Here is a 57671-nt window from a genome sequence, read left to right on the forward strand (position 1 = left end):
AAGACATCCAGCTGTGGATCGATACCAAACGCCTCAAAATGGCGGAACATGGTGTGGGCGCACTGGCCCTGCATGGCAGCATGAAAGCGCTGCGGGAAGTGGAATTCCTGTCGCGCCGCTACAGTGTCCGGAAAGGCGTCGTAGGTGCGGCAGCGTTAGCCGCCCTGCAATTAACGGCCAACACCCGGGGCATCACCCTCGAAGAACTGGGCGACCACCTGGTACCGGATTTCGGCTTCCAGGGCCGTTACAGCCATTTCGAAGTAAAAGGAGAACGCTATCGCGCCTTCCTCGACCAGCATTTCAAACCGGCTTACCTGAATGATAAGGGGCGTCGTTTGAAAGCAATACCAGTAGCCACCTCAGGAGAGATCCGGGCACATTTCAAAGCATTGCCCAAAACCATGGCCAGCGCCATCAAACTACAGACACAACGCCTGGAACATTTCCTGGAAACAAAAAGACAATGGAGCGTCTCTCAATGGACTTCCGTTTTCCAGCAAAATCCGGTCATGTCTGTATTTGCCGGCCGACTGGTATGGGGCATCTATGATGAAGCCGGTAAACTGGTCAATTCCTTTTACTGCACGGAAGACATTACACCTACCTCGCTGACAGATGAAACCCTCGCCCTGGCGGAAAATACCCACATCAGGATCCTGCATCCTGCCGATCTGGACGCGGACACCTTACAGCTTTGGAAAAATAAATTGGCAACGCTATCTGTTTCACCGGTCTTTCCCCAATTGGAAAGACCGGTCGCTGCCTCCCCGCAGCAGGCTTATTCTGCACTGTCGCATGATTTCGGAGATATTTCCATGGAAAGCGATGTGTTTAATCAATACATGGAGGAGAAAGACTGGAAACTAAACCAGGAAGGATAGGCCGACGCGTAGTTCTTTTGAATCACAGGATTTTATTGTATTTTTTCGCTTTCTATCAAGTGAACAATAAAAACCTACGTATGTTAAAACTACGCGCCTCACTGGCATTTGCGTGCCTGCTGCTGTTGTCGGTAAGCACCATGCCTTTACAGGCTATCAACATTATTCCGCAGCCATCGGAAGTAAAAACATTACCCGGCAGCTTCTCTTTATCCGGTACCACTGCTATTATTGCCGGTCAATGCGCCGGCGAAGCCCATCAACTGCAACAGGCCCTGCAGGAAACATACGGCCTCTCCCTCCCACTCAAACCTTCCGCAAAGAATAATTATATCCGGTTTACCCTCAACGGGAAACTGGAAAAGGACCTGGGCAAAGAAGGCTACCAGCTACAGGTAAATCCTGATAACATCACCATCAGTGCAGCTACTGCCACCGGTATTTTTTATGGTATCCAGTCTTTACGCCAGCTGATCGTTGCTAACAACAACGCCTATACGATAGCAGCCGTTGCCATCAAAGACAAGCCCCGCTTTGGCTGGAGAGCTTTTATGCTCGACGAGGGCCGTTACTTCAAAGGTGGTGAAACGGTAAAACATCTGCTGGATGAAATGGCGTTGCTGAAAATGAATGTGTTTCACTGGCACCTGACCGATGATCAGGGCTGGCGCATTGAAATCAAAAAATATCCCCTGCTCACCGAAATCGGCGGCAAACGTGATTCCACCCAATCCGGCACCTGGAATAGTCCTACGTATGATGGCAAACCGCATCAGGGCTTCTACACCCAGGAGCAGATCAAAGAAATTATCCGCTATGCGGCCGACCGGCACATTACCATTGTACCGGAAATAGAAATGCCTGGTCATTCCAGTGCTGCTATTGCTGCCTATCCCTGGCTGGGCACCACGCACCAGCAAATCAAGGTGCCAGGCAAATTTGGCGTCCACTATGATGTTTTCAATGTCACCGATCCCAAAGTGATCACCTTTCTCCAGGATGTGATGCAGGAAGTGATTGCCCTCTTCCCTTCCAAAGTGATCCACATTGGCGGTGATGAAGTAAAGTACGATCAATGGAAAGCAGATGCAGGTGTGAATGCTTATATGAAAGCACATGGATTAAAAGCGCCTGCCGATCTGCAGATTGCTTTTACCAATGGCATGTCTAATTATCTCGCTGGTAAAAACCGCCGGATGGCCGGATGGAACGAAATCATGGGCAGCAAACTCCATGAATACACCGATGCAAAAGATGCTGCCGCTACTGAAAAACTGGCGCCGGGCACCATTGTACAATTCTGGAAAGGAGAACTGAACCTGATTACCGACGCGGTTTCCAAAGGATATGATGTGATCAATTCCTATCATGCCATGACTTACCTCGACTATAGCTATAAAGATATTTCCCTGGAAAAGGCTTATAGTTTTGATCCGATCCCTGCCGGGCTGGATCCGAAGTTTCATGCGAAAATACTGGGCAGTGGTTGCCAGATGTGGGGCGAGTGGACACCCGATGTAAAAACCATGAACCACCAGGTATTTCCGCGCCTGGCAGCTTATGCGGAAGATGGCTGGACATTGCCTGCCAATAAAAACTATGCACAGTTCACGAATGCACTCCAATACTTCTATGCCCGCTGGGACAAGGAAGGTATTCAATATAATAAATAAGTAAATGGGCTGTCTTCAAATGAAGACAGCCCATTTTTTCAGCATCTACGGGTATTTTATACCAACTCATTTCGCGGGTATCAATCTCAGTGTATCATTTTCCTTCTTCAACCGGTATTCAATCATTCCCCGGACATTTGCGGTCAGTGCATCCGGATCATTTTCCCGGTAGGCCGGGAAACTACGCACCAACGTTTTCCCTTTGATAAAAAAAGTATCCTGCCCCCGGTATGCGGCCTGTTGCATGGTATCCAATGAATAGGTGCTGATCCTGGCTACTTTGCCGGTCAGGTCAAATCCATAGATTTTCCCAAACTGCCCGGTTCCTTCTGATAACATATAAAAATAGACTTCTGGTTTACCGTTACCGTCGAGGTCGGCCAGCATCATATTTCGAAGTTGTCCTTTTACATCTCTTTCAATGGTCGTGTCGGCCTGAGTGGTGTCTTTCTTACTACCCACTGCGAGGATAAGGTCCCGCATGGTGCTATTGCCTTTGCTGATGGCAGCGATCCTGTAATCGCCCCAGGTGGTATCGAGTTGCACGCTTTTCACTTCAGTAGTGGAAGGGGTGTTCACCGGGGCATTGGCAGAGTCATGCTGCTGCTGTTCCTGTTTGTTCTGCATGGGACTGTTGCACGCTGCGAAAAGCAGGGCTGCCAGGCAGGATAATCTTACTATAGTACGCTCCATAATCGGCCGGGTTTAAAAACGACTTCAGCGGGCCTCCGCTGAAGTCGTTGTACAGAATTAATGTTTCTTATGTTTGGAGGCTTTGGTGTCTTTGCTGTTGTGCGTAGTCCCCTCTCCTTTGTCGTCCTGCTCTTCATTTTTCCGGCTGTCCAGGTTATCCCTGATTTCCGGCCTTGGTAAATTAGAAAAGGATTGTTGCTTGCTCTGTCTGGTATTCTCATTTCTGGTGCCTTTCATAAGATAAAATTTTGGTGAACAATAGTAATAGTTTCCACAAAAGCAGTGCCTCTCTGCGATGCGCCGTCAGCCGGGCGATAATTTGGGATAATGTACCTGCTATTCCACTGATTGGCGTACAATATCCACAACAAAAAACGCTGTGGCAACAAGGTTTCCGTTGTTTTAAACCATAGTAACTATGCTATCTTCAATGTCTTATAAAGGAAACTACTCAGCCGCAGTAAACAGTGCATGATATCTGCTTATATCACTATGAACTTAAATCATATTTTTATGAAAAACCTTCCAGCTACCATCGGACTAATGGGAATTCTTACCCTCTTTATTTTCTTTAAGGGTAATCCTGATCAGGCGCTGCAGGCAGCACCGGTGAAGAGTAATCAGATTGAAGTATTTGCACAGGACACATTTCCTCCTAAACCAATAGATACCGTCATGAAGCATCATAAGAAAGACAGGAAGAAGGGGGATACTTCATGGCCTCGTAAAGACACGGTGAAATAAGGATGATTCCTTTGTGAGATGGGTCCTGATGAGCGAAACGCCCGTCAGGACCTTTTTGTTATCGTTCGAGTGTGCCGAATAAACCATTTTTATAATCCAGCATGGCCTGATCCACTTCTTCTGTTGTGTTCATCACGAAGTTATCTTTTGCCGCTACCGGTTCATCGATAGGTTCCGCGCAAAGGTATAACAGGCGGGTATTTTCGAGGGCGGAGATGTGCACATCGGCAGCTGCATCTTCTTTATCAAACACCACCAGGTGATACCCTTCCACCTCCGTACCATTCACTTTTATTTTTCCATCCACGACATAGAGCAACGTCCAGTATCCCCGTGTAGCCGTGAGCGTTACTTCACTGTTGGCATCTACCTGTCCCCAGATAGCGGTGATAGGCGTAAAATTTTGTAACGGTCCTTTCTGCCCCTCGTATTCGCCGCCCACCAGGGTGAGGTGTACGCCAGGCTGTTGGGATACCGGTGGCATTTCAGCACCTTTAATATACTGGTACCACGGTGCTTCTGCTTTATGTGCAGCGGGTACGTTGAACCACAATTGCAGCAACTCGTAATTACCCCCGTTTTTCAGAAATTCTTCTGACGGACCTTCACTATGAAGAATGCCTTTGCCTGCAAACATCCACTGTACATCTCCTGCGGTAACGGTCATGGCGTTGCCGGCGTTATCGCGGTGATAGCCCTGGCCCTGCAGCATAAAGGTAACCGGTGCAAAGCCACGGTGCGGATGCGGATGGAGCCTGTCTTCCGGCGACCCTGCCGGGAAATATTTAGCCGGCATATGGTGCAACACGATAAAAGGATTGGCAAACCGGAACTGCGTGGTGGGCAAAGATTGCCGCACTACCTCGGTATCGGTAATGTGTTTTTCACGTCCTTCCAGCACGTGCAATATTTTCTTCTCCATAAAAAAAATGATTTATCGGATCAGTTTCAACCGGGCTTTTTCCACGGAACTACGGAACATTTTCAGGATCAGCACCTCATAATTTTCGATGATGATCACCTCTCCTTCCCTTGGGATATTTCCGTGGATATAATTGATTAAACCGGAAAGGGTTTCATAATGTTCACTTTCAGGCAGCGGGTAGGGTAATAATTCATTGATATCTGCCAGGAATTCGTGTGCATCTACAATGAAATTATCATCTTTCTGTTCCACGATCGGGGATTCGTGGTCGTGTTCGTCCTGGATATCTCCCACCAGTTCTTCCAGGATATCTTCCATGGTAACGATACCTTCTGTATCGCCAAACTCGTTGGTAACAACGGCCATTTGCAGGCGTTGTCCCTGGAAAGTACGCAGCAGGTCCTTTATTTTCATACTGTCCGGTACATAAAATACCGGTTTCATAATGTCTTTGATATTGTGCAGGGTCTTTTCGTGCATGCCCTTTACCACATCCTTGGTGTATACCACGCCTTTCAGCTCATCGAGCGAACCGCTGGACACGGGATAACGGGAGTAGCCATCTTTGATCACCTGGTCTATCAGCTCTTCCAGCGGCAGGTTGATATCGAGGGAAGAAATATCTTTCCGGTGCGTGAGGATCTCCTTCACGCGGCTGTCGTCAAATTCAAATACATTCTGGATCAGCTCCCGTTCTGTTTCTTCGATAGCGCCGCCTTCCTGGCTTTCGGAGATGATCAGTTTGAGTTCTTCTTCTGAGTGAATCTCAGATTCCCCGGCGGGTGTAATCCCGATCAGTCGCAGGATACTGTTGGCCAGGCCATTGAGCAACCAGATAAACGGCCGGAAGATCACGAAGAGCGCCCGCAGCGGGATGGCTACGGCCAGCGTGGTAGGTAACGGTTTGCGGATGGCCATGGATTTGGGGGCCAGTTCTCCGAAAACGATATGCAAAATGGTAATAATCGTAAATGCTACCGCCACTGCGATCACATGTACAGCGGCGGGTGCAAGGCTGATACCCAGCGGTGCCATGATCTGTAATACGATGGAAGTCATCACGGACTCACCCACCCAGCCAAGGCCCAGTGAGGCCAGGGTAATGCCCAGCTGTGTGGCGGCCAGGTAACCATCGAGGTTACTCAGAATGCTCTTAGCCGCTGCAGTGGCTCTTTTACCAGCCACGCCTCCTTTACTGTTGATTTGAGAAGAACGTACTTTAACAATGGCAAATTCTGCCGCAACAAAGAATCCGTTTAATAGCACTAAAATAATTGTCCAGAAGAGTTGCCAAAGCATGTAGTTGGTAAATTGGTTCGCAACCCCAAATATAGGTAAATCAATTTTTATACGTTCGGGTATTTTGAAGAACGCGGCATTATGGATTAAATAATATTATATATAGAGAGATGAATACCGGTTTAGCGACCAGGTTGTGGCGACCTTATCCCGGGCTTCCAATGGTCATCTGTTCTTCTTTTTTAACTGATTTTTTACACGACAGTCTACTTATTTCATAGAGTTTATGTATTTTGTGAAGAATTAAGGCTGGCACATTATAAAAAATGGAGAAACAACTTACTACCCTTGCTGCTACAGCAGCTACGACCACGAACAACACCAAGGCTTCCACGCCATCTGCAGGTAACAATACTGCACCGGATAAAAAGCAACGCTGGCTCTATGGTATAGCGGGTATCCTGTTATTGGGGATTATCCTGGGTGTATCCTGGTGGCAATCGCCGGATTTCCGCACCTATGTGGAAGATGTTCCCCCTACTTTTTATTATTTCCTGATAGCCGGATTTATTTTTGCGATGATCGACGGCGCCATAGGCATGTCTTATGGTATTACCTCTACTACTTTTTCCCTGTCGATGGGTATTCCGCCTGCTTCGGCGAGTACTGCGGTGCACATTTCCGAGATCCTGAGCTGTGGTATTGCAGGCTGGATGCACCTCCGGATGGGCAATGTCAATAAAAAATTATTCAAGCTGCTGATATTACCGGGTATTGCCGGTGCGGTGATAGGTGCTTACCTGTTGTCGTCGCTGGAACATTACTCCCAGTATACCAAGCCGGTTGTATCCCTGTATACACTGATCCTGGGTACGGTGATCCTGATGCGCGCTATCAATGCACGCCGTCAGAAACATGTAACCAAGAAGATCAAAAGAATAGGCCTGCTGGGCTTTGGCGGCGGATTTATAGACGCCATCGGTGGTGGCGGCTGGGGTTCCATCGTATTATCTTCCCTGATTGCAGGTGGCAGACATCCCCGTTTTTCCCTGGGCACGGTAAAGGCTACCCGCTTTTTTATTGCCATGCTCAGCTCTCTCACTTTCGTGACCGTATTGTATCATGTACACTGGGACGCCGTACTGGGTCTGGTGATAGGCAGTGCGATCGCATCTCCCATTGCGGCTAAAGTATCCAACAAAATTTCTGCAAAAACAATTATGGTGGCAGTAGCGGTGATTGTGATCCTGGCGAGTACGAGGAGTATCTATATGTTCGTGCTGAAAATCATATAGGCCTTTCCGTTAATCGTTCTTTACGGGCTGACTTACCTTCAGGGTAACCGGCTTATTGATATCGTATTGTACAAGGGCTTTGATGGTCACTTCTTCACGGTCGGTAAACGGGCGTTGTGGCAGGTACTTCGGATCTATGTCTACCTGTATTTCGGCGGTACGGTCTTCAAAGAGATAATTGTTTCCACGCAGCTTTTTGGTCAGGTAACCGGTGATCTTAACCGCAGTGCTGTCGTTTTGCAACTGGCGGGCATTGCGCATTACCTCTCCGATCGTGTAAGACCGGTCCTGGAAGGCCAGCAAGGGCAGCAACAAACAGAGCATCCAGCTTTTCATGATAAATATATTGGTTTGCTAACTTCTCTTAAACAATAATCATACTGGATTGTTCACGGATCAGCTACATTGGTTATCTTGTAATTATAAATTTCAGGCATGGGATTTCTCAAAACTTACAGCAGTATGTTCTGGCTGCTGGCAGGTATTATCTGCGGCAGCATAGCGGGGCTTATCTTTGGCGAACGGGTCACCGTCATCAAACCGGTCGGCGATATTTTTCTGAATCTTTTATTTACCGCCATTATACCGCTGGTATTTTTTGCCATCTCTTCTGCCATTGCCAGTATTGATGCCGGTCGTAAGCTTGGTCGTATCCTGGGCGTGATGTCACTCGTATTTCTCAGCACCATCCTGATCTCCGGCTTCCTGACCATTGTAGCGGTATGGATTTTCCCGGTACACCAGAGCGTAACGTTATCGCATGATGTAAACCTTGAACAGCCGGGCAACTGGGGCGAACAATTAGTGCGGCTCCTCACGGTGAATGAATTCTATGAATTGCTGTCGCGCAAAAATATGTTGCCTTTTATCATCTTCTCCGGCCTGGTGGGTTTTGCCGCCATGCGCACGGGCGAAGCCGGTGCTGCATTCCGGCGTTTCCTGCAATCAGGTAATGAAGTGATGAAAGATATACTCACGCTGATCATGAAGCTGGGGCCGGTAGGACTTGGCGCCTACTTTGCTTACCAGGTGGGCACCGTAGGGCCGCAATTATTCGGCACCTACGCGCACTCCCTGGGTATCTATTATGGTTTCGGGACATTTTATTTTATTGTTGGCTTCAGTGCTTACGCCTTTATAGCGGGCGGCTTCGGCGGTGTAAAAACTTTCTGGAAATATAATATCGTACCTACGCTAACGGCTGTTGGCACCGGCAGCAGTATTGCCACTATACCCGCCAACCTGGAAGCGGTGGGCAAGATGGGCGTTCCTGCCGAAATAGGTAATGTGGTGGTGCCACTTGGCGCTACTTTGCATAAAGACGGTTCCAGCATTTCTTCCATTATCAAAATGGCAGTGGTATTTGCCATGTTTGGTAAGGGGTTCGACAGCACCTCCGTGATTGTAATGGCATTAGGCGTTACCGTTATAGCCAGTATTGTGGAAGGCGGTATTCCCAATGGCGGATACATTGGCGAACTGCTGGTGATGAGCATTTACGGCTTCCCGGTGGAAGCGCTCCCGCCGCTGATGATCATCGGCACACTCGTAGATCCGCTGGCCACGATCCTCAATGCAACGGGAGACAACGTAGCTGCTATGCTGACAACACGTTTTCTGCGTGGGCGTGCACCGGCAGCTGCTTAAAGGCCTGTTCCAGGTCGGCCAGCAGATCGCCCGTTTCTTCGAGTCCTACCGACAAACGGATCAGGCTATCACTCACACCTGCAGCCTTTCTCTTTTCAGCCGGGATAGACTTATGCGTCATTTCAGCCGGGTGGCACAATAAACTCTTGATACCGCCCAGGCTTTCTGCCAGTTTAAAATAATGGGTGCTGGTTACAAAAGCCGTTGCTGCTGCTTTGGTATCATCTTTCAATGTAAAAGAAATGATGCCACCAAATCCTTTACTCTGCTGCTTTGCCAGCTCATGGCCCGGATGGGAAGGCAGGCCCGGATAAAATACTTTCGCTACTGCAGGATGTTGCGCCAGGTATTCTGCCAGCGCCTGCGCATTGATACCATGCTGTTTCACGCGCAGGTGCAGGGTTTCCACACCACGGATCAACAGGAAGCTATCGAAAGGAGAAAGAATCGCCCCGCAGGCATTCTGATAAAATTTAATCTCCTCTCCCAGTTGCTGGGTTTTGGATACTACTATACCGGCGATCAGGTCACTATGTCCGCCAAGATATTTGGTAGCACTATGTATCACCAGGTCGGCGCCCAGTGCCAGCGGCTGTTGCAGTACCGGAGTAGCGAAGGTATTATCTACACAGAAGAGACAATTATGCGCCTTTGCAATGCGGCCGATGGCGGCGATGTCTGAAATTTTCAGCGTGGGATTGGTCGGCGTTTCCAGCCAGATGAGGCGGGTAGCGGGTGTGATGGCATTGAATACCGCCTGTGTATCTGCAGTATCTACGTAATTTACTTTGATTCCAAACTTCTCGTATACTTTATTGAAGAGACGGAAAGCACCGCCATAAATATCATCTACGGCTACAATTTCATCGCCTGATTTCAGCAACTTGATGACCGCATCAATAGCGGCGAGACCGCTGGCAAAGGCTGATGCAGTGGCGCCGCCTTCCAGTTTGGCGATAATCTTTTCTGCAGTTTCACGGGTAGGATTATTGGATCGTGCATAGTCGTATCCCTTGTTAACACCGGGTGCTTCCTGCACAAAAGTAGAGGTCTGGTAAATAGGTACTGCAATGGCGCCTGTTTGCGGGTCTACCGGAATAGAGTGGATCAGTTCAGTGATAGTGCTCATCTTAGTTTTTGATTTTTAGTTTGATGAATATTGATTAAACAGGTTCATTAAACGGGCATATCAAAAAGGAGTGAGCATAAAAAAAACTCACCTGGGAGCCAGATGAGTTTTCTAATTATTTGGAAGAATAATGTATAGTAAAACTAATGATCTGACTTATCTTTCCTGGTTCGTAAACCGGGATGGATGCAGCACCTTTCACTGTTTGCACAGTGATGGTTGCTAAGGTATCGTCGGGCCATGTCCCTCCTCCTTTCTTGATAAGCTATTTAAAGAACTGGTGCAAAGATACAGCAGAAAAATTAACTACCAAATTTATTTTCCTACTAATTTAGTAGACTACTGTTTTGCGAGTGTTAAACGGATGCCTTCTTCGTAAGAAGTTGGTTTCACGTTGAAGTGTTTTTCAAATTTAGAAGAATCGAGAATATATGGGTGATTATTTTGGTACAGCATTTCCTTAATTTCCCGGATGGTAGGATCAAACAATCCGGAAAGTGTGAGCATAAAACTGCCCAGCTTCATATACTTTGGTTTTACGCCCATTTGTGTGGCAATCAGTTCGATGTATCCTTTCCCATCAGGGGCCGGGTTGCTGGTGGGCAGGTGCCATACCTGGTTCCAGGAACTATCGTCCTGCGACAGCAGGTACAAGCCTTTGGCGGCATCGGGTGTAAACGTATAGCTATGTGTCTGGTCATCTCTTCCCAGCCACATGGCGGTGCTGTTGCTTTTGAATTTATCGATGATGAGCAGGTTGAGGAAACCGGTTTTATCAGCGCCGGGGCCGTAGAAATCTGCTGCGCGCGCAATGGTGGCGGTGAGCTGGCCAGCCTTTACCTCGTTCATCAGTTGGGTGGCAATGGCGGCGCGTATCGTGCCTTTTTTGCTGGAAGACTGATAAGGTGTATCTTCTTTCATCGGCCCGTTTACTAACCCGTAGGAATATACGTTATCGAAGAAGATGAGTTTTGCACCGGCTTCCTTGCACGCGTTGATCACATTGGTCATGATCTTTGGCCATGCGTCTGACCATATTTTGATATTATATTTTAAACCGGCAGTGAGAAATACCACGCTGCTTCCTTTTACAGCGTTCTTTGTTTGCGTTGGATCCGTGATATCGGCCGCTACCAGGTCAGTAATGCCTGCAACGGATTTGGGCGCACGGCTCACAAGACGAACCTTTTTACCTTTACTTGTTAGTTCTGCAGCCAGTTCGTTGGCAATGATACCTCCCGCACCGAGGATAGTATATAAAGAGTCTGACATAAAATCAATTGATGTGTTATAGGATAGACGATTCAACAAATGAAATATTGTATATCAGGGATCCAGCGGATCAAAAACATTTACCTGCAGGGAAAGCGGATCGGGCATAAACGACAAAAAGTAAAGATCCGTCTGTTTAATATCTGCCGCAGGCATATATCCCAGCTCTGTGGTACAACGTTGTTTAAACATAGGGCTGTTGACATACGCCAGGTGCATCACATCAGATACGCACATCATTCTTTTGCTCACCGGTATACCACTCCGCCACACCATGCGTACGGCATTGCGTACGTTTGTGGTAGTATGACGGGCATAAGGATCGATCATTACCGCTGCTGCGGGTATATTTAACACCTCTACCAGGTACCGTTTCATTTCTACAGCTTCTGAATATTTGGTACCTACGGGTCTTACATGGCCGCCAGACACGATAATAAAGGGCGCCATGCCTTTATGATATAGTTCTGCACCGGTACGGCAGCGGCTTTTACCACTTTCGCTGATGGTTTCTGTGCCGGAAGGACTGGCACCCAGGATAAGCATGGCGGTGTAAGGATATTTATCCCAATCGGTTTTTTTTATTTGTTTGTATGCCGCTTCATTGGTAACGGATAGTGGTTCATACCGGCCGGCTTCATCGCGGCGGTTCAGCGCCAGTAAACCGAGTGCGGTATGCAGCGAAGGCTGGAAAAACAGATCCGGCTTCCCCTCTCCTGCCTGCTTCATGATGCGGAGCACTGCCGTGCGATATGCGGGGGCGCCTACATAGAATAAAGCAGAATCGATGACGGGGTAACGGAGTCCTTTTCCGGTCGTATAGGCATTCAGGATATAGTTCACGCCATCTGCCGCATCTTTCCAGGCCATTTGCAGCAATATTTCATCCGTTTTAGCTGCATACAATTGAAACAGGCCGCTACGGCGCATTTCATCGATCAGCCGGGACATTTCCTTTGGATACTGCTGCCCTAAAGCGCGTAAACGGCTCCCCGCTTCACTGATGGTGCCTTCGGAAAAAAGCAACGGTGCTGCCAGATCACCGCTACTCACGGGATGGGTTACACGTTGCTGGTATTCCTCCCGGAGATTATTCAGGCTGCTGTCTTTCTCCAGCAGCCGGGGCAAGCCAGGCAAGCGCTCCAGCAGTGTAAACAGGTAGAAGACCCGGTTCTGCAACACACTGGGACCGTTTATAAATTTGTAATGCGGATCAGGCCATGCCGACTGGCAATAAGTATATGGCAATAAAACCAGGAGCAGCAGACCGGTCAGGAAAACTTTTTTCAAATAATGCATCAAGCGGGTATTACGTAACAATAATACAAAAGGAAGCGGAACTTTGATGGCTTCCCTAAAACATAATAAACATTTTATATATCGGAGGACTTTTTGGGTATTCTGAATCGATATGAAAGTTTTAATAAGTAAAAATATATAATGTATAAATTAAGTGCATACATAGCCTACTCAGCAGAAAATATATACCTATACTTTTTGTTTTTGATTGATTATCTATTAGTTATGGAAAAGAAAAACATCTATTTTCGCCGCTGTTCCGCCAATATCCCAATTATTTGTAACCAATGTATACAACCCACGAAAAGAAGACTTTTATACGTTATGCTGTACTCACCATTATGGTGATTATTATGATGACATTCTTTATGATCATCTCCCTGAGAAAAAAAGAATCAGCACAATTAGGCATTGTAGTAAGGGACCTGATAGCGACCAAAACGGATGTTGGGCATATTGACCAGGCGGTGCAGCTGTTATATGCGGCCGACAATAACTTCCGTGTATACACGCTCACCTACGACCGGAATTATCTTAATTCATACGCGGGACAGTTGAGCCGTATTACTGCCCACCTGGACAGCGCCATGAACTCCACCAAAGATGAAAAAGCGCTGAAAGCCTTGCTGGCGGATAAAGCGAGAAAATCGCAGCTGTTCTTACAGACACGGTTATACGTAGATTCTTTGTTACAGTTATCCGAAGTCTGGGATACTGCCAATACGCCGCTTCCGTTGCAACAACTGGGGAATATTAAAATGCCGGCGCCCAATATCAAGTCAGACACCATTGTGACCACCGCCACTGCCACCGCCAAAGGCCGTAAAAAACTATTTGGCCGGCTTAAAGATGCCATCAGCAATAAATCACAGGTGCAGCAAACAAGTCAGCAGGTAAAGATTGTACAATACGACAGCAACAAAGATGGTAAAGCCTTTTCCAAAGATCAGTTACAAAAAATCCAGGCTGCTTATAACAAGTTTATCAAAGACGCAACGGAAAGTCACAATAACCTGAAGCAAAAAGAATATGCGCTGGTGATTGCCAACGAGCGGCTGTTTTCCCAGCTGCTCACCCTGATGGCGGAGTTGAAACAGAATATTTTAGATGAAACAGATAAGCGGCGGTTACAACTGGGACAGGATATAGATCATTCGCTTTACCGGCTGGATAAGCATAATTACTGGGAAATTCCGCTGTTGTTGTTACTGGCGGGCATTATTATTTATGGCATTATCCGTTTATACCGTTATGACCTGGCACTATTAAGAGCCAAGCAACAGGCCGAAAAATTTGCACAACAGAAGAGTGATTTTGCTGCTACTATCAGCCACGAAATACGTACGCCGGTACAATCGCTGCTGGGATACGCATATATGCTGGAACGGGAAAAGACGCCGGAAACGGTGCCGGCTATACGTCATTCTGCAGAAATGCTGCTACAGGTAGTGAATAACGTGTTGGACTATACGAGAATGGAATCTTCTGAGCCGGTACTGCGGCAAGAAAAGTTTGCACCCCGTACTGCCATTGAAGAAGTGTGTAATACACTGGCTGTTCAGGCGGAGATGAAATCTCTGGCACTGGAAGTTAATATTTATTTCCCCAGCACTTTAATCATAATAGGCGATGCCTTCAGGCTGAAACAAGTGCTGATTAACCTGGTTGCCAATGCGATTAAGTTTACAGAACAGGGCAGCGTTACGGTGACCGCACATATGCGTGACAACAACTTATTACAGGTCAGTGTAAAAGATACGGGTGTGGGTATTTCACATAAAGAATTACCTTTGGTATTCGATGCCTTCTCGCAGGGGAACAACCATTATCATAAAGGAAGCGGATTGGGACTGCATATTTCCAAAAAAATCGTTGACCTGCATAATGGGAAAATTCATGTGGAGAGCCTTGCAGGAAAAGGCACTACCTTTTATTTTGAAATCAGGTATAAGCTGATGACCCCATCACCTGCTACCAAAAAAATTATTGTTCCCGTGACGACTACATCTACAAACGCGACTATTCCTCCCGGTATCCGGTTACTGGTAGTGGAAGACAGTATCCTTAACCAGAAATTGCTGGCATTGATGCTAGGCCGTATGCAGGCATCGTACCTGATTGTTTCTTCTGCAGAAGAGGCGCTGGAAGTGTATCAGAAAGAAGCATTTGATTTCGTGCTGACGGATATTGATCTGCCGGGCATTGACGGGTTGATGCTCACTGCTATGATCCGGGAGTTACCTGACAAGAAGAAAGCATCCGTTACCATTATCGCCATTACCGGAAATGTAATGGAAGATGATATTGAGTTATATCTCCGTTCCGGGCTAAACGATTATATCATGAAACCATACCGGGAAGAAGATATCCTGGAGAAAATTACACGACATCATCAAATGGTATAAATTGCGGAATGACTATCGCTGATCAGATCATTGCTTTTAACAGCCATTTGCAGTTTCCGGGTAAATTACCCACGGGTATACGCGTCCTGAATCCTTTCCAGGAAGGTCCTGGGATTATAGGGATCATGACACAGTTCTACAAAAAGTTTTACGACGACAAAGGTCAGCGGCAGCTGATCCTGGGCATTAATCCGGGCCGGCTGGGTTCCGGATCCACCGGTGTCCCCTTTACCGATACAAAGCGCATGTGGGATAAGTGTGGGATTGAAATACCCGGCCTTAAAACACATGAGCCTTCTTCCGTATTTGTGTATGATGTGATTGAAGCCTATGGCGGCGTTAAGGCATTTTACCAGCAATTCTACATTAGTTCAGTGTGCCCGCTGGGGTTTACCTCCCTTCAGCCCGGGGGCAAGGAAATTAATTATAATTATTATGATAGCGCGGCGCTTACCAAAGCGGCCTACCCTTTTATTGTAAGCAAACTGAAAGAGCAGCTGAAATGGAATATCAGCCGGGAGGTCTGTTATTGTATGGGTACTGGCAAGAATGCTGCTTTTTTGCAGGCACTCAATGAAAAGGAGCAATTTTTTAAGGAGGTGGTACCGTTGGAGCATCCCCGTTTTGTGATGCAGTATAAATCCAAAACGAAGTCGCAGTATATCGACAAATACCTGACGGCATTTGCGGCACATCCATAACCCCAACCTGTGGATTTTTTACGCCGTTTGCACCGCAATCTGGTCTGCAATACTGTTCAGCAGTCGCATATCCAGGCGATGACCGTTGTCTGTTGCCCCTGGTGCGCGTACAAATCCGTCTTCATCTTTCTCCATCATCACCTCTTCCCCGTTTACGTCTACCAGAAAGCGTTCTGCAGATGAGGGCTTTACATAAAAGCGGCCTCCGGTTGTTTTAATCATAAAAGCGTTCATAAGATCCATTTTCGGATTCTTATGCAAACCACGGACCAGCAATGTCAGGACAAAAAATAAAAATATTGGTTCCAGATCAGTTCGAATTCTGCCTGGGAGATCAGTTCAGGAATAAATTGTTTGTCGCCGCTGATTTCTTCCATGTCGGGCATGATTTCATCTGAGAGGGCGGTGCCTCCGAAATGAAAATTGCTGTTGGCAATACCGAAGCTCCCATCCGGGTAGATTTCAATTTTCCGGTTTTCAAACCGCTGCGAATCAATTTCAGTATAGAGGAACAACGGTTCATCCTCAAAATGATGAAGCCAGGATACTTTCAGGTATTCCATTGCTCAGACTTTAACCAGCCGGCAATCCCAGGTATCCCGGGGCTGTTCCTTGAGCGTATCGGGCGTTACTACCCCGGTAATCTGGTAGATGTTGCCCTCTTCATGGAGGCGGTCGCCAATCTGAGGAGTACGGTCCTCTTTGAAACGGATGGTGGCGATGATGCCGAAGGACTTATAGCTATGGATTTTTACAATGTTCGCAGATCTTACAGGCACGAGCAGTTCGGCCTTCCTGCGGTTGTGGCTCCTGTACAGGGACACCATTGCCCAGCATGCAAGTGCAAACAGGCTAAGAAGCAGCAGATTCACGGCTTTGATCAGGTTTAGGTTAGGTAAATGATGTTATGGCTGAATTGTGCCTTTCGTTGGCATGGAAAAGACACTATACAATATAGCGAATTAAGTATATGTAAACAATTTTTTTTACAGAGCCCGGTACCTGAGTCCCCAACCGGGTGGTGTAATCCGGGGAATATCATAGATTTCAAGTGGGCCCGGAACGAAGTGCCAGTAATAGAAATAAGCTGCTACGCCCGCCAGCAGTGTACCTATCGCAGTAAGATACACGCCATAAAACAGGTAAGCCGGGCGCCGGCGGAGGAATAATGAAATTATCAAGTACAGGAAGCCGGTGTATAACAGGGTCATCCCGGTATCGGGATTTTCAAATAAGGGGAGTACATCCACGAATCCGGTGGTAACAACAAAGAGTACAAATAAGGGGAATCCGGCGATACAGGCCAGGTGAAAGAGCTGACGAATGCTCAGGTGGAGGAAAGGCATACGGGCAAGGGCGTTTTAATAATTTTCCCAGGGAGATGACTACTGCGGTAGCCATCTCCCGAAATTAAAACAAAAAAACGTACCGCTGTTTTACTCCTATTCCCGGTTTGGCAGCCGGCTGAACACCATTAATGGATCATCATAACGGAAAGTGTAGCCCAGCATGTTTCTCAGCTTGCTGGAGCCTACAATTTTATATGGCTCCTCTTCTGCCGGCAGGCGGCGGGGCATCTGAATACCGAGGTGCTGGGCAGCGGCTTTATAGTAGTGCGTACGCTGCGGGTGTCCGCTGGCACAGGCATTGAATATTTCGCCCCACGCGTCCTTTACAATCACCTGGTTGATGACACCGATACAGTCGTCGCGATGGATCACGTTCATGGGTTGGGCATTGGACTTTCTGCCTTCCATGATGCGGCGTTGATCCGGCAGGCGGTCGTAGCCGATGAGGCCACCGAAGCGCAGTACCGTGGTATTAAAGGACTCCGCGCCCAGCAGGAGGTTTTCTGCTTCCCGCAATGCCTGTCCGTTGGGTGTTTCGGGGATTTCCTCGTTTTCTTCGGTAACGAGTCCGTTGATGTCTTTATATACAGAAGTGGAGCTTACAAAGATGACCTTGCTGATGGGGGTCGTTTCTATAAAACTGCGTAACAGGGCTATTTCCGATACGTGTGCCTCCTTTCCTCTTTCTTTACGGGGAGGGATGTTGACAATGAGTATATCGGCTTCCCAGAAAGCGTCGGGGCCGGTGAGTACGTCTTCCGCGAGGATGACGTTATAGGCTTCCAATCCGAGTGCTTCGAGTTCTTTTACACCTTCCGGGCTGGTGCGGGCGCCTTTTACATTATAGCCGGCGGCTTTCAGATGCAGGGCCAGTGGCTTTCCCAACCAGCCGCAACTTAAAATACTGATTTTCTCTTTTTTCTCCAGTGTCAGTGCAGGGTTCTCCATATCAAATAATATTTAACCGCGATGATGCTGATCACCATTACAAAAGTAACGGCATGATTCAGGTACCATACCGTGCGGAACTCTTCGTGTTCAATATTCCTTTCATTTTCGCCAATATAGGGCTTATGAACTTCTACGCCCTGGTATAGATTGGGACCGCCGAAACGGCAATCCAGGATACCTGCCAGGGCCGCTTCGGGGTATCCGGCATTTGGGCTGGTATGTGCCGGCCCATATTTTACCATAAAATGCCAGGCGCGGCTACTGCCATACAGCAGGATCATCAGCAGGGCGGTAAGACGGGCCGGAATAAAATTCGCCACATCATCCAGGCGGGCAGCAAAACGCCCGAAGTACCGGTATTCGTCATTCTTATACCCGATCATGGAATCAAGGGTATTGATCATTTTATACATCATCATACCCGGTAATCCGAGAAGGGCATAAAAGAAAAGAGGCGCCACTACCCCATCGCTGAGGTTCTCCGACATGGATTCCAGCACTGCTACGCGGATCTGGGCAGGCGACAGATGTACCGTATCTCTTCCAACGATCCAGGACAGGCGCTCACGACCAGCATCCAGTCCTTTGTGATGTAAGATGTCAAATACTTCGCGTCCTTCCTGCAAAAGGCTTTTGTTGGCCAATGCAAAAAAAACAAACACCGTACTGAATGAATAATACACGACTGGCCACCCTGATAGTACTATAAGCGTAAAATAAAAACTTATAAATACCGCACTGCATAGCACGATCGTGAGCAATGCCCCTTTCCAGTACCTGGCGCCGCCCTTGTTTAATGTTGCGGTTCCTGTCCGGATCAGCCATCCATATCCTTTTACAGGATGAGGCCAGCTGCGGGGATCTCCCAGCAGCAAGTCGGCAATATACCCTAACAGTAACGGCAATACGAATTTTAGTACAGGCTCCATTGGCGCAAGGCAGTAGTCAGTAATTTATTATCGGCAGCACTGCGGCAGGCTACCCGGCAGTGTCCGGCTTCCAGTCCGTAGAAATTCGAAGCGTCGCGGATCAGCAGGCCATGATGTTCCATGAGCCATACTTTCAGCGATGCCGCCGTGCCGGTAAGCGTTTCAAACAGGAAAAAATGCGTATTGGACGTTTCCACTTTATACCCGGATAGCTGACGGATTGCCTCACGCAGGTGAAACGTTTCCTGTAAAAGGCTATCGGTTGAAATCCTGAACTGTTCCGGATGTTCGAGGATATAGTAACCGGCTTCCAGTGCCAGCGTGTTGACCGACCAGGGCATCCGGAACGCACGCACCCTGTCCAGCAGCTGTTTCCGGCCGGTTATATAGCCCAGGCGCAATCCCGGAATACTATTCGTTTTAGTCATAGACCGCAGCACCAGCACATTTGGCAGGCGGTGCAGATGTGGTAAAAGACTGGCCGTAGCCAGGGTGAATTGTATATAAGCTTCGTCGATGACGAATACGGTGTGTTTGTTGTGTGTAATCAGCCCTTGCAGCGCCTTTTCCTCTATCACCGCTCCCGTCGGATTATTGGGATTGCAGAGAAAAACCAGGTCGGTGTTGAACACCGTATCTGGTGTAAGCTTCTCCCATAGCAGGTATTGCAACTGATGCCGGTATAGTTTACCCGCATCGGCGTATTCCGAAAAAGTAGGTACTACCACGGTGGTAGTAGCGCCGGCAAAAGCCTGTGCCACCAGGTAAATGGCTTCAGTGCCACCATTGGTAACCAGTACGCTGTCAGCGGGCAGGGCCATTTGTTTTTCGAGCAGGGCCTGCAGCTTTGCCCCGGATGCATCCGGGTAGTTACTGATCGCTCCTACTTTACTGCGGAGGTGTTCCTTTAAGCCCTCCTGTAAGCCGCCATACCACACATTAGAACTGAAATCGGCTTTCACAGGGTTGTTGAACAGATAACCATCATCTCCATGTCCTTGTATCATAATGCAATATTATTGTAATGCCAGTGCCTTATAAACAGCAGGAATGTCCAGATGTTCACGGATATGGGCAGCGAGCTTATTATATTGTTCTTCTTTAAACGCCCGGTAGTTGAATTCCTTTGCCACCGTGGGTTTGCCGCATTGTACCAGCAGATCGTTCACCACAGTGCTGTTGTCGAGGATACCATGCAGGTAAGTTCCCCAGCAGCGTTCATGGAGAAAATAACCATCTGTAGTGCCATCGGGAAAGGTATTGAGCGGGGAAGCTACTTCGGTCACGGTATCTCCCATATGAATTTCATATCCTTCATTTACCTCCGGGAGATGCCGGTAACGGAATTGCCGCTGTTGTGTAATTTTTTCCAGGGTAAGCACGGTGCGCACCGGTAAGATACCCAGGCCGGGAATACTCCCCGTCCGGCCTTCCACACCATGCGGATCTGCTACTTCGGTTCCCATCATCTGGTAACCACCGCAAATACCAATGACGACCTTATTTCGTTTATGCGCTTCCGTTATAGCAGCAGCAGTGCCGTTATTGCGGATGGCCAGCAGGTCGGCGATGGTATTTTTACTGCCGGGCAGGATGATAATATCTGCTGCTGCAATTTCTGCAGGATTATCGGTATAAAAAATATTTACGCGTTCATCTTTCTCCAGTGCGTTGAAATCGGTGAAGTTGGACATGTGCCGCAGCAGCACGATGGCGATATTGATATGCCCGGCAACAAATCGTTTTTGTTTCAACGATAATGATACGGCATCTTCTTCTTCAATATGAATATCATGAAAGTAAGGCAGTACCCCGGTAACAGGTACGCCCGTGAGGGATTCCAGCAGGGTGCGGCCGCCTTCGAACAAGCGGATATCTCCTCTGAATTTATTGATGATGATGCCTTTAATCAGTGCTTTTTCTTCGGGTGGCAGCAGCGCGAGCGTACCATACACGCTTCCGAAAATGCCGCCCCGGTCGATGTCTGCGATCAGATACACTGCTGCATTGGCATGGAGTGCGATACGCATATTAGTGATATCCTTTGCGCGCAGATTCAGTTCAGAAATACTGCCGGCACCCTCCATCACAATGGGCTGAAAGCGCGCAGAGAGGCGGTTGAAGGCGCCTTTCACTTCTTCAAATAACTGGCGTTTATCATCTTCCATAAAGTATTCCCAGGCCGACTGGTTACCGGCAGGTTTGCCGTGCAGTACGAGTTGGGCATTACGGTCGTTGGTGGGTTTGAGTAGTACCGGGTTCATATCGGTATGCGCCGGAACGCCGGCTGCTTCGGCCTGAACGGCTTGCGCACGGCCTATTTCGAGACCGTCTGGTGTGGCGTAGCTGTTGAGCGACATATTCTGTGCCTTAAAAGGCGCCGGTGTGAAGCCATCCTGTTTAAAAATGCGGCAAAACCCGGCTGTGATCACGCTCTTGCCTACGTCGGAGGCGGTGCCCACGAACATTACCGGCCGGAGTTGTTTCATCTGCTGCTGTCATTTGAACAGGGGCGAAGATATTAACTTTCAGAGAAGAATGCACGCTAAAATACAGCAGTGGCGGTGGGGAACAAAGAAAAGCATCTTCAGCGCGGATGCTGAAGATGCTTTTTAATATTTATTTAAAATCGGCATCCGGTATACCGCCATTCACGGTGGCGTTCTTCAGTTTCATCGTCACTTTGAAAAGTGAATTGGTGAACGAAGTGGTATGTGGCAGCTGAATACCGCTCACCGCTTTATAATCGGCGTAATCGGTAATGGTTTCTTTCTCGATACTTTCCTCTCCGGCGGAGGAAACGGTGCGGATTTTGAGCCCGGTGTTTACATCGTAATAATTCTTCACCAGTGCGCCATTGGAGGTAGCCACGCTGATCAGGTAAGCGGGCACATTATTTACGGCTATAATAGCAGGCGCCAACTCCATTTTCACATTATTATCCGGGGAGAGATAAAACAGTTCCGGAAACAACTGGTTTTTATCTTTTACAATGGCCTTATCGGCGGCAGACAGGGAAACTTCCTTATTCAGGCGGATCACGCTTACTTCATCGCCTTTTATCAGCAATTTGTAGGCAGTTGTTTTCTGACTGGGAACAGTTACCCATTGCAGCCACAGAGCTGGTTGCTTTACCCTCAGGTGATATTCTACGGTGCCGCCGTCGGCAGTTCCTTCCTGGTCTACCGACAGGTCTTTCACCGCTTTCAGGGCATTGGCGCCGCCAATAGCGTTTACATAGCGATTTAATATAGTCGTGGCCGTAACGTCTGCCGGTACAAGTTTCACGGAATCGTCTTTCCAGGTATTATTAGCGCCGTTGATATCGGGTAAACTACCCAGCGGATCGATGACCACGCTGATCAGGCTGGTCCTGGACGGATAGTTGACGGTCCATTCGCTGCCGCGTTGCCATATTTCCACCGGTAAGCGGAGGGTATCCGTTTTCTTAGCGGCATCGGTGATAACAAGCGTCACAGGCATCGGGAGTTTCTCCAGGTTCTGGATGGTAATGAGTGCGCCCTGTTGCGGATCGTTATTGACATACTTCACTCCTTTTACGGCCTGATCGAGTTTCCAGGTATTGATAAACCATCCACGCCAAAACCAGCTGAGGTCTTCGCCGGCGGCATTCTCAATGGTGCGGAAGAAATCGTATGGCGTAGGATGTTTAAATGCCCAGCGTTTGATATACTCGCGGAAGGCGTAGTCGAAACGTTCCGGGCCGAGAATTTCATTGCGCAGGAGATTGAGTCCTGCAGCGGGTTTGTAATAAGCGCCGATGCCAAGGTAATTCGCGCTCATCACATCCGGTGTGGTCATGAGCGAGGTAGCCGACGGTGTAAAGAACATCCCGGCAGAACCACGCATAGAGCTGCGCAGCGCGTATTCTCCTTTATTAAAACGCTGAGTGGAGATGCCGTTGATGAAAGTATTAAAGCCTTCATCCATCCAGGCATATTTGCGTTCGTTGGAACCCACGATCATGGGAAACCAGTTGTGCCCGAATTCGTGGTCCGTTACGCCCCAGAGGCTGCGTTGCGTTGCTTTCCAGCCACAGAACACGATACCGGGATATTCCATACCGCCTACGATGCCAGCCACGTTGGTAGCTACGGGATAGGTATAAGGGAACCAGGTATCCGAGTAATGCTCGATGCAGCCTTTTACGTATTCAGTAGATCTTCCCCAGGCTTTGGGGCCGGCTACTTCAATCGGGTAGAGCGACTGGGCCAGGCCTTTTTTACCATTGGGCAGGTTCATGCGGGCGGCATCCCAGACAAAGGCAGCGGAAGCGCCCCAGGCAACGTCGCGGCTGTTTTTGCAGACAAAGTGCCAGGTGCGGTTGCCTTTGGGGCTATTATTTTTCACGTCGTTGCTATCGCGGATCATCACGGTAGCATCGCTGTTGCGTGCTTTGGCGAGGCGGCCGATTTCCACGGGAGACAGCACCTGGGCTTCGTTCATCAGTTCGCCGGAGCCACCGATCAAGATACTGGCGGGGGCGGTGATGGTGTAATCGAAGTTGCCGTATTCCAGGTAGAATTCTGCAGCGCCCAGGTAGGGCAGGTTATTCCATCCGAGAATATCGTCGTACACGGCCATGCGCGGATACCATTGGGCAATTTCATATACCCAGCCATGGTTGGTGCGTAAACGGCCGGTACGGTCGGTACCATATTCCGGTATGGTGTAGGCGTAATCAATTTTCAGTTGCAGGGAGGCGCCTGTTTTGAGGGCATCTGCCAGTTTTACCTGCATACGGGTATCATTCACGAGATAATTGGCGGCAATGGTTTTACCGTTACTGATCACGCTCACATTTCTGAGTTCGAAACCCTGTGTGAAGCTGCGGTTTCCAAAGCGTTCACCAGCGGGTGTGGTGGCGGTTCCACGGGAATCTTCGCGATAAATGTTCTGGTCCATCTGCAACCATACAAAGGGCAGCTGGTCCGGGCTGTTATTTTTATAGGTAATGACTACGGAGCCGCTTATACGATGTTGTACCGTATCGAGGGTGACAGCAATTTTGTAATCGGCTGCATTCTGCCAGTACTTTGGGCCGGGTTGTCCACCGGCGCTGCGGAATTCATTACCGGGTGCCGGATAGAAAAAGGGGGCGAAGGCTTCGCGCGCATCGTACGCGGAGGTTATTTGTGCCATCCCCTGCCGCATCCCTGTGAATAGTAACAAGGCTGCGATAGCATAGATTTTGTTGAACTTCATCAAACGAGAATAGATTTAGAAGCTTCGAATATACATAAAAGCAATAACAGCGGGAGATCAAAACAGGAGGCTGTGTTGATCTTCCGCTGTTATGTGATTGCCGGTCCGGCTTTTCAGAGACCGTGTTCCCTCAGTTCTTTCTTTACGTGTTTAAGGCGGAAGGAGAAAATGATACTGAGGATACCGGTGCCCCAGAAAGCGGCGGCCATGAGTCCGAGAACAGCCGCCACCCCCAGAGCGGGGTTATCCAGTATGAAAATGGCGATAATAATAAGACCGATCCCTCCTACCAGCAACCAGCCCCAGTTGGGGATCTTTTCTGTTTGCAGCTGGATAGCAAACCCGATGAGACTGATGCCTTTGAACATAAACCAGAAGGCCAGGAACAGTGGAATAACCGCCATGCTTACAGAAGGATAGAGCATGAGGATAAAACCGATTACAACGTCGATGATACCCGAAGCGAGCGACCATCCCCAACCGTAATGTCCTTTGCGGTTGCTGACAGCAAAAGCGATTTCAAAGATCCCGGTCACAAACAGGGTAATGCTGAAGAAAATACTGAGCAAAACGTAGCTACTGAAAGGGTTTGAAAAGACGATGAAACCAGCGATGAGGAATATGATCCCGTTGAGGAGATATAACCACCAATATTTCACATTATTCCGGATAGCTGAGACAAATTGTGACATAACAATTACTTTAATGTGAGAAAAGGAGCTTATTCGTTTTCTTGTAAACACACCGGGTTGTAAAAAGTTCACCGGGAATATAGGCGCTTAAAAACCGGGGAAAAGCACTTAACTTTGTCCAAATGATTTAAATCATTTATTTAATAAAAGACGGAAATTATCTTTGTGGAATGAATAAGGCGATCAAGCAAGACAGACAACCACCAAACTGGTGGCACCAGGCAGACTTCATGGGCATACACGCGGTGCCCTTACTGGCATTTTTCACCGGCACTACAGCATTTGACTGGATCTTATGCGGTGTTTTGTACGTAGTACGTATGTTTTTTGTAACAGCGGGTTACCACCGCTATTTCTCGCACCGTGCATTTAAAACGTCGCGGTTTTTCCAGTTTATCCTGGCGGGGGGAGCACAAAGCAGTTTACAGAAAGGCGCCTTATGGTGGTCGGCCAATCACCGTATTCATCACAAACATAGCGACACGCCCGAGGATCCGCATTCCGCGAATGTGTACGGTATCTGGTATGCGCATATTGGCTGGATCATGGGACCAGAATACAAACCGACCCGTTTTGACCTGATCAAAGACCATAAAGCGAAGGAATTAATGTGGCTGAACAGATGGCATATGGTACCGGCAGTGGTATTGGCCATAGCGGTGTATTTTGTAGGTAACAAGGTAAATGGTACCGGTTGGTTTGACTGGAGCGCAGGTTTATCTACGTTGCTGATCGGGTTCTTCCTGAGCACCGTGATCCTGTATCATGGTACGTTTACCATCAACTCCCTCATGCACAAAATTGGTAACAAGAGATATTATACCGGAGATGAATCCCGCAACAGTGCTATCCTGGCGCTGATCACCCTGGGAGAAGGCTGGCATAACAATCACCACTACTATCAAAGTGCTGCCAGACAAGGTTTTTACTGGTGGGAATTTGACATCACCTACTATGTTATCAAAACGTTAGGTTTTCTCGGCATTGTATGGGATATCCGTCCTGTACCTGCTAAACTGAAAGAGAGCAATAAGCTTAGCCAGCAGTCGTCTCCACGTGTTCCGGTGGAAGAATTACACTAAAAAACAATCAACGTCATTATAGAAAAAGGGAAAGTGCCTGCAGGTACTTTCCCTTTTGTTTTTTAACTGGATTTTGAGGAAGATTTTTCTATCTTGTCTCCCTAAAAATAAAATTGCATGTATTACACCCCCGCAACAGACAGGTACAACAATATGACCTACAACAGGTGTGGTAAGAGCGGTATACAGCTGCCTGCCGTATCCCTGGGTTTATGGCACAACTTCGGTTCTGTTGATAATTTTGAGAACGGACGTAGTATTATCCATAACGCATTTGATAAAGGTATCACGCATTTTGACCTGGCGAATAATTATGGTCCTTTGCCTGGCAGTGCAGAAGAAAATTTCGGCAGGGTATTGAAACAGGACTTCACCGGTCATCTGCGGGATGAACTGATTATTTCTACCAAAGCCGGTTATACCATGTGGCCTGGTCCATATGGCGACTGGGGTTCCCGTAAATATCTTGTTTCCAGTCTGGACCAGAGCTTACGCCGTATGCAGCTGGATTATGTGGATATTTTCTATTCGCACCGTCCGGATCCTTCTACCCCGATAGAAGAAACCATGGGCGCGCTGCACAATATTGTACAGCAAGGCAAGGCGTTGTATGTGGGCCTCTCCAACTATAACGCGGAGCAAACAAAAGTAGCCGTGGAAGTATTGAAATCACTGGGTACTCCCTGCCTGATCCATCAACCTAAATACAGCATGTTTGAGCGCTGGATAGAAGGCGGCTTACTGGATGTGCTGGAAGCAAACGGGGTGGGTTGTATTCCTTTCTCTCCCCTGGCGCAGGGCTTACTGACCGATCGTTACCTGAATGGTATTCCGGCAGGTTCCCGTGCCAGCAAACCAAGTGGATTCCTGCAGGAAGGCGATGTAACACCGGAAAGAATTGAGAAAGTGAAAAAGCTGAATGTGCTGGCGCAACAACGTGGGCAGTCACTCGCACAGATGGCACTTGCCTGGATCCTGAAAGACAAGCGTATTACTACTGTATTAATTGGCGCAAGTTCTGTATCACAACTGGATAACAACCTTGAAACGCTGAAGAATACTGCTTTTGCGAAAGAAGAGCTGGACGCTATTGAAGCTATTCTGAAATAGTGATATTACCTGCCACCAGCTGTTTGGTGGCAGGTAAATATTTTTTACTTCCTGGGTTTAGCCCGTTCATATTGTACCGGCCATTTCTGATCTGCCTCCAGTTCATGAGCCGCATGCAGCGGGAAATAAGGATCTCTCAACAATTCCCGCGCCATCAGCACCATATCTGCCCTTCCTTCTGCGATAACAGATTCCGCTTCTGCTGCCGTAGTAATCATGCCTACTGCACCGGTAGGGATATCGGCTTCCTTCCTTACCTTCTCTGCGAATGGAGTTTGGTACAGGGGCCCTACTTTGATGTGCTGGTGTGCTGCCAATCCACCTGAAGAACAATCTACCAGGTCTACTCCTTTTTCTTTTACGATCGCTGCCAGTTTTACCGACTCTTCGGGGTTCCAGCCGCCATCTGCCCAATCTGTAACGGAGATGCGTAACAGTAAAGGATATTGCGCCGGCCATACACTGCGAACGGCTTCCACGGTTTCCACCAGGAGGCGGATCCTGTTTTCAAAGCTGCCTCCGTATTCATCGGTGCGTTGATTGCTGAGGGGAGATAAAAAATTATGCAGCAGGTAACCGTGTGCGCCATGTATTTCTATCACTTTGAACCCTGCCGCCAAAGCCCTTTGGGCAGCGGCTTTAAAGTCGTCCTTTACTTTACGTATACCTGTTTCCGTGAGTGCTACCGGTAGCGGATATACGTCGTTGAAAGGAATGGCGCTGGGCGCCACTACTTCCCATCCCCCATCTGCTGCGGGAAGGGTACCATTACCATCCCAGGGACGCAGGGTACTCGCTTTTCTACCGGCATGCGCCAGCTGGATACCGGGAACGGCTCCCTGGGCGGTGATAAAAGAGGTGATGCGTTGTAATCCGGGGATATGCTCCTCTTTCCAGATGCCTAAATCCTGGATAGAAATGCGGCCTTCCGGAGATACGGCGGCGGCTTCTGTCAGCACGAGCCCGGCCCCTCCTACTGCGCGGCTACCCAGGTGTACCAGGTGCCAGTCGTTCGCAAATCCATCCGTTGACGAATATTCACACATAGGCGATACCGTTATCCTGTTCCGGAATACTACCTTCCTCAACTGTAGAGGGCTGAACAAATGTGACATAAAATGCTGCTTTTAAGTTCTTTAAAATTAAGCTTTAATCGTATAGCGCGCGTAAACTTGTCTATTAATAAATAATTGCCGGAGCATTTGCCTGAGGGCATTAAGCAGATATTATTACCTTGCACACCTGATAAACAGATATGAATAACGATCAGATTTCATTACACCGGCAGGAGTTGGAAGAATTTGGCTACACTGTAATAGCAGACGTATTTACGGAAACGGCTATACGGGAGATGATTGCTGTGATTGATAGTGCAGATCATAGCGGTCCGTTGTTCCGGAAAACCAGTGATCTATTTGCCATCCGCCGCTTTTTGCAGGTAGTACCGGGTATGGCTCCGCTGGTATTTTCACCGGCTGTGGAGCAGATCGTGCGGGAGTTGTTTGGCATACGCCATGTACCGGTGAAGTCTATTTATTTTGATAAACCCGGCGAATCGAACTGGTTTGTGGCCTGGCACCAGGATCTTACCATTTCTGTGAATCAGAAATTGCACGTGGAGGGTTATGGTCCATGGACCGTAAAGCCTGACCAGTATGCGGTGCAACCGCCGGTAGACATCCTGCAAAGTATTTACACATTGCGCATCCATCTCGACGATACCGACGAACAGAACGGCGCCTTAAAAGTACTGCCCGGCTCACACGCAAAAGGTGTTTACCGGGCAGATGGCATAGATCTAAACCAGACCCCGGAGGTAAGCTGCCGGGTAAAAAAAGGCGGTGTAATGATTATGCGGCCCTTACTGATGCATGCTTCCGGGCGCAGCAGCAACGGGCATAACCGGCGGGTGATCCATATTGAATTCAGTGACCGCAGTCTCACCGGCGGATTGGAATGGGCGGAGCAATCATCCCTGTTCCCGGTTACCGAAGCTTAATGTTTTGTTGGTGACCAATGGTCTTGCCCAGAAACCAATACTTAATATGTATCCCATGGTGAGGTACAGAAAACACATACCCGTGCGCAATCCCCAGTGATCGCCCAGCCAGCCTACTACCAGCGGCAACACCGCTCCCCCGGTGATGCCTGTTACCAGGATACCGGAAAAAGACCCATGGTGTTCTGTTACAGAATTCAACGCCAGTGAAAAGATAATCGGGTACATCACGGAGGCAAAGAAACCTACCAATGGGAAAGCAATACGTGCCACCGGCCCGCTTCCGAACAAAGCCGCCGTAAAGCTGATCATCGCCAGCAGGGTAAAACCGATGAGTACTTTACGGCTATCCATCAATTTCAGCAACAGTAAGCCCAGTACGCCGCCGGCAGTCATAAGGCCCCAAAAATACGCCACTGCATTGGCGCCGGTTGTTTGCGGATCATATTGGTGATAGACCGACAGGAACTGGGAGATCCAGTTGGCAATTCCTTGCTCCGTGCCCACGTAACAGAACAAGGCAAAGAAATACAGCAGTACTGCCGGCTTCTTCAACAGGTCGATATGTGTTTGCAGGGCGCCCACTGTTTCCTCTTTGGTGAGCGCTACCCGTGGAAATTTTGACACCGCCAGAATAAGGATCATCAGGGCACAGATCACGGTAAACAGCCAGTACAGGGAAATCCAGGGGAGTCCGGCAGGCACCAGGCCTGTGAACGCATGCAGTGAGCCACGCTGGATATTGACTACCAGGTACGAATATACGAGTGGACTTACGAAGGAAGCAAGACCAAAGATCAGTTGCGCCAGCACAGAGTTAAACGCATAATGTTCTTCTCCCCCTGAAGTACGCAGCAGGGGATTAATCACCACCTGCAACATCGCCATACCACAGCCGATCAGGAACAGCGACCATACAGCGGTTAAATAAGATGGAAATACAGACAGCAGCAACGCGCCAAAGAAGGCTACTACAAAGGCTGCTATCATGATCTTCTTTTCCTTGTATTTTTCAATGAGCATGCCGGCGGGAATAGACATTACGCCGTAAGCGATAAAGAAGGCAAAGGGCAGTAAGGCCACCAGCGTAAGGCTCAGGTGAAAGCCATTGATAATATCGGGGATCAGCGGCCCTATTACATTCGTGAGAAAGGAGATCACGAAGAAAGTGAGCATGATCAGTGCAACAATATAATAGTTTCTTGTTTTCATGGTTGTGTGATTGGTACAATGTTCCAGCCGCTGAGCGATATAACTGCTTTCTGCTGCTGCAGAGCTTTCGTATGTACATACCCGTTAATAGTAATGGTTTCCCCGGGCAGCATGGTAAAGTCGTTGTCTTCCCAGAACACCGGCACTATTGTTTCGCCATTTGCGCCGCGTATATCCAGGTGTACCATAAAGGCCAGCCCGGTGCCGGGATGACGGAGCGTTATCTTTGCAAAGGTGGTATCACCCTGACGGGTAAACGCCGATTGCATCTCCAGTTTTACCGGGGGCAATTGCTGCAGCGCCGTCAGATCGGCGAACGCAGTTTGCGGTGTCACGTACCAGTTGGTTTTGGCGGTATCCAGTTCATCCTGTTTATTCGAGAGTACATAAAAATTGCGGCTCACTGCTTTGCCGTTATCTTCCAGTTGCAGATCGAGGTACCAGGTATTGCCAGGAGGCGTTACCGGAAGCGCCGGCAGTTGTAATGCCTTCTGAGGCTGCACGCTATGCAGCAGTGTATCTGCTTTATAAACGGATTGCAGGGCAATATTGAGTACCTGGATACGGGCTTTTAACGGGGCGCTGGCGGCAGCGGTGTTGTTGATCACGTCTACTCCCCTGCGGCCATAGTTCCAGGAAATATGCAGCGGTTCGCCGGCTTTACGTGCGCCATAGAAAGCGCCGGTGGGCAACAGGTAGTAATCGTACAACTGCCACCAGAGTTTGGGCCAGGAAGCGTTGTACATCCATTGAATGATTCCGGTAGCAGCAGGACGGTTAGCCGTGAATGCTTCCAGCATGGCGCGCATACCTTCGTAGTTAAGGTATTGTGCTTTGCGGATGTAATCGTCGAGGCTAACGGCTTTACCTAAACGCTTTTCCATGGCATTGTTGTAGTAGTCGAGGTTATGAAACTCTCCTCTTGCGGCGTGGTACATCCAGGCGTTGGAGATGGGCCACAGGGAATCTTCCGGGATCATTTTACGGAGACTTTCCAGCAACGGCACTTGTGGGCCGGGGCCTGTTTCGGTATTAAAACCAAAGGCGCCGCCGTTTTTATCATCTATGTACCAGTAGTCGGGGGGAACATAATCGTAGGGGCCGCGCATTTTCACGCCGGCAGGTCCGCTGACACTGCTGGTGTTATCGTGTGCGGAACTGAGTGAAGGCCGGGAAGGGTCGTATTCCCGCAGTATAGCAAGGTATTGCTGTTCCAGGGCTGGGCGGGGCAGTTTATCGCTGCCATATACCCATACAAAAATGGAAGGGTGATTACGCAGCCAGGTGATCTGATCTTTGAGCGATTGGGCGGCAATGAATTGTTGTTCCGGCGAAACGATGCCACCAAATTCATCTGCGGCTTTGCCCATATAGTTATCCCATTCCCATTGTGCGCTCCATCCTACCATGATGAAAATGCCTTTCTCATCGCAGAGATCGTAGAGGTGCTGGTTGTTGCCCCAGAAGCCTTCCATGCGGATGGTGTTGAGGTTCATCTGAACGGCGTAGTCGATCCCGGCGCGTTCGTAATCCGGTGTGGCATTGAGCAGCATGGGATCTGTCCAGCCGCCGCCACGTATCAGTAGTTTCTTTCCATTGAGAAGATAACCCCGGTGGCCGGCTTCGTTGATATAGTCGGATACCTGGCGGATACCGAAGCGGACATTCCGTGTATCCGTTACCGTATTACCTGTTTTAAATTGCAGTGCCAGGTCGTATAATTCCGGTTTGCCCAGATCGCGTGTCCACCACAGGCGGGGATTACTGATCTGCAGTGCCGGGTAGGCGCCGGGGCTGAACGTAACCGTGCGGCTGCTGTTGGGCGATAGCGTTACCTGTTGTGAGAAACGGATATTCCCGGTGATGGTACCTTCGAGAGTACCGGTAACGGGTACACTGCTTTCATTACGGAGGATCGTACTCACGGTAACGGCCGCACGTTTTAATGTGGCAGTATCGACAGTTGTTTGTACAAATGGCTGAGAAATGGCCACCGGTCCGCTGAGGAGCAGTTGCACATCGCGCCAGATACCCATGTTTCTATCCGGTGGCGCGGGATTCCAGTCTACAAACCCGAGGGTAGGATCACCTTTATCAGGGGCGGTTATTTTCAGGGCGAGCACGTTTTTGCCGGGATGTACCAGTTTGCTGATATCGAGTTCAAATCTCCGGAAACCACCTCTGACAGTATCGGGGGCTACTTCTGTGCCATTTACCCAGATGGATGCCCGGTAATTGATGCCATTGAAAAGCAGCTTTGCTACCTGCCCGTTTTTCATAGGCGGCAGTTCAAAGCTGGTGCGGTGCCACCAGGGATGTTTAAAGGGTTCGGTGGAGATCTTCTCCATGTTGTTATGGAAGAAGATATCCTTGTAAACCCCATCTTCCACCAGGGACGCCATCACGGTACCAGGTACTTTGGCGGGATACCATTGCTGCGGGGCATACTGTGCAGTGGCAATTACTTTTCCTTCTTCCTGTACGAGTGCTGCTGACTGTATCTGCCAGTTTTTGTCCAGTGGTTGCTGTGCCGTTATCCACTTCTGTTGCGCCTTCACGGGCAAAGCAAGGCCCATTAACAACGACAGATAAAAGCCGTGTTTCATGTGATGGTAATTTTATGATGAATAAGATGTTGGTGTGTGAAGAGGAAAAATAATGCAGAAGATTATCCTGGTTAGCGGTTGGTGCGCCAGGATAATCCTCTTCATCATAAGCCCGGATTCTTAATAACCGGTATTCTGTTTCAATGTGGGTGCGCCGCTTTTCACGCTCAGATCTACTTGTCTTTGCGGAATCGGGAAGCGTACATTTTTGGCAGCGAAGCTACCCGTAGCCACATCGGTGGTAATTGTTTTTTCGTAGTTGAAGTAGCGGGTCAGTTCCGTTTGTGCGATACCCCAGCGAACGAGATCGAAGAAGCGGTGGCCTTCCATTGCCAGTTCCAGTTTGCGTTCGAACTGGATCGCTTTGATGGCCCATGCTTTTCCTTTGGCGGCGAAGGTACCGGCAGGATACTCACTCACGTGGTAATTGGCAGCAGGTGTGTTGGTATAACCCGCCATCGGATGATCCGGATCGATATAGGTTTTCACCCAGCCTACAGGATCGGCGGCACGGGCGCGTACCATATTTACATATTTCTCAGCGAGATTCGGATCACCGGCCTGTTCCTGGCATTCGGCGGCCATGAGCAGTACATCGGAGAAGCGGATCAGTACATAATTGATCGCATTACCGGGCGCCCAGCCATTTCCATCATAGTATTTATCCTGGGTAGCCTGCATGTATACGTTTTTGAGTGCAGCATACGGGCCGGCAGATTGCTGGTCACGTACCCAGTCCATACCAGGGTGATTGCCCCAGTCCAGGAAAGGAATACCGCGACGGCCAACGGTCCAGTCGAGCCGTGGATCCAGGTTTCCGTCATCCGGTGTAAAGTCGTCGCTGCTGGCGATGCCCATATCATTTTTAACAGGGTGGCTGTTAAAATCATCGATATATGGCAGTCCATCGTCGTCTGTGCGGAAGGAATTTACCAGGTCCTGTGTAGGCTGATAAAAGCCGCAGCAGCTGAAAGGTCCGTTGTACGGGTAGTTCAGCATTTCGCCCTGGTTAGCGTTGCCGGTACCACCGGAGCCGTCGTTGGCGCTGTATTGTATAGAGAAAACGGCTTCGCTGTTATTTTCGGTAAAGGCATCGAAGTTATCGTGGAACTTCGGGCGCAGTTCAAACGCGGTTCCTTTGGCGGTTACACCGTGTGCGATCACATCTTCAAAGATGGGCATGGCTTCGCCGTATTTCTTTTCATACAGGAGTGTTTTAGCGAGATAGGCTTTGGCGGCCCAGCTGTTAGCGCGACCAATCACATCCTGGATTTCATTGAGATGTTCGGCAGCGAATTTAAAATCGGCTTCGATCATCGGCCATACATCTTTGTCGTTGGGTATTTTATATTCATCCACATTCAGCTTGCTGTAGCTGTTGGAATTTTCGTCTACCCAGGGCACATTATCAAACATCTTTTTCAGGTCTGAATAATAATGACCGCGCAGGAAGCGTGCTTCCGCAGCGGCTTCATCTTTCTCTGCGGCGGTCATGTCGGTGACGTTCGTCAATATATGTAGGACAAAATTACAGCGGCGGATACCTTCATAATCAACGCGCCATTTATCGTTAAAGAAGCCGTTGGTGGCGTTGCCGATGAAGGTGCCGATCTGCAGAATGGCGGCGGCATCGCCGGGATCGCTGCCTTTGTGGGCATCTCCACCGCAGATGCTGCCATAGATCCAGTTATCGGGTGATACGGCGTAGCCGCTACCTCCCGAAAGATTGACCATATCGCCGTCTTTAAAATCCTGTCCGTCGAGTGCGCCATAGGCGCCTACGAGCAGTGTGGCCACTCCTTTTTTATTGGTAAGCGAAGACTCTTCCAGGGAAGATTGCGGGGTGCGTTCGAGGAAACTCTTACTACAACCGGTGATAAAGGGAGTTGCAATAGCCGCACTCAATAGTATATGATAAAATGATTTTGATTTCATGATCCTACTTTTTTAAATGAGCAATTGTTAGAAACCCAGGTTCAATCCGATGAGGAACTGGCGTTGGTTCGGATAGGCGCCTTCGTCTACCCCAAAGTCGGTGATATTGGAGCCGCCGATTTCAGGATCCAGGCCAGAGTATTTGGTGATAGTAAATAAGTTAGCCGCCTGGATGTAAATGCGCAGTTTTTCGATGTGTGCTTTTGACACCAGTTTCGTAGGCAGCGTATATCCAAGCTGTATGTTCTTTGCCCGCAGGTAGGCGCCGTTTTCCACCATGTAAGAGTTAGGAACGCCCTGGGTACTGGTAGAACCGTTTACTTCCTGGATAGGAGCTGTTGCGTTGTGGTGATCTGGTCTCCAGGAATCATAGAGGGCGGTTTTACTTTTGGCGCTTTCAAATGATGGATAGAAATCTCTCCACCAGCGAACGTTGTTCCAGATCTGGTTGCCATGGGTACCAAAGAGGAAGATGCTGAAATCAAATCCTTTGTAGGCGAGGCCCAGGTTGATACCGTAGGAGAAGTCGGGATTAGGATTGCCCAGGAAAGTACGGTCGTCGGGTGTGATGATACCGTCGCCATTTACGTCCTGGTAGCGGAAGCGTCCCAGCCCTTCGCCTTCCTGGTAGGTGGCATCGGGTGTGTTGGTAGCTTTCTGTGCCTGTTTATCTGCGGCGGTAATTTCTGCCTGGTCGTTCCAGAAGCCGATCACTTTATATCCGAAGAAAGAGGATACGGGTTGTCCTACAGCATTGCGGATAATGTTGCTACCATCGAAGCGGCGACCGTCGCTATCGAAGTAGTCTACGCCATCTGCTATTTTAACGATCTTGTTTTTGTAGGTAGTGAGGGTACCGGTAACGTTGAGTTGCAGATCTTTTGTAATATTCTTGTGCCAGCCGACGGAGAAGTCGAACCCTTCATTTTTCATGCGGGCGATATTCACGAAAGGCTGTGCGCCGGTACCTGCAAGGCCGGGTAATTCCGGATTGTACAAGAGATCTTTGATGTCTTTGCGATAGTAATCGGCGGAGAAATCGAGTTCACCGTTGAACAGGCTTGCATCGATACCGAAGTTCGCGTTTACATCGCTTTCCCATTTCGCATCGGGGTTACCGATCTGCATGCCTGCAAATCCGGCGGTGAGGCCGTTATTCACGCCAGCGAGATCGTAGTAGGAAGAGTTGCGGTTACCGCCATAGAGGAAGTAGCCGTTGTTGACGCCGAGGTTCAGCTGATTACCCATGATACCCCAGCCTCCGCGTATTTTCAGTTCTGTAATCCAGGTAACGGATTTCATGAATTCTTCCTGGGAGATACGCCAGCCTGCGGTGATGGCAGGGAAAGTACCGTAGTGGTTATTCACGAATTTGGAAGAACCATCGCGGCGAACCGTGGCGCTCAGGAGATACCGGTCGGCGAAGGAGTAGTCGATGCGACCGAGGATCGAGAACAGTCCTTCTGATTCGCGGTTACTGTAGTTCGTTTGTGTACCCGTACCGGTGCTCAGATCCGGGAAATATTCATCGAAGGTAAAGTAGTCTTTCGTAGTACCGCCTACTGCGCGGCTGCGGGCATCGAATGATTCCGTACCGGCAATAATTTTCAGGTCATGTTTATTATTGAAGGTCTGGTGATACGTGAGTGTATTGGTCCAGGTCCAGCTGTGGGCGTTGGTAGATCCTTCTGTGTAGGAGTTGCTGGTGGCGTTCTCCTTATTTTCATATTGCGGGAAGGTGAAGGAATGCGACCAGCCGGAAGATACTTCACCGCCGAAGCTGGTGCGGAAGGTGAGGTATTTGAGGAAGTCTACTTCACCGTACACGTTACCAAACAGCCGGGTGTTGAGGCCTTTGTTGTTGCGGGTGCGGTATTGCATCGCTACCGGGTTAAAGGCGTCTCCCAGTGCATCGCCTGCGGAACCTGCGAAATTTCCTTTGATATCATATACCGGGATGATGCTTTGTTCGCGCATAGCATGACCGATAGCAGCATCGGAGGTATTGATATCAACAGAGGGATTTTCAGACATAGAGAAAGCGAGGTTCTCTCCTACCCGGATGCCCGGTGTAATATTGTATTGGGTATTGGACCTGACGGTATATCTTCTCAGGTAAGTATTCATCAACGTACCTTGTTGATTGAAATAATTCAGGGAGAAGAGATAGTTTCCTTTATCGCCGCCACCGCTCACGGCCACGTTGTGGCTGGTGATAGGCGCCGGGCGGAATATTTCCCGGTACCAGTTGGTACCTGCTTTATTGGCTCTTGAAATCTGGTAGAAGCTGTTATAGTCGTTCAGATCCGTGTAGTTCGGATTCACATAATATTTGGAGGGATCTACTGCGGGATCGCCTTCCATTTTTCCGGAGGGCAGGATATAATCCGGGATCACGGGTGTAGCGCCTTTACCGTATTGGTCGGTGCCGGGATCGAGGCCGGAGTTTTTATAGGCGAGCCATCTGAGGTCGGCCTGTTCCTGTGGGTTGAGGGTATTCCATACATTTCCATTTTTGGGGTATTGGCGGCCATAGTAGCCATCGTAGGATACTTTTACCTTACCGGAACCACGGCGGGTGGTGATGATGATGACACCGTTGGAAGCGCGGGAACCGTAGATAGAGGCAGCGCCGGCATCTTTCAATACCTGGAGACTGGCCACATCGTTGGGGTTCAGGTCAGCGATGTCGGTGGTGGGTACGCCATCCACTACATAGAGCGGGGAGTTGGAGCCAAAGGTATTAACGCCACGGATACGGATCTGAGGCGATTCACCCGGCTGACCGGAGCCGATGACGGTAACACCGGAGGCCTGGCCCTGTAACTGTTCTGTTACCTGTGCGGATGGTTGTCTTTTCAGGTTATCGATATTCACTACGGCCACAGAGCCGGTAAGGTCTTTCTTTTTCTGGGTGGTATAACCGGTAACTACGATCTCATTGAGGGCACTGGAGCCTTCTTTGAGGGCAACGTTGATGAGTGATCTACCGCTAACGGGTATACGTTGTGTTTCATAACCGATAAAGGTAATGTCGAGTTCATCACCGCTTTTACCGGGAGCGGAGATGGAATAGGAACCATCTGCATTGGTAACGGTACCGATATTGGTGCCGGCGATGCGAACGGTAACGCCTCCTACGGGATTGCCTTTTTCGTCTCTGACTACGCCTTTAACAGGATGTTGCTGTTGCAGGGTACCGGGATCTGCGGGTGCGGGGGCGACAGTTTTTTCGGTCACCATATAAAAGTGTTCCCTTACTTTCTCATAGTGGAGGTTGAAGGGGTTGAGCGCCTTTCCGAGGGCTTCCTCGGGGGACTGGCAGCTGGCTACCGACAGTTGTATTTTTTTGTTTTTTACCAGGGTGCTTTTGTAAGCGATAGATACACTGAAGCGTTCCTCGATCAGGTGTAATACTGTTTTCAGGGACGATTCATCGGGTTGTGTGGTTCCCTCGCTGTTACCGGTTTCAGGGGGAATCTGCTGGTTATCGGTGGCAGCCAGTTCCTGTGCTGACACCGTTTGGGATAGGAAATACAGGGCCAATGCTTGCATCAGCAAAACACGTAAACCTTTTTTCATCTTACAGGTTTTAACGATTAAGAATAAGACACTATTATCGAGTGGCGATCTTTACGGCTTATGAATCCAGACTTCATCGCCTCTTTGGTTGAATTGCATACGGAAAACCTTTCCCAGCTGAGTCATCATAGTATCGGCGTTGTAAATGATAGGCATTGAACCCGATACCTTATAGCTTAACAATTGTGTATCACGAACGATCAGTTTTTTACCAAACACCTGTTCCATGAAGACGGCGGCATCCGCCAGGGTAAAGTCGTTCATGGTAAGTCTGCCGGTGTGCCAGGAAGTGTAGTTGACGGCATCTACGCTTCTTTTGGCATAATCGCCATCCTGTTTATTATACCGGAGCATTTCCCCGGGTTGCAGGTAGAGTGCTGCGGCTTTGCCGTTGCCGGGTTCACCGATATTCAGCAGGATACTGCCCTGTTGCAGTACCACAACAATTTCTTTACCGGTGCTGTTCACATTGAACTGTGTGCCCAGTACTTCCACATCGAGGTGGTCGTAGGTATGAACGATAAATTTCTGTTGGGAAGCGGTATGCTTTACATGAAAGAAAGCTTCCCCATCGAGCCATACTTCTCTTTGTCCGCTGCCGGTAACTGCATACAGCAGGCGGGAATCTGCGTTGAGTGTTACTTCCGAACTGTCTGGCAGCAACAGTTTCCTGGTTTCGCCAAGACGGGTGAAAGTGCTGAGAATAGCGGGTTGCCGGCTACCTGTCTTCCACCACCACCATCCGCCGGTGAGGAGCATACCCAACATCACTGCGGCAGCATATCTCCAGATATTTATCTTTCGTACGGGGAGCGCAGGTGTTTCCACCGTTGCTTCCTCCTCCTCTTCCAGTCCATTCCATACGGCGTCCCAGAGTTGTTCCTTGTCGGTGGCCGACAGGGAATAATCGCGGAAGCGGATGCTTTGCACGAGTTGCCTGGCGTTGCTGATGACGGGTTCCTTTTCCGGGTATTGACGAAGCCACGACTCCCAAAACACATTTCTCTGCTCCGGGTGTAAAACCCATTGTTGAAAATCCTCATCCATAGCAAACTCCCGGGCGGTGTATGATAAATAGTTACTGGCTGCCAAGAGACGTGCTTTTACCTAAAGAGCAGGTAACGGGGAAAATCTCATCACTTTTTTAAAATATTTTTTTATCTGCCTAAAAGCAGTAACAGGAGCGGCAGGGAGAGGTTCTTTTTGAGGATGCCGATGGCTTTGGAGATGGTATTATAAACGGAGTCGACCTGCATAGACATGATATCGGCGACTTCATTATAATTGAGGTTCTGAAAGAAGCGGAGGTAGATGGCTTCCCGCTGGCGCCTGGACAGGTGGCTGAGGGCTTCCTGGAGGAGACGTTTCTGTTCTTCGAGGGTTTCGTGTTGTATGAGTTGATTTTCGAGGGGGAGGGTACATTCAAATTCGAAGGCATCCCAGGATTCGCGGTGCTGATAGCGGCGGTCTTTGCGCAGGGCGCGCAGCAGGCGTCTTCTCAGGCTGCTGATAAGGTAATAACGTACGTTCCCGATGTTGGTAGTCAGGTGTTCCCGGGAGATCCAGAGGTCCTGGAACAGGTCCTGGAGGCAATCTTTTACCCTTTCCTTATCCTGGCAGAAATGCATGCCATAATGAAAGAGGTCATCGATGTGTGCATCGTATATTTCGGCGAAAGCGTGGCGGTCACCCTGTAGAAAGAGTCCCCAAAGTGAGGAATGGGAAGCCACCACTTGCAGCCCTGATCTGAAGGCTTTCCCTGTATTCATACTATTCTGGTTGATATACTAAAGCTTGTTAATTATTTTGACACTTGCAAATATATTTTGGCACCCGTTGTGCCATAGGGTGTATATATCATTAAAACTGAACTATATGAAACACCTCACTTATTTAATGCTGTCATGCCTGGTACTTTTACTCAGTAGTTGTGAAGTTATCGGCGGAATATTCAAAGCGGGCGTTTGGACGGGAATACTTGCGGTAGCGGTGGTAGTGGGTTTGATTATTTTTCTTATCAGCCGGGGGGGAAAGCGTGGTTAGTGTAGGTTATACACGTATTTGAATATGAAAAGGCATTAAAGCAGGCACCTGAAGGTGGAATGCTTTAATGCCTTTTCTCATAGTGCCTCTTTCCTATTGTCTTTACTGTGTATAGGGCAAAAGTACCTGGAATACAGCACCATTGCCGGGAGAAGACAGTGCTAAAATACTTCCGTGGTGGTTGTGTACAATCTTTTTACAGATGGCCAGTCCGATACCGGTTCCGGAATATTCATCCTTGCTATGTAATCGCTGGAAGATTTTGAAGATCTTATCGGCATGATCCTGTTTAAAGCCGATACCGTTATCGCTGAAGGTAAGCACACAATATGCTTTTTCCACTACTCTTCCGAAATGCGCCAGCAGCTCTTCCGGCGTGGCTTTCTCCGCAGTGAGACTGATGCGCGGTGTAGTACCTTCCTTAGAAAATTTCAGGGCATTGCTGATGAGGTTTGCAAAAAGCTGGTTCACCTGGAACGGCACTACCTCCAGCTGTGGTAGTGGACCGTGACTCAGGATCGCTTCCTTCTCTGCGATGAGCAGTTCAAAGTCGGCGCTGATCTGTTGCCAGATATGTTCCATATCTGTCAACTGAAAGCCGGTACCAGCATCAGACAAGCGGGAAAAATGCAGCACATCCTGTATCAGCGTGGACATACGGGCGGCAGAGTGTTCAATTTTATCGAGGTACTTTGCGGATAAATCGTCTGTCCTTTTTATCATTCCTGCGAAAGTGCGCATTTTCCGGAGAGGTTCCTGTAAATCGTGGGACGCGATATATGCAAACTGTTCCAGCTCCTGGTTTGTTTGCCGGAGTTGATTATTCGCCGTTGCCAGTTCATAGGTACGTGCTTCCACTTGCTGACGCAGCGTTGCTTCACTTTCCGCAATGGCCTCCTGGGCTTTTTTAATAGCATCAATTTCAGTAGCGGTACCATACCATTGTATTACATCACCGTTGATATTTCTTTCTGCGATGGCGCGGCTCAGGTGCCAGCGGTAGGCACCATCTTTCATGAGAATACGGTGTTCTTTGACATAATCTGCTCTACCTGCCACCGCATCTTTCCACAGCTGATCCGTGCTTTCCAGGTCGTCGGGATGAACAATGGAATGCCAGTAGTAACCACCATCCGGTGTAACGGTATGTGCCATCTGGTATTCCTGGATCCTTGTGTTGTAATATACTACCTTACCGTTGGTGTCTGCGATCCATACCAGTTGGGGCATGGCATCTGCGATGAGGCGGAACCGTTTATTGCTTTCTTCCAGCGCATCTACCCTTATCTTCTGATCTGTAATATCCATGATGGCGCCGAGCAGTCTGACCGGCGTTTTCTGCTGATCAAAATACACGCGGCCTTTCGCCCGGATCCAGTGTAGTGATTTGTCAGGATGGATGATCCTTATTTCATAAAAGAGTTCGCCGGTGCGCATGGCGGCCTCATAGGCCTTATTACGTATAGGAAGATCTTCCCAATACACTGCATCCAGGTAGTCGTACCTGGAAGGATCGTTTCCGAACCCGAATATTTCCTCCATTCTTGGGGAGGCGATCATTGCATTTGTAAGGAGGTTCACATCGTAGCTGCCCAGTTCTGATACTTCCATGGCGAGGCGGGAGCGTTCCTCCGCATCCTTCATGGCCAGCCGCTGTTCTGTTGAATGGGTGACATCATAGGCCACTACCATGATACCAATGATATTGCCACTGGTATCTTTCATGGGTTCGTAGGTAAAATTGACGTAGAACAGTTCCTGTTTACCATTGCGGGGCAGGCTGACAGGTCTTTCTTTTGCTACATAATGCTCACCGGTGTAGTACACGTTTTCCAACAGCGCTTCCAGTCCCTGGTTACGTACCTCCGGGAGTCCTTCGAATAAGGGTCTTCCGAGCATAACATCAGCCGGTTTCCCCCAGAGTTCCAGGATATGGCTATTGGCTATTTCCACGATATAGGCAGGGCCTTTCAGTACACACATGGCTACAGGAGCGTTGAGTACAAGGGCGCGGAAATTACTTTCACTTTGCCGAAGGGTTCTTTCTGCGATCACCTCCAGCGTAATATCGTTCATGGTACCATTGAACCTGACAGGTTTGCCGGCCTCATTAAAGACAGCTTTACCGAGCGCTTTTACATAGCAGCCGGAGGATTTACCAGGAGGTTTTATGTTGTATATGATATCATAGATGCCATTGTTTTCCCCTTCCAGCGCGCGCTGAATAGCGGTTACCACCCGGTCTCTGTCTTCCGCTGCAATGCTGGCAATGGCTGCCTCCAAAGGGATATCACCTTCGCCGGAAAGGCCGAACCAGGACCTCAGGCGGTCATTTCCGCGAAAAGTGTTTGTAACGGGATTGAGGTCCCAGGTACCGAGATTAGCGGCATCAATGGCAAATTCGAGTTGATTTTTTGTATCCCGGAGGGCGAGGTATTGTTTTACTTTCTCCGTTGTTTCGGTACAGGTGACCAATACGCCGTTGATTTCGCCGTATTCGTCTATCACCGGGGTGTAGCCGTATGTCCAGTAAACATCTTCCATCCGGCCGTTGCGCCAGATAGGAACGAGGCGGTCTTCATCCCAGGTGGGTCCACCACCAGACATTACCTGGTCGACCTGGGGACCGATCAGGTCCCAGGCCTCTTCCCATATCACTGCACCTAGTTGTCCCAGGGCACCGGGATGCTTGCCGTCGACGCCCATGCTTGGGCGGTAGGCATCATTATAAAAACAAAGCAATTCTTTGCTCCACCAAAGGAACATCGGAAAGCGGGAATTTAATAAAATACTTAGCGTTGTGCGTAAGCTCTGTGGCCAGGTATCGGGGTGTCCTAAAATGGTATTCTCCCATGGATAATTACGGGTCAGTTCCCCCATTTCTCCTCCCCCCTCCAGAAATCGCAACCCAACAGTCGATGCATTATTCATACAATGATAAATGTAGGAAAAAACCGTGATGCGGAGGGGATGATGAGCATAAATATCAGGATAGGGTATACGCCCGGGCTGGCTTTACCTCCAGGTTTCTGACGCACCCGTTCCCTGTGATGTTTTCATTTTTGAGTGTGAGGGGCTTATTTTTTGGGAAGGGTTTTATTCATGGTACGCAGGTCTGGGCTTTGGTCTTTTTTCACGGCTGATTCAGGAGGGATAGTGGGCGGGGGAATGTTGTTGTTTCATATGGACTTCCAATTCCAATAAACCGCGTAGCCGGGATCTGTAGTACCGGAATCAGGAAGGGACTTGTATTTTGTGCATGGAGGTCGCTCCGCTTAGTAGTTCATATTTAGATAACTTTTGTAACAGCGATAAGATGGTTTGCTATATGGCAATAAAAAAACTTACATAAAATTTTGAAAAATAAAATAATTAACTACTTTTGCATCCCGTCAAACAGAGAAACACATTTGTAAAACGGGACGTAGCGCAGCCCGGTAGCGCGCTTGCATGGGGTGCAAGAGGTCGCTAGTTCGAATCTAGTCGTCCCGACTAAACGTGATACATTTTTTTATAAAATTGTATCACGTTTTTTCTTTGCAATAATCTCACTATTAGACACTTAACTATCTCCCCAATATTCTTCTTAAAGCTTATTTTTTTTTAGTATTCTTTATAGATACCAATTTGGTTATGATGGCCTAAATCATACACGCCTGGTTGTCAGATGAATAAAGCGCTTCGAATATGTTGTTTTTTGAAAGTTCGGTATCCAGGGAAGTTTCAAGTGAACAATAATCGAACCCTCATAAGCATTAACGGACAGATGTCTATTTTTTAATTCGGCATTCCTGTGATATTCTAGCCAAATCCCGTAGCCATTGAAGAACGTTTTTTGCGCCCTCCCAATCGATTGAACTCCCCTTTCTATGCTCTATTTCTCTGATCTTCGCACACATTGAATTATCGAAATTAGGACTGACGTCGGGCGTTTCTTGTTCATGCTTTGTTGCGCCCTCGTATAAAGAAAGATGACTTCCTGGATCACATATACCGTAAATAACTTGAACCTCTTTCTTGACGTCCTGACCAAACATTGCTTCGTTGAAAATGAGATTGCTGACAAGAATTAAATTAATCAATCTTCTTTTTAAAGCAAGATCAGCTCTCTCGTAGAGATCGTCCAAATGGGAAATTTGCGATACCGCTTGATCCAAACTTACTTTTTGTATTTCAACCAGAGAGTAAGCATTATGAAGTTCCAGACCCAATGTGTTTATCCGTGCCTCACAATCTTTCTGTATTGCTAGAAAATCTTCACAATCTATATTTCCGTTGGAAAGAAGCTCTCTTGCCTTCGCAACCCGGTCAATCAATTTTTCAATGGTTCGCGTGATATAAACCTGATCAATAACCTTCTTGTTATAGATATCTTTAAAGGTATCCTGCAATATCTCTTTATACAAACTGACATAATCATCCTCTGCCTTCAGGTTTGCTATTCCTCCCAGAAATAGGGTATTCATTCTGTCTGATCTTACTCTATAATGGCAGGGAGCATAGCAATGGTAATAATAGTAGCGTTTAGTGTGACCTTTGGAACCACTGCCATAGAGTTTTCTATGGCAACAAGGGCAGTATATAAATCCCCGTAATGGTAACAAATCATTTAACGGTTTATTTATATAGGTATTCCTTTTCCTATTGTCTAATATTCGTTGAACCTGGTCAAACAACTCTTCATTTACTAACGGCTCATGAATTCCTCTCACTTCGTACTTTTCTTTACCCGTGAATTCAGGAATTTTGACTCTCCCACAGTATACCGGGTTCCTTATCATGCACCAAAACGCACCTAAACTACAGTGTAAGCCCTCGTCTAGGCTTTGTTTATATAGTCTACTAATTGAAGTATTCAGTTCTGAAATACGTGTAAACACTTTCCGGACAAGCGTTGCCTGGGGCTCATATGGAGTTAAGACCGTCTTCCCAGATTCTGTCGCCTTCTTTATGAATCCCATCGGTGCATGTCCCATCCATCTTCCTTCTTGTTTGGCCCTATGAATGCCATACTTGATATTTAGGGATCTTCTGTCATTTTCAACTTCAGATGTAACGATGTACATAGCTAAGAGAACCTTATTTTCGGGTATGGACATATTTAATGGCTGCTCTATAGCCTGAGGATCAATACCTAGTCTGGAAAGCTGGGTAATTACATAATAGGCGTCAGCAGTATTTCTGCTAAAACGATCCCATCTGGTAAATAGAAGAAGATTGGGGCGGCTTAGCTTCTGTTGAGTAAGATGCTGCATTAGTTTGGTCCAAGCGGGTCTGAGGAAAGTCTTGGCGGAATGATCTTCAAATATCGTTTGAAGGATTTCTATATTATTGTTTGCACAGAAACTCTGCAAGCGCTCGGCCTGGCTTCTTTGTGAATAGCCTTTGAGTGCTTGTTCGTCTGTGCTCACGCGGATATAAAGAACTGCGGTTGACATCTTATAATGATGTCTATAAATATACGAAAAATAATGTCATTAAAATATTGGTATATTCCCCTTAGAGCAGCGTCCCCGACGCTGTGTCGTTAGTACGAGAGACAGTATCACAGACTTTTCAAGCTATTATTCCAATTTTTTTTCATAATATCGTGTGTCATGTAAAACGATTACCCCATTACCCTATCGTCTATGATTACTAAAATTGATATTCAGAAATTTGGACTTTTTAAGGACTATCAATGGAAACAGCAAGTCGGAGGTGGCGACAAAGAAGTTTTTAATAAAATAAATATTATCTACGGAAGAAACTATTCTGGGAAAACGACCTTCTCTAGGGTGTTTAAATGTCTGGAAGACAAAAAGCTACATCCTCACTTCGAAGATGCTAGGTTTACGATATACAAGGCTGATGGGGCAATGCTTACTCATCAGACAGTCGCAAATGAAAGTTTAAATGTCCGCGTATATAACTCAGACTTTATCCGTGCCAACCTAAGCTGGCTTAGTAATCCGGACGGATCCATCAAACCATTCACGATACTGGGTGAAAAAAATGTTGAAATAGATCGGAAAATAAAAGAAATAGAAGCAAAACTCGGGGAAGGAACAGATGTTGGTCTACTAAAAGAACTGGATACATCTGCACAGCATCTCAGCCAAAAATATAATGAATTCCAGAAGAAGCAGCAAGAACTGAGAGCCCGGTTGATTAATAAAGCGCAGGCAATTAAAACAGAAGCAGCTATTTTCAACAAAGTAACCTACAATATTACCGGCATAGAGGTCGACATTAAGCAAATAGATGATTCGTCACTGCTGAGCGAGCAGCTAATTGAGGATAAGAAAAGATTATTGAAGGAAGAGGCTCTACCCATAATTGATCGGATCACGCAGCCTGAGTCAAAATTTGGGGCTTATGTTGAAAGTACAGCATTATTGGTGTCTAAGAAAATAAGTCCAGGAGAACCACTCACCGAATTAATAAACAATAGCCTTTTACAGACCTGGGTAAGACATGGCATGGAGATTCACAGAAATGAGCGAGAAATCTGCGCTTTTTGTAGGAATCCCTTGCCTCTAGATTTATGGGAAAAGCTAGATGCTCACTTTAACGAGGAGTCAGAAGAACTAAGAGGAAAACTGGCAAGACAAATAGCTATGCTCGAAAATGTTCAAAAAAAACTAACCCAGTTTCAACATGTTGCCAAAGATAAATTCTATCAAAACTATCATGTCAGATATAAGGCCCTTGTAGCCGAATGGAGTAAAGCCATGAATGCCTACTCCGAAAACCTGACTATATTAATCAAGGCCTTAAGAGAACGGGATAATGACATTTTTCAAGACAGTACACTATCCGAAATACATGATCTTTCCGAACCTATTTCGGCGCTAATAATAGCGTTCAATCAGCTAATTGATGAAAATAACATCAAAACTCAGACGCTATCAAATGATCAGGAAACTGCCAGATCCGAACTCCGATTAAGCGAAGTTGCTAGATTCATTAAGGATATAGAGTATACGAGATCTCTTGCCGACATAGCAGAGTCTGAAAATGAGTATAAAGTTTTGTTACAGGAACAAGTAGACAAATCTGCATTGGCAACCTCTCTACTTGAAGAAAAAAGAAATCTAGAGGCCAAAGCCCAGGACGAAACAATAGGTGCTGAATTGGTCAACAAGCATCTCATACAGTTCTTTGGCCATGACGACATAAAACTTGTAGCAGAAGGTTCAGCACCTAACATTAGATTTAAAATTGTGCGAGATGGCAATAATGCGCAAAATCTAAGTGAAGGTGAATCTAGCCTGATTTCATTTTGCTATTTCATCGCCAAAATAGAAGATGATTTGAAAGATAAGGCCAACATTAACAACTTAATCATTTATATAGATGATCCCATTTCCAGCTTGGATAACAATCACATTTTCTTTATGTTTAGTTTAATTGACGCGATGATTGCCCAACCTAAAAAATACGGTCAGCTATTCATATCAACTCATAATTTAGATTTTCTTAAATACCTTAAAAGGATTACTATAAATGGAGGGGACAGTGTTAATTATTTCTTAGTGGAAAGGAAACAAAAAATGAACGAGAAATCCAGTTTCCTAACGCAAATGCCTAAACATATAAGAGAATACATTACGGAGTTCAATTACTTATTCAGTGAGATTTACGCCATATACAAACCGCTTTCGTTTGACAGGAAAAAGTATATCGAAAATACATATAATCAATTCTACAATTTACCTAATAATATAAGAAAGTTTCTGGAATGCTACTTATTCTATAAATATCCCAACACTAGCGATCCGCTGGGTAATTTGGGTAAACTATTTGATGGGAATGTTCCCAGTTTACTAAACAGATTTATAAATGAATTTTCGCATTTGGTCTTTATTGACAGAGGCTGGAAACCCATAGATGTAGCGGAAGCTGAAACCTGCGTTAAAATCATTATTGATAAAATAAGAGAAAAAGATGAGGAACAATTTAATGCTTTGGTTAGTAGCATAAGCTAGAAAGGCTGGAGTATATCCGTATTAAGGAACTCATCGTGCATTTTGTGCTCATTAAATAGTTCTAAGCATGAAAAGGCCATCAAAATAAGGTGATATCCCAAACATACCTCATTTACCTCTTCGTCAATGGTAATGGATTGATTGTAATTGACATGTAGCTACTTTTATTTGGAAATTAACTCGGAATCCCACATTATACACCCAGTCACTAACTAATAGTGTATAGTTGAGTAGCTAATAAGAAAGCTATAAATTTATGGGAAGTATCAATATTTCAATAAGTCCATAATGATAGGTCCTTTACCCATTACTCAGTTTAGATTTTTATTCCTTAAATATGTAGTAAAATAATTGTCTACATTAACCAGCCCATATTGAATGAACAATATTATCCAACAATATCATTACGCTTTCGATAATTTTATTGATTTGTCTAATAAAGAAGCCAATTCCTCTGGCTATCATTTTCATTCCACAAAGACAGTAGTTGAAAATTTGTTAAATCATAAACATCTTTTCATTATCGCAGAACCTGGTTACGGGAAAACAACTTTAATAGATCAAATAAAAAAATATCTAGATGAATTAAAGATATCTAATACTAGATATGAAGGAAGTAGCTATCGTAAAATCACTGACCAAGAGCCTCCGGAATACCTGATTTTTGATGCCCTTGATGAGAGTAGACAGCCAATACCAAGCGTTATTGATCTATTAGACTATATAAAGAAGTATAATGTAAAATTAATTATCAGCAATAGAATCCACTATACATCCCAAATAGAGCGTTGGATATCCGGAATTGACTTTACTTACATCAGATTGCTGCCATTCGGTGATTGGCAAATTGCCCAAATGATGTCCAATAGGCTATTATCACATGGATTCACAGACGAGCATATCGACGACATCATAAAAAAGTCAAAAGCAGGATCCCCCCATTCCATACTTAAAACTCCCCGATATCTAAATGAGTTTTGCAACTATATTATTCACAATAGTAAAAGACCAGAAGAAATCCGACACTTAAAAAAGTCAGAATTGTTCGAAAAGGTAATTTATTACAAACTTGAAAGTGAGAATAAGCTTTCTGAGATCAATAGAAACTATACTCATATCGCAAAGAGAGTGCTTGAAAGACTTTCGCTAGTAATGGAAATTCATCAATCTAACGAAATAAAAAAAGAAGAATTTATAACTTTTCTTGATCAGGCAAACTCCAATATTAACCTAATATTACTCACTTCAATTAGCATAGACGAGTTATGGGAGAGAGTGATGAAAACTACAGGGGATAATTTAAAATTTGAGCACACTGAATTTCAGGAATATCTTGCAGCTAAAGAGTTGTCAAGGATAGGACATAGCCATCAAATAATCACTGAGTTAATGATCAATAATGAGATCAATATAATTAGGCCAAACTGGATTGATGTTCTGAACTTCTCTGTAGACCTAGATCCGGGGTTTGTAAATCCAATACTGTCATTTATCACATCAAACAAATTTCAAAACATCAATGAAAAACTGATCGAGATAATCTTATCTGTCAATCCAGAAGAGATCAATGCCCAAACAAGGGCAAAAATTTTTTCAATTTGCTTTGATTATTATTCATATACTGGTAAATACTTATTTACCATATCAACAGTCATTACAAGTTTTTACGAAAATGACAACCAAAATATTCTAATCCCGACATATGCCGTAAATACGATATCATCATCAATTTTTCATATAGTGAGTAATCAAATCTGCATTGTTGAATCATTAGCAACTAAAGATAAGCTGAATGATGCGCAAATAAAGATATGGATATCATATTTATGCAAATTACTTAAGGTGGAATCTTTTGTACCAATGTACAATGCTATTTTTTATGCTTTGATCGCCTTTAAAGCTAAGCGTCCAATCCTTAATGTAATGGCGTTTTTCGAGTCACAGCCAGATCCTGTTTTTAACTTATATCTACACCCGGTATCTGTTTTGGCATCCAACGATCCTGCAGTAGTTAATCTGTTAATCAGATCTATCAGATCAAAAAGAAGAATGGATGACATTCCCCAGGCACTGGCCAACATAAGAGGTGAACAAAGCTTAATAATACTATTTACTTACCTTTGCCAAGAACCAGCAAATATAGCCAATCCAAATCGGTATTTGCATAATAATAGCTATGGTACTTTATTCGAGCATATTGCTAAGTTAAATTCTTCGAAACTAGACGGCATTATCCAAAATTATCTAATCGGTTATCACCAAAAATCAGAGAGTTTTCCTGAAAAACATGAAATGATAGCCAGTTCTCTATCTTACCTGATTAAAAAAAATGATAGTTTATTAGATCTCCTATTAGATTTAGATAATTTCATTGATACCGCAGAGAATTACTTGGATGAAATATTTGCTTCTTGTACCCTGGCGGATTTCCAAAAAATTGAATCAAAACTAGTTGAAACTGGGAACTGGATGATTGGAGTGTTTATTGAGAAGTGTAAAGAAAATATCCGAAGAAGTATCAATATAGAAATTCACAATTATATTATAAATAAGTATCCAGCTAACCGTACTTTGCCATCTGTTGGTAGTAGTGAAACAAAAACTATCAAAGAGCTTCGGGATTATTATACGGATGACCCAACAAAGTATAATCTCGGATTAATTCCTTACTTAGTTGAGAAATTTCATCTACTGAAAAACTTATTGGAGGAAAAGGACAAAAATTATCTAATGGGGGTAATAAAATCAGCTCTAAAGCAATATGACCCCGACAAGCTGAAGGTTAGTATTAAAAGAGTTTCAGTATTACAGAATGAGATTACTTACAATTATGGGATATGGATGCGGATTGACAGCTATTTCAAAGCAGCATACTTGCTAAATGATATAGTAACGATAAAGAAAAATCGTATTAAGTTTCTAAAGTCACTTCCAGCAATGGAACTCAGATCAGATGATGATATAAAAATTGTAACTGGCATTTTTAAGATCATTGGAAGAATTACCACCGGGGAACATCAAACAATATTTGACATATACAGTAGCAGGAAAGACGACTTACTACTATTGAACATAAATTCCTTTACAAAAATTGTTAAGGAAATGAAACTTCGCTTCCTTTTCCCGTTACTTATAAAATTTTTGAGTAGCAATAAGCTTAGAACTAGCGAAAAAAAAGAAATTCTTGAAACAATAGGCTACTTCTCAGAAGATAGGAACGACTACAAAGTATTAAATAGAATATTCAATAGTAATAAGAATGATGAAGAAACAAGGGTATTGGCTGAAATAGCTAATTCATTTTTAATTATCAAATTCGAAGACGATGAAGCCATAAAATGGCGATTCAGAGAATTGAAGTCAAGGCTAAAAGAGCATGACCCAGAAATGAGATTTAATGGTCTAAGGCCTGTATCTGCCTTCGAAAACGAGATGGATAATCAAAAATTCGGTAGATGCTTTTTGGGGCTAGTGCATCCAATTATTGAAAATCTGATGAGAGATTTACTCACCTATTCATTTGAGCTTAGAAATAATCGACTTCATTTAAGCTATAGCAATTACCTACAATCGCTTATTTTCAAGTACTATAAATCAGTAATTGATATAGGACTTTTGAAAAAAGTGCGGAATCATGTTGCTAGCTATCATCCATTGCAGAACACCTATACTTTCAATCCGATGTTAGAACAATTGTCAGCTGAATTAAATGAGAGAAGTGTGAGTTCCAGAACCTTTTTGGATGCTATTCATGTTCTAAACGAGACTCTAAATAAATCATTTCTTCCTATTACTGGTGATATAGAACTCAAAGAAACGATCCTTAATATAATTAAGAAGGATATTGTTAATCTCATTGAAAATGAAGGATTTTACAAGGTATCCCAACAGTTAAGTGGACAAAAACACAAAAATAATCTTTACATAAATGAAGATCTGATACAGAAAACGCTGAAAATTGCACTGGAAAGATCTCTTTTGGCCAGTGGATTTAGAAAAATAGATATTTACAGAGAAGTGGAGAGCCTAGATGGTCTCAGATATGATTACCTGATTAAATACGGATTATTTGGCCCTATAGTGGTTGAACTAAAACTACTACATAATGAAGAAATTCAAAACTCATCCTCCAGAAAAGTCTATAAACAAAAGCTGATAAAATATTTATCAGCTAACAATGGGCAAGGTCTTTACCTTGTTTTTCAGACAAAAGAAAGTCAAGCCCACTTGGCCAAATACCACGACCTTGTAAGTGAATATTCTGATATCAATGGCTTAGACATTGCATTGATTAAATGCCAATAGTTGAAATAGAATGATGGTATTAGCGATACAATATATTATCAGATAATTATTGAATATATAGTATTAATGAAATACATTTTTAACCCCACAATTTCCAGAAATCGAAATTTTCGTATATACATTATTAGATTCGAATCAAAACTGGAAAACATAACTTATTGATCGTTAGAAAATTGAATTTACCAATCGCCTTAAATCCAATAAAAAAAGGTTCGGATTTTGTATGGCCACCCCGACTTTTAGCCGATTTTTCTGTAATGAAAAGTTACGAAATAGGCCGAAAAGCCCGCAGATATTGTATCTGCGGGCTTTTTCATTTTTTCCGCATATCAATTTATTTCATCGAATTTCAATGTATTAGCTAAGTAATCCCGTGAGTAGGTAGTTGAGTAACTTTACCTACTCAACGTAAATTCTCAGTTATATGTAAATTGTTAGAAAACAAATCATTGCATTTGATATCATCTTATTCCAATTGATATCAGCATACTTTGATCTACTCGTTTATTGAACTCCGTGGGGCCGATCCAGTGAGTAATTATTGTTCATTTAAATGAGAGAAAAAATGAGAAGTGAAAACACATTCGGCGTAACATTTTCCATTCGCCAGAACAAGAACAAGAGAAAGGACTACTCCGTGTTTGCCAGAATTACCTGTAACAATTCTCCTGAACGAGAAATCACTATTAAAGGCGGTTTTAATTCGGAAGATTGGGATGAGGCCCGACGTTGGCCATTGCAAACCACCCAGGAATTGAAGGAACTATCTACCTACCTTGAAAAAGTGAAAGCCAAACTAACGACCATCTTCCTGGAACTTGAATTGAAGGAAGGGGTATTATCTGCAGAGAATATTAAAAACCATTACCTGGGCATTGGTCCGGATGTTCAGAAGGTAACCATGTTAAAACTTTGCAAAATTGCTTATGATAAGTACAAAAGTGAAATTAAACCAGGGAGCCTGAAGAACTATGGTGCTACCAATAGGTATCTTGAAAGATATTGCAAACAAAAGTATGCCGCAGCAGATGTGCCACTCCGTCACTTAAATTTCAACTTTATTGATGGACTATATACCTATATCCTTCAGAACCCTATTAAACCAAACGATCCATGTAATAAGAATGGTGCGATGAAACATATGGAACGTGTCAAAAAGATGGTTTCATGGGCCGGTAAAAATGGTTGGTGTGAGAAAGACGTACTCAGTGATTTCTCCATTGACATCAAACGCAGAGAGACAGAGTATCTTAACTGGGAACAACTACAAAAAATTGAAACTATCAAGCTTAACACTCCTGTACAGGAACTCGTCAAGGCAATATTTGTTTTTTGCTGTTATACAGGTATGGCTCCTGTTGATGTTCAAAATCTTAGACCAAGCCAGCTATCGACTGATATAAATGGCAATGTATGGATGACATACGGCAGGGCTAAAAGCGAGGTTCCTGCCTGGGTTCCCCTTTTACAGAAAGCTAAAGATATTCTTGAACAATTCGGGTTAGAATCAGGTGCCACCCATAGGAGAACAGTATTTGCCTATGTTAGCAACAAAGTCCTTAACGACAACCTTAAGGTTATTGGGTTAGCATGTGGAATTGAAAAGGACCTTCATGCCTATATGGCAAGGCATACTTTTGCTACCACAGTAACTCTACAAATGGGAGTGCCACCAGAAGTATTGCAAGTTATGATGGGTCATGAAAAAATAGAAACTACCATGATTTATGCCAGGGTTGGAAATCCTTTAATCCTAATGTACATGCAGCGTGTGCAACAGCGGATATTAAAAGGCGATACTATAGGCGGACATGGGATGGATGAACATAAGTTTATGGCCTTACTGGAACAGATAGCACCGAATGTATTGGAGAAGGTGTTTTCTACTGTTATAATACCTAAATTATTTGAATTGATAGAAAATCAAAACATAGTGCATAAAACAGAATATGCCATAGAAATATAATAAAATAAGAGTAAAGTCTAGTTCTCGTTCTTTGAAATCCCAATAGGATTGGCTTTATTACTCAAAGCCAATCCTAATAGCTCCAAAACTCTTCCAATTCGCCACTAAAATTATTCACATATTGTGAATAATTTTAGTTTTCTACTAAATAAATTAGCATACCTTTATATAAACAAAATCTATACATACGGATTGTTTAATAAATAATGCAAATATACTAAATATTACATATGACATCAATTACAGACTTGCTACAGAAGTTAAATAAGTTCAAACAAGATCTTCATGAGTTTTCTAACGATAATTACACCATTCTTCCGGATAGCAAAGGCATGATAGACAGGCAATGTCCACACTGTACCACTCTTTTCAAAATTAACTCTGAAGATTATGAAACCAAAATGCAACAAGATGATATTTTTTGTCCAAATTGTAAAGTATCTGGAACTGCAGACGATTTTTTTCCAGAAGAATTAAAAGAAAAAATAAAGAAAGTAATACAAGCTGCTATTATTGACAATTGGAATCAAGAAACGCCAATGAATGACATTTCAATTCAATCGAACGCTGCACTTGAAATGGTTTATGTATGCACTAACTGCAATATTCGTTATGCTACCACTGTTAGTCCTAATGCCTGTCCATCTTGTGGAACAACTAATTGAAATGCTAATTTTGAAATAATCCCAAATGGCTATTCTCTCCTTTGGTCTAACTCTTTTTATACATTTTGAATAGTGTCATTGTAAAATACAAATAATGAAAGCACCAGTAAACATCCATCCTCCAAAAAATTGGCAAGACTTCGAGACACTTTGTCTTAAACTTTGGGGAGAAATATGGAAAACACCACATGAAATAGAATTCAACTCAAGCAATTCTCAAGGACAAAATGGCGTTGATATTTATGCCCCTGTTGATGATGGCACAGCATATAATGGGATCCAATGTAAAAACAAAAAGTTTCATCTAATTGATGGCATGCGAAATCGCATAACTATTTCTACCGTAAAAGAGGAAATTGAAAAAGCAAAAACATTCAAACCTGCTTTAAAAAAATTAATTATTGCAACCTCTCTTCAAAAAGATGGTGAGGTAGAAGAGTATGTAAGGGAAACCAGCTTATCGCATGCTCAGCAAGGTCTTTTTACTATTCAAATATGCTTCTGGGATTACATTGAAAGAGTACTTCCTGAATATGAAAACATTCATAATTGGTATCTTAAAAACGAAGATTTCTATAGAACCAAAGAGCTAACTATAACATTTAAGGATGGTAATACTGAAGCCATTTGCCATCCAAAATTCCAAAAGACTATTGATCGTTATCACTTACCACGCATACAGCAATCCAACAACTTTGACACTACAAACGGTCTTGCACAAATTTTAGCGCTCCACGATTCATCGCTTTATCAGCTTAAAAGACAAAAACTAATGTTTACTCATTTAATAGAGTGGGAACAATTGTGTTGGTTTCGACTCAGCATAGTAAATACAGGACAGGCGGTAATCGAGGATTTCAAAATTGAATTAGATTTTGAAGGGGAAATAATAAAAGTTGGAGTAGAAAGAGGTGATGCGCTTTTTAATCCAGGATTCAGAAACAATGTGCATGCATATAATAACACTGAAATGGCATTATACATAAAGCCAGAACAGAAAACCCTAGTACAGAATGATTCTATCATTTCCGGTAATTTTTATATTGAACCCAAAATCGCTACCGAAACCGAAGTCAATATTAAATGGAAAATTTTAGCAAGGGATTATACCGACTCAGGAATCCTCTACATTAAAGTAATTCCAAAATATTACAAAGTAATAAATAGACATGAAACCACTGATGCTACTAAAGTCAGGGATGACATTTCATTTTCTCTAATAAAACGTCCAGCGTCCTACAGTTTCAATGGGGGATATCAAGACAAAGAATCAGATTACAGTTTTGAATAAGGCTGTTGCTTCATACTCGATACTACTTGAATTGAATTATTCAGAAATAAATTATGGAAGAACACAAAAAATGTCAGCTATGCGGTAAAACTACCAAGTTAATTAAAGCTCACATCATCCCTCGTTACTTCGACAAACCTCTTAGAGACAACAATGGTGCTATAATGTTAGCTCATTTCGACAATGATGAACAAAGTCGGTTAACACCATCGCCTTTCGATAAAAATATTTTATGTGAAAAATGCGACAATGACAGATTAGGTAAATTAGATAAATATGCTGCAGAATTTTTAGTACAAAATCTGCATCCTCGTATCCGTCGGCCTAAACAAATCTTTGGTAGAGACGAAATTATTGAGCACAAAATTGCAGATGTAGATTACAAAATGCTCAAATTATTCCTATTATCTGTTTTGTGGCGTTCGCATGTAACTAGTTTACCGTTCTTCGATAAAGTAGACATCGGTGAACACGCTGAATCGATAAAAAAAATGATATTAGAAAATGATCCTGGTAATGAAGACACATTCCCAATCTATATTATCAGTATTATTAATATTACTGGTGAACCCTTAAACGGCATAGTGATTCCAGAAGCGGCAAAGAGTAATGATCTTCATATTTGTCGATTAATGTTTGGGGGGGTCATTTTCTTTATCCAATTAGGTACTGAGAAGTTTTTGAAATACCCTAAATATCAGCTCCAAGAAAATAACAAAATTCTCCTTCCAACATTTTCGGGCTTAAGTGCTAATATTGAATTAAGAGAATGGAATTACCCTAAGCAATATGTTGACCACCATACCTTAAGAGTGTTTTCCAGGGAAGGCAACATTATTGAAATGGCTCAGA

The 57671-nt window shown here is 45.6% G+C and carries 44 protein-coding genes, 1 tRNA gene and 1 riboswitch (2 of these 46 cut by a window edge); of the genes, 18 read left to right on the plus strand and 27 right to left on the minus strand.

All coding sequences use genetic code 11. The features are described 5' to 3' along the window. Together BMW79_RS33330 and BMW79_RS33335 are read left to right on the plus strand one after the other, a co-directional pair. Nucleotides 1-884 carry the final stretch of a DUF4132 domain-containing protein gene (locus BMW79_RS33330; RefSeq protein WP_089904686.1) on the plus strand. It extends 1834 nt beyond the left edge of the window, so only the last 884 of its 2718 coding nucleotides appear in the window; the start codon falls outside the window, past its left edge; the stop codon is at nt 882-884. 80 nt (nt 885-964) lie between these two features. Next, the gene (locus BMW79_RS33335; RefSeq protein ID WP_177192447.1) at nt 965-2557 is read left to right on the plus strand and encodes a beta-N-acetylhexosaminidase; all 1593 of its coding nucleotides are present in this window, start codon (nt 965-967) and stop codon (nt 2555-2557) included. Nucleotides 2558-2623: 66 nt separating this feature from the next. Here the strand turns inward: BMW79_RS33335 and BMW79_RS33340 are convergent, their stop codons facing one another. Both BMW79_RS33340 and BMW79_RS33345 read right to left on the minus strand, forming a co-directional pair. Continuing rightward, complete coding sequence (locus BMW79_RS33340; RefSeq protein ID WP_089904689.1) at nt 2624-3250, minus strand: hypothetical protein; 627 nt, start codon at nt 3248-3250, stop codon at nt 2624-2626. 57 nt (nt 3251-3307) lie between these two features. Continuing rightward, complete coding sequence (locus tag BMW79_RS33345) at nt 3308-3487, minus strand: hypothetical protein (protein WP_089904692.1); 180 nt, start codon at nt 3485-3487, stop codon at nt 3308-3310. Between the two features lie 276 nt (nt 3488-3763). Between BMW79_RS33345 and BMW79_RS33350 the strand changes: the two genes are divergently transcribed. Beyond that, nucleotides 3764-3994, plus strand: coding sequence for a hypothetical protein (locus tag BMW79_RS33350; protein ID WP_143059325.1), 231 nt, complete (start codon nt 3764-3766; stop codon nt 3992-3994). 58 nt (nt 3995-4052) lie between these two features. On the opposite strand, the gene BMW79_RS33355 is transcribed toward BMW79_RS33350, so the two are convergent. Together BMW79_RS33355 and BMW79_RS33360 are read right to left on the minus strand one after the other, a co-directional pair. Continuing rightward, entirely contained in the window at nt 4053-4916 is an 864-nt protein-coding gene (locus tag BMW79_RS33355; protein WP_089904698.1) for a pirin family protein, read from the minus strand. Nucleotides 4917-4928: 12 nt separating this feature from the next. Further along, nucleotides 4929-6218: a hemolysin family protein gene (locus BMW79_RS33360; protein WP_089904700.1), complete on the minus strand. Its 1290-nt coding sequence runs from the start codon at nt 6216-6218 to the stop codon at nt 4929-4931. A 266-nt stretch (nt 6219-6484) separates the two neighbouring features. Between BMW79_RS33360 and BMW79_RS33365 the strand changes: the two genes are divergently transcribed. After that, a complete protein-coding gene (locus BMW79_RS33365; RefSeq protein WP_089904701.1) occupies nt 6485-7453 on the plus strand; it encodes a sulfite exporter TauE/SafE family protein in 969 nt (322 codons plus the stop codon). 9 nt (nt 7454-7462) lie between these two features. On the opposite strand, the gene BMW79_RS33370 is transcribed toward BMW79_RS33365, so the two are convergent. Further along, nucleotides 7463-7789: a NirD/YgiW/YdeI family stress tolerance protein gene (locus BMW79_RS33370; protein WP_089904704.1), complete on the minus strand. Its 327-nt coding sequence runs from the start codon at nt 7787-7789 to the stop codon at nt 7463-7465. Between the two features lie 99 nt (nt 7790-7888). Between BMW79_RS33370 and BMW79_RS33375 the strand changes: the two genes are divergently transcribed. Continuing rightward, on the plus strand, nt 7889-9100 hold the full coding sequence (locus BMW79_RS33375) for a dicarboxylate/amino acid:cation symporter (protein WP_089904707.1): 1212 nt from the start codon (nt 7889-7891) through the stop codon (nt 9098-9100). Here the strand turns inward: BMW79_RS33375 and BMW79_RS33380 are convergent. The 3 genes from BMW79_RS33380 to BMW79_RS33390 all read right to left on the minus strand — a co-directional run bounded on the left by BMW79_RS33380 (nt 9051) and on the right by BMW79_RS33390 (nt 12800). Next, nucleotides 9051-10229 carry a trans-sulfuration enzyme family protein gene (locus tag BMW79_RS33380; RefSeq protein WP_089904710.1) on the minus strand — a complete coding sequence of 393 codons (1179 nt, stop codon included), beginning with the start codon at nt 10227-10229 and terminating at the stop codon, nt 9051-9053. The two genes, BMW79_RS33375 and BMW79_RS33380, sit on opposite strands and share 50 nt — an antisense overlap. 153 nt (nt 10230-10382) lie before the next feature. Next, a riboswitch (SAM riboswitch) is annotated at nt 10383-10496 on the minus strand. A gap of 72 nt (nt 10497-10568) precedes the next feature. Then, nucleotides 10569-11501, minus strand: coding sequence for an NAD-dependent epimerase/dehydratase family protein (locus tag BMW79_RS33385; RefSeq protein ID WP_089904713.1), 933 nt, complete (start codon nt 11499-11501; stop codon nt 10569-10571). Between the two features lie 54 nt (nt 11502-11555). Next, the gene (locus BMW79_RS33390; RefSeq protein ID WP_089904716.1) at nt 11556-12800 is read right to left on the minus strand and encodes a YdcF family protein; all 1245 of its coding nucleotides are present in this window, start codon (nt 12798-12800) and stop codon (nt 11556-11558) included. Nucleotides 12801-13087: 287 nt separating this feature from the next. On the opposite strand from BMW79_RS33390, the gene BMW79_RS33395 reads away from it, so the two are divergent. Then, complete coding sequence (locus BMW79_RS33395; RefSeq protein ID WP_089904719.1) at nt 13088-15205, plus strand: ATP-binding protein; 2118 nt, start codon at nt 13088-13090, stop codon at nt 15203-15205. A gap of 8 nt (nt 15206-15213) precedes the next feature. After that, nucleotides 15214-15906, plus strand: a complete 693-nt coding sequence (locus BMW79_RS33400) for a uracil-DNA glycosylase family protein (RefSeq protein WP_089904722.1) — start codon at nt 15214-15216, stop codon at nt 15904-15906. An 18-nt stretch (nt 15907-15924) separates the two neighbouring features. Here BMW79_RS33400 and BMW79_RS33405 read toward each other — a convergent pair whose 3' ends face one another. The 10 genes from BMW79_RS33405 to BMW79_RS33450 all read right to left on the minus strand — a co-directional run bounded on the left by BMW79_RS33405 (nt 15925) and on the right by BMW79_RS33450 (nt 25053). Beyond that, nucleotides 15925-16140: a hypothetical protein gene (locus BMW79_RS33405; RefSeq protein ID WP_089904724.1), complete on the minus strand. Its 216-nt coding sequence runs from the start codon at nt 16138-16140 to the stop codon at nt 15925-15927. Nucleotides 16141-16184: 44 nt separating this feature from the next. Continuing rightward, nucleotides 16185-16469: a DUF6881 domain-containing protein gene (locus BMW79_RS33410; protein WP_089904726.1), complete on the minus strand. Its 285-nt coding sequence runs from the start codon at nt 16467-16469 to the stop codon at nt 16185-16187. A gap of 3 nt (nt 16470-16472) precedes the next feature. Continuing rightward, a complete protein-coding gene (locus BMW79_RS33415; RefSeq protein WP_089904729.1) occupies nt 16473-16778 on the minus strand; it encodes a hypothetical protein in 306 nt (101 codons plus the stop codon). 114 nt (nt 16779-16892) lie between these two features. Beyond that, nucleotides 16893-17252: a hypothetical protein gene (locus tag BMW79_RS33420; protein WP_089904732.1), complete on the minus strand. Its 360-nt coding sequence runs from the start codon at nt 17250-17252 to the stop codon at nt 16893-16895. Nucleotides 17253-17348: 96 nt separating this feature from the next. Further along, complete coding sequence (locus BMW79_RS33425; RefSeq protein WP_089904735.1) at nt 17349-18203, minus strand: SDR family oxidoreductase; 855 nt, start codon at nt 18201-18203, stop codon at nt 17349-17351. Further along, nucleotides 18185-19135, minus strand: coding sequence for an adenosylcobinamide-phosphate synthase CbiB (gene cbiB, locus BMW79_RS33430; protein ID WP_089904738.1), 951 nt, complete (start codon nt 19133-19135; stop codon nt 18185-18187). Before cbiB ends, BMW79_RS33425 begins: the two co-directional genes overlap by 19 nt. Continuing rightward, entirely contained in the window at nt 19120-20142 is a 1023-nt protein-coding gene (locus BMW79_RS33435; RefSeq protein WP_089904741.1) for a pyridoxal phosphate-dependent aminotransferase, read from the minus strand. The genes cbiB and BMW79_RS33435 overlap by 16 nt, the downstream gene beginning before the upstream one ends. Before the next feature lie 9 nt (nt 20143-20151). Continuing rightward, on the minus strand, nt 20152-21624 hold the full coding sequence (locus BMW79_RS33440) for a cobyric acid synthase (RefSeq protein ID WP_089904744.1): 1473 nt from the start codon (nt 21622-21624) through the stop codon (nt 20152-20154). A gap of 130 nt (nt 21625-21754) precedes the next feature. Further along, entirely contained in the window at nt 21755-24361 is a 2607-nt protein-coding gene (locus BMW79_RS33445) for a M1 family metallopeptidase (protein WP_177192448.1), read from the minus strand. A gap of 113 nt (nt 24362-24474) precedes the next feature. Next, nucleotides 24475-25053, minus strand: coding sequence for an HdeD family acid-resistance protein (locus BMW79_RS33450; RefSeq protein WP_089904747.1), 579 nt, complete (start codon nt 25051-25053; stop codon nt 24475-24477). A gap of 170 nt (nt 25054-25223) precedes the next feature. Between BMW79_RS33450 and BMW79_RS33455 the strand changes: the two genes are divergently transcribed. After that, nucleotides 25224-26135: an acyl-CoA desaturase gene (locus BMW79_RS33455; protein ID WP_089904750.1), complete on the plus strand. Its 912-nt coding sequence runs from the start codon at nt 25224-25226 to the stop codon at nt 26133-26135. A gap of 117 nt (nt 26136-26252) precedes the next feature. Continuing rightward, nucleotides 26253-27245, plus strand: coding sequence for an L-glyceraldehyde 3-phosphate reductase (gene mgrA, locus BMW79_RS33460; RefSeq protein WP_089904753.1), 993 nt, complete (start codon nt 26253-26255; stop codon nt 27243-27245). A gap of 44 nt (nt 27246-27289) precedes the next feature. On the opposite strand, the gene BMW79_RS33465 is transcribed toward mgrA, so the two are convergent. Then, nucleotides 27290-28360 carry an NADH:flavin oxidoreductase/NADH oxidase gene (locus BMW79_RS33465; RefSeq protein ID WP_089904756.1) on the minus strand — a complete coding sequence of 357 codons (1071 nt, stop codon included), beginning with the start codon at nt 28358-28360 and terminating at the stop codon, nt 27290-27292. A gap of 140 nt (nt 28361-28500) precedes the next feature. On the opposite strand from BMW79_RS33465, the gene BMW79_RS33470 reads away from it, so the two are divergent. Next, on the plus strand, nt 28501-29244 hold the full coding sequence (locus BMW79_RS33470) for a phytanoyl-CoA dioxygenase family protein (RefSeq protein WP_089904759.1): 744 nt from the start codon (nt 28501-28503) through the stop codon (nt 29242-29244). Here BMW79_RS33470 and BMW79_RS33475 read toward each other — a convergent pair. From BMW79_RS33475 to BMW79_RS33500, 6 genes are all read right to left on the minus strand, one after another. Further along, nucleotides 29215-30456 carry an MFS transporter gene (locus BMW79_RS33475; RefSeq protein ID WP_089904760.1) on the minus strand — a complete coding sequence of 414 codons (1242 nt, stop codon included), beginning with the start codon at nt 30454-30456 and terminating at the stop codon, nt 29215-29217. The two genes, BMW79_RS33470 and BMW79_RS33475, sit on opposite strands and share 30 nt — an antisense overlap. Next, nucleotides 30453-33062, minus strand: coding sequence for a glycoside hydrolase family 2 protein (locus BMW79_RS33480; protein WP_089904762.1), 2610 nt, complete (start codon nt 33060-33062; stop codon nt 30453-30455). Before BMW79_RS33480 ends, BMW79_RS33475 begins: the two co-directional genes overlap by 4 nt. Nucleotides 33063-33182: 120 nt before the next feature. Next, the gene (locus BMW79_RS33485) at nt 33183-34997 is read right to left on the minus strand and encodes a RagB/SusD family nutrient uptake outer membrane protein (RefSeq protein ID WP_089904765.1); all 1815 of its coding nucleotides are present in this window, start codon (nt 34995-34997) and stop codon (nt 33183-33185) included. Between the two features lie 27 nt (nt 34998-35024). After that, entirely contained in the window at nt 35025-38579 is a 3555-nt protein-coding gene (locus tag BMW79_RS33490) for a SusC/RagA family TonB-linked outer membrane protein (RefSeq protein ID WP_089904768.1), read from the minus strand. A gap of 51 nt (nt 38580-38630) precedes the next feature. After that, nucleotides 38631-39671, minus strand: a complete 1041-nt coding sequence (locus BMW79_RS33495) for a FecR family protein (protein ID WP_089904771.1) — start codon at nt 39669-39671, stop codon at nt 38631-38633. Nucleotides 39672-39736: 65 nt separating this feature from the next. Further along, complete coding sequence (locus BMW79_RS33500) at nt 39737-40348, minus strand: RNA polymerase sigma factor (RefSeq protein ID WP_089904774.1); 612 nt, start codon at nt 40346-40348, stop codon at nt 39737-39739. A gap of 106 nt (nt 40349-40454) precedes the next feature. Between BMW79_RS33500 and BMW79_RS33505 the strand changes: the two genes are divergently transcribed. After that, the gene (locus BMW79_RS33505; protein ID WP_089904777.1) at nt 40455-40622 is read left to right on the plus strand and encodes a phosphatidate cytidylyltransferase; all 168 of its coding nucleotides are present in this window, start codon (nt 40455-40457) and stop codon (nt 40620-40622) included. A gap of 102 nt (nt 40623-40724) precedes the next feature. Here BMW79_RS33505 and BMW79_RS33510 read toward each other — a convergent pair whose 3' ends face one another. Then, on the minus strand, nt 40725-43553 hold the full coding sequence (locus BMW79_RS33510) for a PAS domain-containing protein (RefSeq protein ID WP_089904780.1): 2829 nt from the start codon (nt 43551-43553) through the stop codon (nt 40725-40727). A 487-nt stretch (nt 43554-44040) separates the two neighbouring features. Here BMW79_RS33510 and BMW79_RS33515 point away from each other — a divergent pair. Continuing rightward, a tRNA-Pro gene (locus BMW79_RS33515) sits at nt 44041-44114 on the plus strand. A 278-nt stretch (nt 44115-44392) separates the two neighbouring features. On the opposite strand, the gene BMW79_RS33520 is transcribed toward BMW79_RS33515, so the two are convergent. Then, nucleotides 44393-46060, minus strand: a complete 1668-nt coding sequence (locus BMW79_RS33520; RefSeq protein WP_089904783.1) for a recombinase family protein — start codon at nt 46058-46060, stop codon at nt 44393-44395. A 192-nt stretch (nt 46061-46252) separates the two neighbouring features. Here BMW79_RS33520 and BMW79_RS33525 point away from each other — a divergent pair, with 192 nt between their 5' ends. From BMW79_RS33525 to BMW79_RS33550, 6 genes are all read left to right on the plus strand, one after another. Beyond that, nucleotides 46253-48592, plus strand: coding sequence for an AAA family ATPase (locus tag BMW79_RS33525; RefSeq protein WP_089904787.1), 2340 nt, complete (start codon nt 46253-46255; stop codon nt 48590-48592). 378 nt (nt 48593-48970) lie between these two features. Next, nucleotides 48971-52897, plus strand: coding sequence for an NACHT domain-containing protein (locus tag BMW79_RS33530; protein WP_089904791.1), 3927 nt, complete (start codon nt 48971-48973; stop codon nt 52895-52897). A 565-nt stretch (nt 52898-53462) separates the two neighbouring features. Further along, the gene (locus tag BMW79_RS33535; protein ID WP_177192449.1) at nt 53463-54863 is read left to right on the plus strand and encodes a site-specific integrase; all 1401 of its coding nucleotides are present in this window, start codon (nt 53463-53465) and stop codon (nt 54861-54863) included. A 230-nt stretch (nt 54864-55093) separates the two neighbouring features. After that, on the plus strand, nt 55094-55528 hold the full coding sequence (locus BMW79_RS33540; RefSeq protein ID WP_089904797.1) for a hypothetical protein: 435 nt from the start codon (nt 55094-55096) through the stop codon (nt 55526-55528). Nucleotides 55529-55622: 94 nt separating this feature from the next. Next, nucleotides 55623-56819 (plus strand): hypothetical protein, encoded by a 1197-nt coding sequence (locus BMW79_RS33545; protein WP_089904800.1) that lies wholly within the window; start codon nt 55623-55625, stop codon nt 56817-56819. A gap of 53 nt (nt 56820-56872) precedes the next feature. Beyond that, nucleotides 56873-57671 carry the 5' portion of a hypothetical protein gene (locus BMW79_RS33550; protein WP_089904804.1) on the plus strand. The gene runs 182 nt beyond the window's last position, so the window shows 799 of its 981 coding nt (coding positions 1-799); its start codon is at nt 56873-56875; its stop codon lies off the right edge, out of view.

Source organism: Chitinophaga arvensicola, assembly GCF_900110835.1.
Taxonomy (GTDB): domain Bacteria; phylum Bacteroidota; class Bacteroidia; order Chitinophagales; family Chitinophagaceae; genus Chitinophaga; species Chitinophaga arvensicola.

What these genes read in the sequence shown, in the direction of transcription:
- BMW79_RS33465 (WP_089904756.1), bottom strand. Translation starts at nt 28,360, where the DNA reads ATGTCACATTTGTTCAGCCCTCTACAGTTGAGGAAGGTAGTATTCCGG.
- BMW79_RS33545 (WP_089904800.1), top strand. Translation starts at nt 55,623, where the DNA reads ATGAAAGCACCAGTAAACATCCATCCTCCAAAAAATTGGCAAGACTTC.
- BMW79_RS33370 (WP_089904704.1), bottom strand. Translation starts at nt 7,789, where the DNA reads ATGAAAAGCTGGATGCTCTGTTTGTTGCTGCCCTTGCTGGCCTTCCAG.
- BMW79_RS33450 (WP_089904747.1), bottom strand. Translation starts at nt 25,053, where the DNA reads ATGTCACAATTTGTCTCAGCTATCCGGAATAATGTGAAATATTGGTGG.
- BMW79_RS33400 (WP_089904722.1), top strand. Translation starts at nt 15,214, where the DNA reads ATGACTATCGCTGATCAGATCATTGCTTTTAACAGCCATTTGCAGTTT.
- BMW79_RS33445 (WP_177192448.1), bottom strand. Translation starts at nt 24,361, where the DNA reads ATGAAGTTCAACAAAATCTATGCTATCGCAGCCTTGTTACTATTCACA.
- BMW79_RS33340 (WP_089904689.1), bottom strand. Translation starts at nt 3,250, where the DNA reads ATGGAGCGTACTATAGTAAGATTATCCTGCCTGGCAGCCCTGCTTTTC.
- BMW79_RS33405 (WP_089904724.1), bottom strand. Translation starts at nt 16,140, where the DNA reads ATGAACGCTTTTATGATTAAAACAACCGGAGGCCGCTTTTATGTAAAG.
- BMW79_RS33505 (WP_089904777.1), top strand. Translation starts at nt 40,455, where the DNA reads ATGAAACACCTCACTTATTTAATGCTGTCATGCCTGGTACTTTTACTC.
- BMW79_RS33490 (WP_089904768.1), bottom strand. Translation starts at nt 38,579, where the DNA reads ATGAAAAAAGGTTTACGTGTTTTGCTGATGCAAGCATTGGCCCTGTAT.
- BMW79_RS33540 (WP_089904797.1), top strand. Translation starts at nt 55,094, where the DNA reads ATGACATCAATTACAGACTTGCTACAGAAGTTAAATAAGTTCAAACAA.
- BMW79_RS33375 (WP_089904707.1), top strand. Translation starts at nt 7,889, where the DNA reads ATGGGATTTCTCAAAACTTACAGCAGTATGTTCTGGCTGCTGGCAGGT.
- BMW79_RS33510 (WP_089904780.1), bottom strand. Translation starts at nt 43,553, where the DNA reads ATGAATAATGCATCGACTGTTGGGTTGCGATTTCTGGAGGGGGGAGGA.
- BMW79_RS33420 (WP_089904732.1), bottom strand. Translation starts at nt 17,252, where the DNA reads ATGCCTTTCCTCCACCTGAGCATTCGTCAGCTCTTTCACCTGGCCTGT.
- BMW79_RS33440 (WP_089904744.1), bottom strand. Translation starts at nt 21,624, where the DNA reads ATGAAACAACTCCGGCCGGTAATGTTCGTGGGCACCGCCTCCGACGTA.
- BMW79_RS33355 (WP_089904698.1), bottom strand. Translation starts at nt 4,916, where the DNA reads ATGGAGAAGAAAATATTGCACGTGCTGGAAGGACGTGAAAAACACATT.
- BMW79_RS33385 (WP_089904713.1), bottom strand. Translation starts at nt 11,501, where the DNA reads ATGTCAGACTCTTTATATACTATCCTCGGTGCGGGAGGTATCATTGCC.
- BMW79_RS33485 (WP_089904765.1), bottom strand. Translation starts at nt 34,997, where the DNA reads ATGAAATCAAAATCATTTTATCATATACTATTGAGTGCGGCTATTGCA.
- cbiB (WP_089904738.1), bottom strand. Translation starts at nt 19,135, where the DNA reads ATGGAGCCTGTACTAAAATTCGTATTGCCGTTACTGTTAGGGTATATT.
- BMW79_RS33360 (WP_089904700.1), bottom strand. Translation starts at nt 6,218, where the DNA reads ATGCTTTGGCAACTCTTCTGGACAATTATTTTAGTGCTATTAAACGGA.
- BMW79_RS33480 (WP_089904762.1), bottom strand. Translation starts at nt 33,062, where the DNA reads ATGAAACACGGCTTTTATCTGTCGTTGTTAATGGGCCTTGCTTTGCCC.
- BMW79_RS33365 (WP_089904701.1), top strand. Translation starts at nt 6,485, where the DNA reads ATGGAGAAACAACTTACTACCCTTGCTGCTACAGCAGCTACGACCACG.
- BMW79_RS33525 (WP_089904787.1), top strand. Translation starts at nt 46,253, where the DNA reads ATGATTACTAAAATTGATATTCAGAAATTTGGACTTTTTAAGGACTAT.
- BMW79_RS33345 (WP_089904692.1), bottom strand. Translation starts at nt 3,487, where the DNA reads ATGAAAGGCACCAGAAATGAGAATACCAGACAGAGCAAGCAACAATCC.
- BMW79_RS33535 (WP_177192449.1), top strand. Translation starts at nt 53,463, where the DNA reads ATGAGAAGTGAAAACACATTCGGCGTAACATTTTCCATTCGCCAGAAC.
- BMW79_RS33470 (WP_089904759.1), top strand. Translation starts at nt 28,501, where the DNA reads ATGAATAACGATCAGATTTCATTACACCGGCAGGAGTTGGAAGAATTT.
- BMW79_RS33395 (WP_089904719.1), top strand. Translation starts at nt 13,088, where the DNA reads ATGTATACAACCCACGAAAAGAAGACTTTTATACGTTATGCTGTACTC.
- BMW79_RS33335 (WP_177192447.1), top strand. Translation starts at nt 965, where the DNA reads ATGTTAAAACTACGCGCCTCACTGGCATTTGCGTGCCTGCTGCTGTTG.
- BMW79_RS33350 (WP_143059325.1), top strand. Translation starts at nt 3,764, where the DNA reads ATGAAAAACCTTCCAGCTACCATCGGACTAATGGGAATTCTTACCCTC.
- BMW79_RS33455 (WP_089904750.1), top strand. Translation starts at nt 25,224, where the DNA reads ATGAATAAGGCGATCAAGCAAGACAGACAACCACCAAACTGGTGGCAC.
- BMW79_RS33500 (WP_089904774.1), bottom strand. Translation starts at nt 40,348, where the DNA reads ATGAATACAGGGAAAGCCTTCAGATCAGGGCTGCAAGTGGTGGCTTCC.
- BMW79_RS33435 (WP_089904741.1), bottom strand. Translation starts at nt 20,142, where the DNA reads ATGATACAAGGACATGGAGATGATGGTTATCTGTTCAACAACCCTGTG.
- BMW79_RS33380 (WP_089904710.1), bottom strand. Translation starts at nt 10,229, where the DNA reads ATGAGCACTATCACTGAACTGATCCACTCTATTCCGGTAGACCCGCAA.
- BMW79_RS33530 (WP_089904791.1), top strand. Translation starts at nt 48,971, where the DNA reads ATGAACAATATTATCCAACAATATCATTACGCTTTCGATAATTTTATT.
- BMW79_RS33520 (WP_089904783.1), bottom strand. Translation starts at nt 46,060, where the DNA reads ATGTCAACCGCAGTTCTTTATATCCGCGTGAGCACAGACGAACAAGCA.
- BMW79_RS33475 (WP_089904760.1), bottom strand. Translation starts at nt 30,456, where the DNA reads ATGAAAACAAGAAACTATTATATTGTTGCACTGATCATGCTCACTTTC.
- BMW79_RS33425 (WP_089904735.1), bottom strand. Translation starts at nt 18,203, where the DNA reads ATGGAGAACCCTGCACTGACACTGGAGAAAAAAGAGAAAATCAGTATT.
- mgrA (WP_089904753.1), top strand. Translation starts at nt 26,253, where the DNA reads ATGTATTACACCCCCGCAACAGACAGGTACAACAATATGACCTACAAC.
- BMW79_RS33390 (WP_089904716.1), bottom strand. Translation starts at nt 12,800, where the DNA reads ATGCATTATTTGAAAAAAGTTTTCCTGACCGGTCTGCTGCTCCTGGTT.
- BMW79_RS33410 (WP_089904726.1), bottom strand. Translation starts at nt 16,469, where the DNA reads ATGGAATACCTGAAAGTATCCTGGCTTCATCATTTTGAGGATGAACCG.